The organism is Amycolatopsis sp. QT-25, from assembly GCF_029369745.1.
GTDB lineage: Bacteria > Actinomycetota > Actinomycetes > Mycobacteriales > Pseudonocardiaceae > Amycolatopsis.
In genome coordinates, this window is record NZ_CP120210.1 from 1,656,287 (window position 1) to 1,713,957 (window position 57,671).

General features: G+C 67.8%; 49 protein-coding genes and 1 tRNA gene (1 of these 50 cut by a window edge). 31 read left to right on the forward strand and 19 right to left on the reverse strand.

The genetic code is table 11. From position 1 onward, the window contains the following. Positions 1-195 precede the first annotated feature (195 nt). Entirely contained in the window at positions 196-2,046 is a 1,851-nt protein-coding gene (locus P3102_RS07710; RefSeq protein WP_276367707.1) for a helix-turn-helix domain-containing protein, read from the reverse strand. Between the two features lie 322 nt (positions 2,047-2,368). Beyond that, positions 2,369-3,165, reverse strand: a protein-coding gene (locus tag P3102_RS07715; RefSeq protein ID WP_276371037.1) for an IS5 family transposase whose coding sequence is annotated in 2 segments (ribosomal slippage) — positions 2,369-2,829 and positions 2,829-3,165 — 798 coding nt in all. Because the reading frame shifts where the segments join, the coding sequence is not laid out codon by codon here. 772 nt (positions 3,166-3,937) lie between these two features. Here P3102_RS07715 and P3102_RS07720 point away from each other — a divergent pair. Further along, positions 3,938-4,831 (forward strand): TnsA-like heteromeric transposase endonuclease subunit, encoded by an 894-nt coding sequence (locus tag P3102_RS07720; RefSeq protein WP_276367708.1) that lies wholly within the window; start codon positions 3,938-3,940, stop codon positions 4,829-4,831. Here the strand turns inward: P3102_RS07720 and P3102_RS07725 are convergent. From P3102_RS07725 to P3102_RS07735, 3 genes are all read right to left on the reverse strand, one after another. Next, positions 4,792-5,094, reverse strand: a complete 303-nt coding sequence (locus P3102_RS07725; RefSeq protein WP_276367710.1) for a hypothetical protein — start codon at positions 5,092-5,094, stop codon at positions 4,792-4,794. The two genes, P3102_RS07720 and P3102_RS07725, sit on opposite strands and share 40 nt — an antisense overlap. A gap of 31 nt (positions 5,095-5,125) precedes the next feature. Continuing rightward, the gene (locus tag P3102_RS07730; protein ID WP_276367712.1) at positions 5,126-5,428 is read right to left on the reverse strand and encodes a hypothetical protein; all 303 of its coding nucleotides are present in this window, start codon (positions 5,426-5,428) and stop codon (positions 5,126-5,128) included. A 226-nt stretch (positions 5,429-5,654) separates the two neighbouring features. Beyond that, a complete protein-coding gene (locus tag P3102_RS07735; RefSeq protein ID WP_276367713.1) occupies positions 5,655-6,086 on the reverse strand; it encodes a hypothetical protein in 432 nt (143 codons plus the stop codon). Positions 6,087-6,195: 109 nt separating this feature from the next. On the opposite strand from P3102_RS07735, the gene P3102_RS07740 reads away from it, so the two are divergent. From P3102_RS07740 to P3102_RS07750, 3 genes are all read left to right on the forward strand, one after another. Beyond that, positions 6,196-9,099: a BTAD domain-containing putative transcriptional regulator gene (locus tag P3102_RS07740; protein ID WP_276367715.1), complete on the forward strand. Its 2,904-nt coding sequence runs from the start codon at positions 6,196-6,198 to the stop codon at positions 9,097-9,099. Between the two features lie 853 nt (positions 9,100-9,952). Then, positions 9,953-10,156, forward strand: a complete 204-nt coding sequence (locus P3102_RS07745; RefSeq protein ID WP_276367717.1) for a cold-shock protein — start codon at positions 9,953-9,955, stop codon at positions 10,154-10,156. Between the two features lie 1,104 nt (positions 10,157-11,260). Next, entirely contained in the window at positions 11,261-12,061 is an 801-nt protein-coding gene (locus P3102_RS07750; protein WP_276367718.1) for a DUF1828 domain-containing protein, read from the forward strand. Positions 12,062-12,570: 509 nt separating this feature from the next. On the opposite strand, the gene P3102_RS07755 is transcribed toward P3102_RS07750, so the two are convergent. Then, positions 12,571-12,643 (reverse strand) — tRNA-Ala (locus P3102_RS07755). A gap of 275 nt (positions 12,644-12,918) precedes the next feature. Between P3102_RS07755 and P3102_RS07760 the strand changes: the two genes are divergently transcribed. Next, positions 12,919-13,473, forward strand: coding sequence for a DUF308 domain-containing protein (locus tag P3102_RS07760; protein ID WP_276367720.1), 555 nt, complete (start codon positions 12,919-12,921; stop codon positions 13,471-13,473). Here the strand turns inward: P3102_RS07760 and P3102_RS07765 are convergent. Then, positions 13,460-14,185, reverse strand: a complete 726-nt coding sequence (locus P3102_RS07765) for a hypothetical protein (protein WP_276367722.1) — start codon at positions 14,183-14,185, stop codon at positions 13,460-13,462. The genes P3102_RS07760 and P3102_RS07765 overlap by 14 nt on opposite strands. A gap of 25 nt (positions 14,186-14,210) precedes the next feature. Here P3102_RS07765 and P3102_RS07770 point away from each other — a divergent pair, with 25 nt between their 5' ends. The 7 genes from P3102_RS07770 (at position 14,211) to P3102_RS07800 (ending at position 23,107) form a co-directional block, all read left to right on the forward strand. Next, positions 14,211-15,866 (forward strand): FAD-dependent oxidoreductase, encoded by a 1,656-nt coding sequence (locus P3102_RS07770; RefSeq protein WP_276367724.1) that lies wholly within the window; start codon positions 14,211-14,213, stop codon positions 15,864-15,866. Then, positions 15,863-17,284, forward strand: a complete 1,422-nt coding sequence (locus tag P3102_RS07775; protein ID WP_276367725.1) for an ATP-binding protein — start codon at positions 15,863-15,865, stop codon at positions 17,282-17,284. Before P3102_RS07770 ends, P3102_RS07775 begins: the two co-directional genes overlap by 4 nt. Before the next feature lie 139 nt (positions 17,285-17,423). Further along, entirely contained in the window at positions 17,424-18,512 is a 1,089-nt protein-coding gene (locus P3102_RS07780) for a hypothetical protein (RefSeq protein WP_276367727.1), read from the forward strand. Then, positions 18,512-19,666 (forward strand): toxic anion resistance protein, encoded by a 1,155-nt coding sequence (locus P3102_RS07785; protein WP_276367728.1) that lies wholly within the window; start codon positions 18,512-18,514, stop codon positions 19,664-19,666. The genes P3102_RS07780 and P3102_RS07785 overlap by 1 nt, the downstream gene beginning before the upstream one ends. Continuing rightward, positions 19,663-21,288 carry a VWA domain-containing protein gene (locus P3102_RS07790; RefSeq protein ID WP_276367730.1) on the forward strand — a complete coding sequence of 542 codons (1,626 nt, stop codon included), beginning with the start codon at positions 19,663-19,665 and terminating at the stop codon, positions 21,286-21,288. Before P3102_RS07785 ends, P3102_RS07790 begins: the two co-directional genes overlap by 4 nt. Then, positions 21,285-21,881: a hypothetical protein gene (locus P3102_RS07795; protein ID WP_276367731.1), complete on the forward strand. Its 597-nt coding sequence runs from the start codon at positions 21,285-21,287 to the stop codon at positions 21,879-21,881. The genes P3102_RS07790 and P3102_RS07795 overlap by 4 nt, the downstream gene beginning before the upstream one ends. A 131-nt stretch (positions 21,882-22,012) precedes the next feature. After that, on the forward strand, positions 22,013-23,107 hold the full coding sequence (locus P3102_RS07800; RefSeq protein ID WP_276367733.1) for a peptidase inhibitor family I36 protein: 1,095 nt from the start codon (positions 22,013-22,015) through the stop codon (positions 23,105-23,107). 24 nt (positions 23,108-23,131) lie between these two features. Here the strand turns inward: P3102_RS07800 and P3102_RS07805 are convergent, their stop codons facing one another. From P3102_RS07805 to P3102_RS07820, 4 genes are all read right to left on the reverse strand, one after another. Further along, the gene (locus P3102_RS07805) at positions 23,132-23,926 is read right to left on the reverse strand and encodes an LmeA family phospholipid-binding protein (RefSeq protein WP_276367735.1); all 795 of its coding nucleotides are present in this window, start codon (positions 23,924-23,926) and stop codon (positions 23,132-23,134) included. 45 nt (positions 23,927-23,971) lie between these two features. Next, the gene (locus P3102_RS07810; RefSeq protein WP_026467456.1) at positions 23,972-24,226 is read right to left on the reverse strand and encodes a hypothetical protein; all 255 of its coding nucleotides are present in this window, start codon (positions 24,224-24,226) and stop codon (positions 23,972-23,974) included. Positions 24,227-24,583: 357 nt separating this feature from the next. After that, positions 24,584-25,174, reverse strand: coding sequence for a hypothetical protein (locus P3102_RS07815; RefSeq protein ID WP_276367736.1), 591 nt, complete (start codon positions 25,172-25,174; stop codon positions 24,584-24,586). A 7-nt stretch (positions 25,175-25,181) separates the two neighbouring features. After that, positions 25,182-26,360 (reverse strand): M20/M25/M40 family metallo-hydrolase, encoded by a 1,179-nt coding sequence (locus P3102_RS07820; RefSeq protein WP_276367738.1) that lies wholly within the window; start codon positions 26,358-26,360, stop codon positions 25,182-25,184. Positions 26,361-26,363: 3 nt separating this feature from the next. Here P3102_RS07820 and P3102_RS07825 point away from each other — a divergent pair, with 3 nt between their 5' ends. Together P3102_RS07825 and P3102_RS07830 are read left to right on the forward strand one after the other, a co-directional pair. After that, a complete protein-coding gene (locus P3102_RS07825) occupies positions 26,364-26,498 on the forward strand; it encodes a hypothetical protein (RefSeq protein WP_276367739.1) in 135 nt (44 codons plus the stop codon). 16 nt (positions 26,499-26,514) lie between these two features. Continuing rightward, a complete protein-coding gene (locus P3102_RS07830; protein ID WP_276367741.1) occupies positions 26,515-27,942 on the forward strand; it encodes a hypothetical protein in 1,428 nt (475 codons plus the stop codon). 53 nt (positions 27,943-27,995) lie between these two features. Here P3102_RS07830 and P3102_RS07835 read toward each other — a convergent pair whose 3' ends face one another. From P3102_RS07835 to P3102_RS07845, 3 genes are all read right to left on the reverse strand, one after another. Then, positions 27,996-29,180, reverse strand: a complete 1,185-nt coding sequence (locus P3102_RS07835) for an HNH endonuclease signature motif containing protein (protein WP_276367742.1) — start codon at positions 29,178-29,180, stop codon at positions 27,996-27,998. Between the two features lie 473 nt (positions 29,181-29,653). Then, positions 29,654-32,005 carry a helix-turn-helix transcriptional regulator gene (locus tag P3102_RS07840; RefSeq protein ID WP_276367744.1) on the reverse strand — a complete coding sequence of 784 codons (2,352 nt, stop codon included), beginning with the start codon at positions 32,003-32,005 and terminating at the stop codon, positions 29,654-29,656. Beyond that, on the reverse strand, positions 32,002-33,144 hold the full coding sequence (locus tag P3102_RS07845; RefSeq protein ID WP_276367746.1) for a molecular chaperone DnaK: 1,143 nt from the start codon (positions 33,142-33,144) through the stop codon (positions 32,002-32,004). Before P3102_RS07845 ends, P3102_RS07840 begins: the two co-directional genes overlap by 4 nt. 293 nt (positions 33,145-33,437) lie before the next feature. On the opposite strand from P3102_RS07845, the gene P3102_RS07850 reads away from it, so the two are divergent. From P3102_RS07850 to P3102_RS07860, 3 genes are all read left to right on the forward strand, one after another. Continuing rightward, on the forward strand, positions 33,438-34,514 hold the full coding sequence (locus P3102_RS07850; RefSeq protein WP_276367747.1) for an IniB N-terminal domain-containing protein: 1,077 nt from the start codon (positions 33,438-33,440) through the stop codon (positions 34,512-34,514). Positions 34,515-34,635: 121 nt separating this feature from the next. Further along, positions 34,636-36,402 (forward strand): dynamin family protein, encoded by a 1,767-nt coding sequence (locus tag P3102_RS07855; RefSeq protein WP_276367749.1) that lies wholly within the window; start codon positions 34,636-34,638, stop codon positions 36,400-36,402. A 147-nt stretch (positions 36,403-36,549) separates the two neighbouring features. Then, entirely contained in the window at positions 36,550-37,755 is a 1,206-nt protein-coding gene (locus P3102_RS07860; RefSeq protein ID WP_276367750.1) for a GTPase, read from the forward strand. A gap of 15 nt (positions 37,756-37,770) precedes the next feature. On the opposite strand, the gene P3102_RS07865 is transcribed toward P3102_RS07860, so the two are convergent. Further along, positions 37,771-38,172, reverse strand: a complete 402-nt coding sequence (locus tag P3102_RS07865) for a TIGR03618 family F420-dependent PPOX class oxidoreductase (protein ID WP_276367752.1) — start codon at positions 38,170-38,172, stop codon at positions 37,771-37,773. A 140-nt stretch (positions 38,173-38,312) separates the two neighbouring features. Between P3102_RS07865 and P3102_RS07870 the strand changes: the two genes are divergently transcribed. From P3102_RS07870 to P3102_RS07890, 5 genes are all read left to right on the forward strand, one after another. After that, positions 38,313-39,530, forward strand: coding sequence for a glycosyl hydrolase family 8 (locus P3102_RS07870; protein WP_276367754.1), 1,218 nt, complete (start codon positions 38,313-38,315; stop codon positions 39,528-39,530). Between the two features lie 155 nt (positions 39,531-39,685). Then, positions 39,686-40,654, forward strand: coding sequence for an ABC transporter substrate-binding protein (locus tag P3102_RS07875; protein ID WP_276367756.1), 969 nt, complete (start codon positions 39,686-39,688; stop codon positions 40,652-40,654). Then, entirely contained in the window at positions 40,641-41,555 is a 915-nt protein-coding gene (locus P3102_RS07880) for an amino acid ABC transporter permease (protein WP_276367758.1), read from the forward strand. Before P3102_RS07875 ends, P3102_RS07880 begins: the two co-directional genes overlap by 14 nt. Beyond that, positions 41,548-42,315, forward strand: a complete 768-nt coding sequence (locus P3102_RS07885; protein WP_276367759.1) for an amino acid ABC transporter ATP-binding protein — start codon at positions 41,548-41,550, stop codon at positions 42,313-42,315. Before P3102_RS07880 ends, P3102_RS07885 begins: the two co-directional genes overlap by 8 nt. After that, positions 42,312-44,039: an aminotransferase class V-fold PLP-dependent enzyme gene (locus P3102_RS07890; RefSeq protein ID WP_276367761.1), complete on the forward strand. Its 1,728-nt coding sequence runs from the start codon at positions 42,312-42,314 to the stop codon at positions 44,037-44,039. Before P3102_RS07885 ends, P3102_RS07890 begins: the two co-directional genes overlap by 4 nt. 84 nt (positions 44,040-44,123) lie before the next feature. On the opposite strand, the gene P3102_RS07895 is transcribed toward P3102_RS07890, so the two are convergent. Further along, the gene (locus P3102_RS07895) at positions 44,124-45,296 is read right to left on the reverse strand and encodes a macrolide family glycosyltransferase (protein ID WP_276367763.1); all 1,173 of its coding nucleotides are present in this window, start codon (positions 45,294-45,296) and stop codon (positions 44,124-44,126) included. Between the two features lie 291 nt (positions 45,297-45,587). Here P3102_RS07895 and P3102_RS07900 point away from each other — a divergent pair, with 291 nt between their 5' ends. The 7 genes from P3102_RS07900 (at position 45,588) to P3102_RS07930 (ending at position 52,439) form a co-directional block, all read left to right on the forward strand. Continuing rightward, complete coding sequence (locus P3102_RS07900) at positions 45,588-47,156, forward strand: alpha/beta hydrolase (protein WP_276367765.1); 1,569 nt, start codon at positions 45,588-45,590, stop codon at positions 47,154-47,156. Positions 47,157-47,299: 143 nt separating this feature from the next. After that, on the forward strand, positions 47,300-48,202 hold the full coding sequence (locus tag P3102_RS07905; protein ID WP_276367767.1) for an ABC transporter ATP-binding protein: 903 nt from the start codon (positions 47,300-47,302) through the stop codon (positions 48,200-48,202). Beyond that, the gene (locus tag P3102_RS07910) at positions 48,199-48,930 is read left to right on the forward strand and encodes an ABC transporter permease (RefSeq protein WP_276367768.1); all 732 of its coding nucleotides are present in this window, start codon (positions 48,199-48,201) and stop codon (positions 48,928-48,930) included. Before P3102_RS07905 ends, P3102_RS07910 begins: the two co-directional genes overlap by 4 nt. Before the next feature lie 56 nt (positions 48,931-48,986). Further along, positions 48,987-49,580: a hypothetical protein gene (locus P3102_RS07915; protein ID WP_276367770.1), complete on the forward strand. Its 594-nt coding sequence runs from the start codon at positions 48,987-48,989 to the stop codon at positions 49,578-49,580. Next, positions 49,577-49,900: a transcriptional regulator gene (locus tag P3102_RS07920; RefSeq protein ID WP_034320046.1), complete on the forward strand. Its 324-nt coding sequence runs from the start codon at positions 49,577-49,579 to the stop codon at positions 49,898-49,900. The genes P3102_RS07915 and P3102_RS07920 overlap by 4 nt, the downstream gene beginning before the upstream one ends. After that, positions 49,887-51,209, forward strand: a complete 1,323-nt coding sequence (locus tag P3102_RS07925) for a DNA polymerase IV (RefSeq protein WP_276367775.1) — start codon at positions 49,887-49,889, stop codon at positions 51,207-51,209. The genes P3102_RS07920 and P3102_RS07925 overlap by 14 nt, the downstream gene beginning before the upstream one ends. Positions 51,210-51,308: 99 nt before the next feature. Then, positions 51,309-52,439, forward strand: coding sequence for a CapA family protein (locus P3102_RS07930; protein ID WP_276367777.1), 1,131 nt, complete (start codon positions 51,309-51,311; stop codon positions 52,437-52,439). A 58-nt stretch (positions 52,440-52,497) separates the two neighbouring features. Here the strand turns inward: P3102_RS07930 and P3102_RS07935 are convergent, their stop codons facing one another. Then, a complete protein-coding gene (locus P3102_RS07935) occupies positions 52,498-53,523 on the reverse strand; it encodes a family 2 encapsulin nanocompartment cargo protein polyprenyl transferase (protein ID WP_276367779.1) in 1,026 nt (341 codons plus the stop codon). A 485-nt stretch (positions 53,524-54,008) separates the two neighbouring features. On the opposite strand from P3102_RS07935, the gene P3102_RS07940 reads away from it, so the two are divergent. Together P3102_RS07940 and P3102_RS07945 are read left to right on the forward strand one after the other, a co-directional pair. Then, entirely contained in the window at positions 54,009-54,773 is a 765-nt protein-coding gene (locus tag P3102_RS07940; RefSeq protein WP_276367780.1) for a DUF4239 domain-containing protein, read from the forward strand. Positions 54,774-54,777: 4 nt separating this feature from the next. After that, positions 54,778-56,013 carry a serine protease gene (locus P3102_RS07945; RefSeq protein WP_276367781.1) on the forward strand — a complete coding sequence of 412 codons (1,236 nt, stop codon included), beginning with the start codon at positions 54,778-54,780 and terminating at the stop codon, positions 56,011-56,013. A gap of 1 nt (position 56,014) precedes the next feature. Here the strand turns inward: P3102_RS07945 and P3102_RS07950 are convergent, their stop codons facing one another. Together P3102_RS07950 and P3102_RS07955 are read right to left on the reverse strand one after the other, a co-directional pair. Continuing rightward, a complete protein-coding gene (locus P3102_RS07950; RefSeq protein ID WP_276367783.1) occupies positions 56,015-57,037 on the reverse strand; it encodes an autoinducer 2 ABC transporter substrate-binding protein in 1,023 nt (340 codons plus the stop codon). A gap of 397 nt (positions 57,038-57,434) precedes the next feature. After that, positions 57,435-57,671 carry the end of a hypothetical protein gene (locus P3102_RS07955; protein WP_276367785.1) on the reverse strand. The gene runs 990 nt beyond the window's last position, so only the last 237 of its 1,227 coding nucleotides appear in the window; its start codon lies beyond the right edge, outside the window — the gene reads right to left on this strand; its stop codon occupies positions 57,435-57,437.

The window sequence follows — 57,671 nt, forward strand, 5'->3', positions numbered from 1 at the left end:
TGGCAGCGCGGCGAACAATTGCTCGATGGCGGTCAGTGCCCACCCGATATCAACTATCACGGCGTGGACGACCGACACGCACAATCCGGTGACGGCAAACGCTCGCTCGGCGGAGGCCAACGCGCGTGTAGGCAGCGAGCGGGGTTCGTAACGAGGATGGTCTTAGTATTCCGCTAGGCCCCGCACTATGTGGAGTCAGGATGTATCGTTGTCCCTGGTTGCAATATTATTCTGAATTTTTGTGAGTGTGTCGCTGGCGGGATAGAGATAGTCGAGGGCGCTGATCGCAAATTCGCGGAACTGTTGGCCTTCGGAGGGATCGCCGGGTTTCTCCTCAAGTACTATGCGCAGCAGTTGCTCCGCGCCATCCTCCAGCTTGCTATCCAAAAGTTGAAGCGCGATCTGTGCAACGGTGCCCCAATCCCGAGCTAGCACGCGAGAACGTAATACGTCCCATAGCTGAGGCGCAGTAGAGTGCGTGCGAACTAGATGTTCTGCAGCGAAGTACTCGAGAAACGTGCGATGAGTGAAGCCGTAAAGGCGCTCGCCGCTGCCACTGACTCCCATATCGGTCATGACCCAAGACCGTCCTGTGCAATATTCGATGAATTGCTCGGCGCGCTCACTGGCCTCGTCATGATCGAAATTTTTGGCTACTAGGTGGTCGATCAAAATTTGCACAATCCGGCGGCGGGGTTGGGCTTTGCCGGGCTCCTCGGAGTCAAGCAGGCGCCATGCCAGGTATTGCACAGCACTGCGCAATTGGCCTGCAAAGTGAAGTTCCTGACTGATGCCACGTGTGCGATCCCAACGGTCGAACATCATCACCGCGCATCGTTCGTAGACTGTGGCGAGGTTGCGTGGGAGATAGTGTTCATGGGAGTACATCTCACAGAGCAGGGCTAGTATCAGGGGGTTTGCTCGCAACTTTGCGAGATCGGTGCTTTCTGCGATAAACGAGGACGCAAGCCGTGACCGTTCCATTGGCGGCGTTGCCTCATCCAACGCAAACCAATGCTCGACATACCGGCGAACCTGGTCATGGTCACGGTCGGCAATGAATCCAACCCTGAATAAGCGTCGATCGAGTGACGCTTCGTCGTACCCTACCTGCCGCGCTGTGACGACTACGGGAACCAGCGGATAGTGATGGACGAAACCGTCGATCAGCTGATCGAACTTGCGCCGCAGCTCGGGTTCGACTAGCTCGTCCAGGCCATCCAGTAGCACTACCGCGCGTCCATTAAGCAGCAAATGCTCAACAGCATTTGGCGGTGGCTCGACGTTGTAGGGGTCGCGACAGACCTGTTCGAGGTAGTGCACCAAGCTCCTGTCACCCGTGCGAAACGAGGAAGCGAAGTGGCGTAGAAGGAGGAGGAACGGGACCCGTCCCGCACCTCCGGGAAGCCGGTCAAACGCGATGTCGTGAGCAAGTTTTGCTAACAGGGTGGACTTTCCGGCACCGGGATTACCCAGAATCACTGAACGCTGCCCCGGCAACACCAGAGAGGTCATATCCAACATTTCCAGATCGCCCTGCTCGGAACGCAACACCGGCTCGACGTAGAGTTGGTCATAGGGCACTGAGCGACTGATGCCCACATGGTGCAGACGCATGTGCCCATGCAGGGCGGCTACCTGGCCACGAAGCTGTGATGCGAACTCCGGGACGTCAATGACGTTGACTTTGGTCTTGTCAGCGGCCTGAGGCAGGTCACGACGGGAAGCCCACTCCCATGCGCTGGCGGCGGTCATGCTCACTGTCGATGTCAACTGCACGACAACGTCTGACGCGCTCTCGTCAGGCAACAGGATGGAATTGGGTGTTACATCCATGGCTAGAGCGATAGCGACGAGGTCGTCCACGTCGAGCCGACGCTGTCCTTTCTCGATTTTGGAGAGCGCGGACAGTAGGATTGGGCGACCGAGCTCGCGAAGCTTCTCGGCGAGCTGTTGCAGCGTGAGGCCTCGAGCACGGCGAAGTTGACGAAGGTGTTGGCCGACGCGTTCACCTGTGAGCCCAAGCGCCTCTGTTCGCCTTTCCATCGCCACATGCTATCTGATTCTCCAAAATAGAGAAAGTTTGTTTATCTTGACGAATTGAATGTCTTCCTGGGAGTGTGTGCTCGGACAGAGAGCGGCGTGGCCGAACAGAAGTGACGGCCCCCGTTGGCGTGGGAGCCGTCCTCGTCCGACCGCTCAGGCAGCAGGAGGGACGATGGCGACTGTAGACGATTCTCGTGGCAGATCCCAAGACGAACGTGCAGGGCATTGCGCCGGCGAAGACGACTCGTTGCTCTCTCAACGGTCATTGTTGATCTTCCTTGTGGCGGCCGGGATTGGGCTCTTGAGTGGGTTAGAGCGTGTCTCAGTAGGTGATCTTCTTGAAGCAAGTGAGGGTGGCGGCGAGGGTGAGGAAGGCGCAGAAGTGGTTGGCGTAGCGGTCGTATCGGGTGGCGAGCCGGTGGTAGCCGAAGAGCCAGGCGATGGATCGTTCGATGACCCAGCGGTGTTGACCGAGTTTCCTGCTCGACTCGATGCCTTTGCGGGCGATCCGGACCTTGATGCCGCGTCCGCTGACCCACCTTCGCAATTCGACCTGGTCGTAGGCCTTGTCGGCGTGCAGCTTCCCTGGTTTGCGCCGGCGAGGGCCGCGTCGGGATCTGATCGCTGGGACGGCCATCACCAGCGGCTTGAGGGCGTAGGAGTCGTTGGTGTTGGCCGCCGACACCGCCACCGACAGGGGTAGCCCGGCCCGGTCGGACAGAACATGGATCTTCGAGCCACTCTTGCCGCGATCGACCGGGTTCGGGCCGGTCATGGATCCCCTTTTTTGGCTCTGACAGACGCACCGTCACAGACCGCCCGAGACCAGTCGATCATGCCCCGGCCACCGAGTTCATCCAGGACCACGCGATGCAGCCGGGGCCACAGGCCCGCCTTGGTCCATTCGGTGAACCGCCGATGCGCGGTCGGCACGGTGACACCGAACGACGGCGGCAGATACCGCCACGCGCAACCGCTGGTCAGCACGAACACGATCGCCGTGAACACCGCCCGGTCGTCCACTCGCGCCGGTCCACCGCCCTGCGGGCGAACCCCATGCTCCGGAATCAGCGGCTCCGCCAGCGCCCATAACTCATCCGGCACCAGCCGCCGAGACAAATCGTCCACAGCTCAAGATCATGCACTATGACCAAGCAAACCCCTACTGAGACACGCTCTTAGGCAGTGCCTGCATGGCAGGTTTTGCCGCAGCTCGAACTGGAGGTCCAACAGTAGGAATCATGGTAGGCATCGCTACAGGCCTAAGCACTGCGACGCTCGTCGGTTTGACTGTTGCCAAAGCGCTGCACGCGCTTGTCAGCAAGAAGACCCGTTAGTAGCTACCCGCAACGCAACAGCCTTGGATCTGGATCGCCAACGCGTCGAGGACGTCCTTGCCCCTCGGCATAGCTGCGGACAGGCCGGTTGAGGCGAACTGTGGTTCGGGACCACATGACCGGTCCGCCCGCGTTTCGAGCGGGACTTCAACCACTCTGAGCTCGTGGATTAGGTGTAGTCCGGTGACGGCTATGGGCCCGCCACAAAGTCATCGCACGCGCGAGCGTCACGTTGCTCGTCCGCGGCCAGGTTCAAGCCGCCGACGGTGTCGTCACCCTCGTCGCCGACCAACTCGAACCACTCGACCTGTCCATGCCCACCGGCCCATCGCGGGACTTCCGATGACCGGCGCCAACCACGGGTGGCGTGTAGGGTCTCAAAACTCATTTCATATTCTCATCGGTCGCTTCATCTCCGCTTCATTTACGAAGCGGAGATGAGACTGGGCCGTCCGGGTAGTTGTCGTCGATACGCTGCGGTAGCTCGGTTCCGGTGTGCCGGTCTGGTGGGAGTGTGCCCTCGCCGATAGGCATCCAGGTGCGAGGGAGCAGTGATGGCAGCTGCGAGCATTTCCGCGTCGACGACGGTCAGCTACCGCTGCGCGGACACGGCGGCCGAGGAAGTGCAAGTGTGGGCGTCGGTCGAACCGGACGTATTGAGGTCGGCAGTGCCGTGGCGGACTTTCCGCTGGTACAAGGGGCAGAAGCACTACTCGGGCACGTTCTGGTCGGCAACTGAGCGCGATCTGGTGATCTACGAGTCCCGGCTGGAGTTGGCGCGGTTGCTGTTCGCGGACTTCGATACTTCCGTGGGGCGCATCGTGCCCCAGCCGTTTCTCTTGCGCGCCGTAGTCGCTGGGGCGCTACGCAGACACATTCCAGACTATCTGCTGTTCACGACCTCAGGACCGCTGGTGGTGGATGTCAAGCTGCGGCATCGCGTGGACAGGCCGGACAACGCGTTCACCTTCGCCTGGACCCGGCAGGTGGTGGAGTCACGCGGCTGGCGATACGAGGTATGGAGTGAGCCACCTGCCGTCGAGCTGCAGAACGTGCGGTTCCTGGCTGGGTATCGACGGGATTGGCTGTTCGATCACGGGCTTCTCGCTGAGCTGCGCGCCGCGGATCTCGACGGTGCGACGCTGGAGGTGACGTTCCGCTCATTCCCGAAACAGCCGACGGCGGTCGTGCGGTGTGCCGACGTCTCCCGCGTTCACCCACACCGTGCCGCCCGGCGCGGCCAGGTACCACGCACAGCTCACCGATCCGTTGGGAAGAAAGGGAAACCTGGTGGCCGTGGGTCCGGCCTGAAGTTCGCGACCACCCGGTCGCACGGCGCTGGGGCCGACCGGCTGCCCGGTCGGCCCCAGCAGAGTGAAAGCAGCCGTGGCAAGGCCTTCAGGCCCGGTCAGGCCACACGAACCCACAGCGAGTACCCGTCACGGTAGTCGTCCCACTTGCATTTGTAGTCCAGCCACTGCTTGGTGATGACGCCGGTCTTGCCAGTGAACTTGCAGGTGATGAGGCTTTCGAAGGTGTGCCGGTACTCCCAGAGCTCACCGCCGAACTCCACGGACGCCGCCGATGCCGCCGATGCTGCGGACGGCGTGGCATGCCCGCCGCCAGGCGCGGCACTCGCATGAGCACCGGTGGCGGGCATCACCAAAAGCGACAGCGCGAAGGCTGCGGCGATGACAATTCTTCGCATCATGTTTCCCTCCCTTGTTTCACTGCTGAAGCAATCAGTGATAGGGCTTCACCCACAGGATCCACGGCCCGGTGAGGCCCGATTTCACGCACATCCAGCCCGACCACCAGCCCTGGTCGAGCCCGAAGTTCCCCCACCACTTGCAGGACCACGGGTCGGGGAACGGGCCGTCGTACTCCCATTCATGCGTCTGCGCCGTCGACACGGACTGCGTTACCGCGGCCGTCGTAGCCGCTCCCGCGGGCTGTCCCAGTCCGAGCAGCAATGCAAGTGCGAGGACCAACGGAATGCTGATCATCGTGATCTTCTTGCCCGTTCGAGTGGCGTTCTCCTTCATGCGATTCCCCTTCCGTCCGAATGTGCACCTGGCACTGGAGACAGTTTTGGTACACGCGGCTCGGCACTACGCCACCAGCGCGGCCGTGTTGGGACGGCTGGGACAGCACTCGCTTTTGAACCGCCGCGCTGATCATTGAGCTGGACGCCATCTACGGATCAACCGGACCGCTCACGGCGAACGAACTCCGAGCCGTTCCCCAGCAGCCGACCGATCAACGTCGAAACTATGAAACGCCTCCGGCGATCGCGTAGTCACCTGGGTCGCATCGCGCGGTGGACGTGGAACCGTAGAAACCCCACGGTGCCATGTATTGGGTTCCGAATACGGGATACTGCCTGTTGATGCGGACATCCACGCACGTCAGCCAGGCACTGTAGAACTCTTTCGGGAGCAGCGCGCTGCGCTTGCAACTCCCGCTGATGTAGGTCCAGGGGTTGATGTCCTTCACAGTGCGACAGGTCTTCGACAGCGTCGTCACGTCACTGGTGACCGCAGCAGGGGCCGCGGAATCTGCGCCTGCGGCCTGTGCCGGAGTGGTCAGGGCTGCCCCCACGGCGGCGAGCGCCGCACAGAACACCATCGCACGTTGTGCCGTTCGAACCATGACTTCTCCTTCGCTGTTGGTCACGTCGGCTGATACGGACGTGATGAACACCGTGGACTCCTGATTCGTCGTGGCGTCACCATGTTCTGGCAATCGCCTGGTCAGCGGTCGTAAGACGGTGTGCGGGCGGAGTAAGAAGGGGCCTGGGGAGGTGGGCATCGTGGTGACAGAGCTGCGTGTGCTCGGGCAGGTCGAGCTGCGGGTCGACGGCCGGATGGTGGAGGTTGGTCACGCGCGCCAGCGGTGTGTACTAGCGGTTCTGCTGGTGGAGGCCAATCGAGTCGTCACGATGGAGCAGTTGCTGGACCGTGTGTGGGCGGATCGGTTGCCGTACAAAGCTCGGCAGGTGGCGAGCAACTACGTGTCGCGGCTACGACAGGTGCTGACGCCGGCTGGTGATGTCGCAGTCGTGCGGCGGGGCGGTGGGTACGTGCTGGAGGTGGATCCGGAGGCGGTGGACCTGCTCCGGTTCCGTCACCTCGTACAGCAGGCCCGCGACGCAGACGACGTGCGGGCGCTGGTGCTGCTGGAGGAGGCGACGGGGCTGTGGCGGGGTGAGCCGTTCGCTGGGTTGGACACCCAGTGGCTGGCTGCTGTTCGCGCCGGCCTCGAGCGGGAACGCGTCGCCGCCAGGCTCGACCGTATCGACGTTGCGTTGTGCTGCGGCCGGCACACGGAGGTGTTGCCCGAACTGTTCGCACTGGTGGAACAGGAAGACGTGGACGAACGCGTCGCCGCCCAGTTCATGCTCGCCTTGTACCGCGCCGGGCGCACCACCGACGCGCTGGCCCACTACCGGCAACTGCGTGCCCGGCTGATCGAGCAACTGGGCACCGAGCCCGGCACCGCACTGCGGGACCTGCATCAGCGCATCCTCGGCACCGACCTCGCCCTCGCCCCACCCTCGACGTCGACCACGCGTGGGACGGCGGCGAAGGCGGAGCAGCCGGTGCCCCGGCATTTGCCTGCGCCACCACGGTGGTTCACCGGCCGCGACACCGAACTGGACCGCCTGGACGAAGCGCTGACCGCTGGGCCGGATGAGAACCCGCTGCGGTCTGGGACCGGTTCAGGGACCCGGACCGCCGGAACAGTATTGATCTCGGCGATCGGCGGGGCGGGCGGGATCGGCAAGACCTGGCTGGCCCTGGCGTGGGCGCACCGCCACGCCGAACAGTTCCCCGACGGACAGCTGTTCGTGGATCTGCACGGATTCAGCCCCACCCAAGAGCCGATGGCTCCCGAGGTAGCAGTGCGCAGGTTCCTCGACGCCCTGGGGATCGATCCCGGCCGCATCCCGACCGACCTGGACGCGCAGGCCGCGCTATACCGGAGCCTGGTCGCGGGCCGGCGGATGCTGATCGTGCTGGACAACGCGGCCGCCGCCGAGCAGGTCGTCCCTCTGCTGCCGGGCAGCCCGGCCTGTACCGTGCTGATCACCGGCCGCACCAGGCTTGCCTCGCTGATCGACAGATACGGCGCCCGTCACCTGACCCTGGACGTACTCACCCCACAGGAGGCTCGCGCCCTGCTGGCCGCACGCCTCGGCGCAGACCGTGTCGCTGCAGAGGCCAGCGCCGTCGACGAGTTGGTCGAGTTGTGCGGGGGTTATCCGCTGGCACTGACGATCGCCGCTCGCGACGCCAGCACCCGCCCCGGCATCCCGCTGGCCGAGATCACCGCAGAGCTGCGCGAGCTAGATTTGGAAATGCTCGACCACGACACCGACCCCGCGGCCAGCCTGCCCGCCGTCCTCTCGTGGTCCCTGCGCCGCCTTAAAAACGAACAACGCACCGTGTTCGCACTTCTGGGCATCGCTCCCGGCCCCGACGTCGGGCTGCCCGCTGCAGCCAGTCTGACCGGACTATCTCAACTGCACACCAGCAAGATTCTGGGCGCGCTGGAGGACGCATCGCTGCTGACCCGCCAGCCCCGCAGCCGATACACCATGCACGACCTGATCCGCGGCTACGCCGCCGCCACCGCGCATGACAACCTCCGTGGTGATGTGAGGGAGGCTGCGTTGCGGCGGGTGGTCGACTTCTATCTGCACACCGCCCATACCGCCGACCGGCTCCTGGAACCCCATCGCCAGCCTATGGAGTTCGACCCGTCCGTTCCGAACTGTCATCCCCTCACGCTGCCCGACACTCCGGCCGCGCTTGCCTGGTTCGACATCGAATACCCCTGTCTGCTGGCTACCCAGCACATCGCCGCTACCCACCATTGGCACCAGGCCGTATGGCGGCTGGCATGGACCCTGACCACCTTCCATCACCGGCGGGGACATCGGCACGACCGGCTCGCCGTCTGGCAAGCTGCGCTGACCGCCGCCGGTAATCTCCACGAGCCCATCGCCCACACCGCGGCGCACCGTTACCTCGGCTACGCCTACGCCGAGCTGGAGCTGCACGACGAGGCGATCGAGCACCTGCACCAGGCCCTCACCCTGGCCGAACATCACCACGACCGCACCAACCAGGCCCACGCCTACCAGGCGCTCGCGTGGGCGTGCGAGCTGCGGGGGGACGACCGGCAGGCACTGGAGCACGCCAGCCATGCCCTGGGCTTTTTCCGCATCATTGGCAACCCTGTGTGGGAGGCCTGGATGCTCAACGCGGTGGGCTGGTACAGCGCCCGGCTCGGAGACTACGACCAGGCCCGCGACTACTGCTACGCCGCGCTCGCCCTGTACCGCCGTCACCCCGAGCCCCACGGTGCAGCGCATGTCTTGGACAGCCTGGGGTACATCGAGCACCACGCCGGCCACCACGAGCAGGCCATCCGCCATTACCAGCAGGCCCTCATCCTGTTCCGCGATCTCGGAAACGCCTACGAACTCGCCGAGACTCTCGACGGGCTGGGCAGCCCGCACATCACTCTCGGCCAGCACGTACAGGCTGGCGCGGTGTGGCGGGAGGCACTGGAGCTGTACCGGGAACAAGGCCGCGACGAAGACGCCGCCCGCCTGCAACGGCAACTCGACGACCTTGGTTCGACTGCGGAGTCGAACAGGACGAACAAGCCCGCCTCCGCCGACCACGATGGAAGGCGGCAACCCTGAGCGCGTCCAGCTACCCTGGGACCTTCTCCCGGAGCTTGGGCAATTGAAGAAGTGTCACGGCCTATGAGACTGATCATGGTGACATCACCGTGAGACAGCCCAGATACCTACAGGTCAACGAACACCAACATGTCATCGGCGGCGGGACCCTACATGGCGCACCCTCGAGGTCCCCATCCGCCCTGGCATCGGGACAACGACCCTCTGGCCTGGGGGACACAAGCTCGAGGTCGAGGGCGTCAGGCAGAGCTGGTCACAGGACTACCGCGCACCGAGTGGCTCTGCGAAGCCTGTCACGCCCTTCCCGCCGTGGTGGACTCTGGGCGCAAATCGACCCCACTCCTGCACGGCACGTCACCGAGGGCCAAGTCGACGAGTACGGGCTCCGCCTCGTCCTGCTCCGCCCATCGACGCCCGCCGGGATTGGTGTTATCCAGCTGCGGCTGCGGCACACGACCTTCGGTGAAGTCCAGCTCTCCCTCTTCCCGATCGACCGACGCGCGATCTTCGTCCACATCGAAATCGGGGAAAAACACCGCCGCCGAGGCGCGGGCTCTGTTCTCGTCGCCGCGGCAGCCGCCCGAGGACCGCGGTACCAGTGGACGATCCTGCCGATCGACCGTGACCCCACTTCGATCGCCTTCTGGGCCAGACCCGGGCCAGCGGCACCACACCCGTGCACGCATCAGCTGGAAGCGAAGGTGGTGCCCGCCGACGCACGATGGGCCAAGTGGTGGTGATCGCGCCGGCCTCGAGTCAACGGATGCGCAGATGGCTTGATGCCTGCGACAATTGCTTCAAGATCAGGGCATCGTCAGAGTTCTGGCGCACGATGAAGAGCAGGTAGAAGAGTATGGCTCAGGGCAGTGTGAAGTGGTTCAACAGCGAAAAGGGTTTCGGCTTCATCGAGCAGGACGGTGGCGGGCCGGACGTGTTCGTGCACTACTCGGAAATCCAGGGGAACGGTTTCAAGTCCCTGGATGAGGGGCAGCGCGTGGAGTTCGAGATCGGCCAGGGGCAGAAGGGTCCGCAGGCCCAGGGCGTCACCGCTATCTGATGCTTCGGTCCGACGGCCCTCGCCTGAGTTGGGCGCGGCCGTCGGGACCGTCGGGGTCCCTGAGCAGACGGAGTGCGGCGCCCCGTCAGCGCAGTGTTCCCAGGAATCAGGTCTTGGTACCGCGCCGAAGTTCTGTTCAGCGGGGCTTCTAGCTGCTGTTCGGCTGGGTCGGAGGTTTCGTGACGCTTCTGAGGAACGCTGTGTCCGAGACGGCAGGCCAGCTCATCAGGGTTAGCTACGGGCGGCGGGCTACCGTGCTCTTGATGAGGCCCATCGGCGAAGATGGCCAGTAGTTGCTATCGCTTGACGCGGGCACGGATTGCCAGGGCAGCGAGTGCAATCAGCAGGGGGCCGAGCGCACGGCCAGCCATCACCGTCCAGCTGTCGGCGGGGGTCAGTTTCTGGTCTGTGTCGCGGAAGACCACCGAGCTGTGAGGGATGCGGCTCGCCTTGTCCATGCGTTGTGCAGTCCACCGTTTGGCTTGCGGTGGCAGGACGGCGGAATGGCCCTATGTTGAGTCGCCGCCCTAACCGGGCGATGGGGTCAGCGCAGCGGTGGACGCGTAACCAGTAGCCAACGGTCTGCGACGTATGGTGAAAGCGGGATCGGGTGAGGGGCGGCAACTTGGGCAGCTACACCGCAGGCGCACTGTCGTCGGCAGCGATCAATACCCTTCTGTCGGATTTGAGTCGCGCACGCGCGCAAGGGCAAGTGCTCTGGACGTCCCTGAAGCCCACGACGATGCAGGGGGTGCTCCAGGTTCACACTGAGGTTGAGGAATGCTCCGACGGGACTTTGCGGGTGTACTTCGTGACCGCTCGTCCTGACCGATTTCATGTTCAGTACCTGGTCAACGAGGTTCCTGTTCGGCGTCTTGACATAAACGATGATCACCGCGGGCTTCCGCCCAATACGACCCATAAGCACACATACATCCCTCAGACTGGGTCTGAGAGCACCTATGTACCGGATGACATCCCGCCGGTACCGTTGGGGCCAACGGTCGCCGAGGGCACCTACCGGCAGGTGTTCGAGGCGTTCGCTTCAGAGTGCTTCATCGAGCTACCCGAGGGATACTGGACGGAGCCGAGGAGGTGAGAACCGTGGACGGATCAAAGATCAAGGCAAGCCTGTTGTCGCAGGTCAACGACGTGATCGATGTACGTGAATATGGGCACGGGCATCTCCTGACGCTTCCGCTCGCCTTCTACGACAATGATCTGATCACTCTGTTCGTTGAGCCGTACGAGGGCGGTGTCCGCGTGTCGGATCAGGGGACGACTGCTATGCGTCTCCATATGGCCGACCTGGATCTTGACGCCCCTCGTGTAGCCGAAGCATGGACTCGTTCAGTGGCGAATCTGGGATCACAGTCAATGGCTACTGATGAGGGCGTGGTTGGCGGCTGGGGCGAGGGCTCGCAAGTGGGCCGACTCGTCCTCAACGTTGCCGAGGCCGTGCTCCGAGTCGATCAGTTACGCTGGCTCGCCAGCGACCGACGCCCAGTTCGTTTTAGAGATCGAGTCGTGCGCACCATCAGTGCAATCGCAAGCACTCCGGAGCAAGTGACACCCAACGCTCCTCTGCCGCAGTCCTCGGGCCGCACTAGGCAGGTCACAGCCGCTGTCGGTCCTGACGTGGATAACCGCGTTTACGTGCAGGCGATGGGAGCAAGCAACCGCGATCAAGCTGCCGAGCACTGTTACTACGTGTTCAAGCACACGCAAGTGCCGCGTGAACGCGTGCTCGCGGTCGCGGCCGGCCGACGTGACTCGTGGTCCAGTAGCGTCCTCCAGGAGTTGAGCGAGGTAACGGACGTTGCCTTCTATGACGAGCAAGGTGACGTTCAGTCCAAACTCAGTAGTCGATTGGCACGCCTCGGAGGAAAGCTCCCTCGCTTCTAAGGTTCGGAACCACGTGCGTATGGCGGGTACATGGAGGGCGGCACGTGTAAACATTCAGGTCAGAGCTTTGCAGTCATCTCCCTGCTTGTCGCAGGGGCCACGTCGTCTCCGATTGGGCTCGGTTGCCGACGTAGAGCCCGACACGCGTCGGTACAGGCTGGCACTCGGTCTATGGCGAAGACTGGCGTTGACCTGCACAAACTGGCAGAATTTGGTACTGAACGCCACTAGGCAACATGGCTGAGCTCTTTTAATCCGAGGGAATCTGCAACTCACCGGCGTTGATGGGTTCGTATCGCTGCGGGGGCCACGGGTAGACCACCCGGTCGGGTTACATAGCTGGAGCAGACGATGTGACCCCATTTGGCGGGGGCGGGACGGCGTGCTCCAGATTTGCTCCAGCTACTGAACAGTAACTGAAGTTCGGCGTGTCAATTCTCAACGTGAGGTGGAACGAAAAAACCGCCCTACCCCGGCTTATGTGCCAGGTGGGCGGTGTTTCGTCACTGTGGAGCTAAGGGGACTCGAACCCCTGACCCCCTCACTGCCAGTGAGGTGCGCTACCAGCTGCGCCATAGCCCCGGAGCGGCTTTGTTCTCCGCATCTCGTGTGTCCATACATTACACCGCCCGCTGGAGCCGTTCACGCGGGGGTCATCCCGTGCTTCCTCGAACCATAGAACCTGCTTTGACCTGCATGTTTGTACTTATTGATCGTTACCTTGGCAGGGTGAAGGCCGAGTTCGAATCGAACGGGGCCGACCTGGTCATACCTCGGGAGGGCGGTCGCGGCGTACCGCCTCCCCCGGACGGGTGGCGTGCCGCGCGCGAGTCTCTGGGCGCTCCGATACTCGGGTAATGCCTCTCGTCGGTCTCACCGTCGTCGAACCCCGCCTCGCCTGGCCGCTCGCCGCCCTGCGCGGGGGTTTCGCCATCCTGTTCGGCATCCTCGCGTTGATCTGGCCGGGAGCCACGGTCCTCGCCCTCGCGATCATCTACGGCATCTACGCGATCATCGACGGCATCGGCGGTCTCATGCAGGCCTTCCGGCCGGGGGACGCCGCTCATCGCGCCGCCTACGGGGTCCTCGGTGCCCTCGGGATCATCGCCGGTGTCCTGGTCCTGATCTGGCCGGGGATCACGGTGCTCGTGCTGGCGCTGCTGGTCGGCTTCTGGGCGATCTTCACCGGCATCGTCGAGATCGTCGCGGCGATCCGGTTGCGCAAGCAGATCGAGGGTGAGGCGTTCCTCATCGCGGCGGGTGCGCTTTCGCTGATCGCGGGCGTCGTGATCGTGGTCAACCCGATCGCCGGCGCCTACGGGATCGCGCTCCTGGTCGGGATCTATGCCCTGCTGTACGGCGTGATATTGCTCGTCTTGGCCTTCCGCCTGCGAAAACTCACCCGAGCCTGAACGCCTGTCGCGCGTGGATCCGTGCCCCGGCGCGGCGCAGGTTCGACAGGCTCGGCGACCCTTCCGCCGCGGTCGCGACGGCGAAGCGGCGGCCTTCGCGGGCGGCTGCGGTCAGGTTGTGGCGGAGCAACCGCGCCTGTGCTCCTTTGCCGCGATGAGCCCGTGGGGTGGCGGACCCACCGAGGACGACACCGGATCCGTGCGCGCTCAGGGCCGCGGCGGAAATCGGTACACCGTCCTCGATGAGCAGCGACCGCCGGAGCCGCGGATCGGCGTGCTCGGCGGCGATGAACGAGGTCACGGCGTCGCCGCTTTCGTACCCTTCGAGCAGGATGCCGAGGAAGACGTCGATGTCCGGCGCGTCTTCGACGTCCGCGTCCTCGGTCGCGAGTCCGGTGAGCGGAAGGGTCGCGATCGGACGGACACCGGCGGGTACGAGACCGGTGCCGTGGGGCAGCCCCGGCGGCAGCACCAGCGTCGGCGGGTCGCCGTCCCAGCACGACGCCCCGGCGAGCCGGACGGCCCGGGGCAGGTTGTCCTCGGTGATCCCGGAGATCGTGCGCAGGAACCGCAACTCCGGCGCCGTGGCCATGACCATCAGCAGCCCGTCCTCGCGCCAGGCGGCGAAGCGGCCGGCGAGCCCCGCGGACGTGGCCGCCTCACAGGCGATCACGGCACGGGCATGGACGACTTCTTCGGCTTCGATCAGCATGGTTCGAACGTAATAGGCTGATCAGGTGAGCCAGCCGATCCTCTTGACCGTCGACGACGATCCCGCCGTGTCCCGTTCGGTCGCCCGCGACCTGCGCAGGAGGTACGGGAAGGACTATCGGATCATCCGGGCCGATTCCGGCGCCGACGCCCTCGAAGCGCTGCGCGAAATCAAGCTGCGCGGCGACGCCGTGGCCGCGATCCTCGCCGACTACCGGATGCCGCAGATGGACGGCATCGTCTTCCTCGAAAAGGCGATGGACCTGTTCCCGCACGCCCGCCGCGCGCTGCTGACCGCCTACGCCGACACCGACGCCGCGATCCGGGCGATCAACGTCGTCGACGTCGACCACTACCTCCTCAAGCCGTGGAATCCGCCGGAGGAGAAGCTGTACCCGGTCATCGACGCGCTGGTGGAGACCTGGCGCGCGGTGGGGGAGCGGCCGGTCGACGAGATCAAGCTCATCGGCCATCGGTACTCGTCGCCGTCGTTCCACCTGCGCGACTTCCTGGCGCGCAACGCCGTGCCGTACCGCTGGTACTCCGTGGACGACGACGAGGGCCGCCGGATCCTCGACGCCGCGGACGCGACACCGCAGGACATCCCGGTGCTGGTCACGCCGGACGGCACGGTGCTGCGGCAGCCGTCCGGGCCCGAACTCGCCGACGCCGTCGGCCTGTCCACCCGGCCCGTGCGGGAGTTCTACGACCTGATCGTGATCGGCGGCGGGCCCGCCGGGCTCGGGGCGGCCGTGTACGGCGCGTCGGAGGGGCTGCGCACCGTCATCGTCGAGCGCAAGGCGACCGGCGGGCAGGCGGGCACCAGTTCCCGCATCGAGAACTATCTCGGCTTCCCCGACGGCGTCTCCGGCGCGCAGCTCACCGACCGTGCGCGGCGGCAGGCACTCAAGTTCGGCGCCGAGGTGCTCACCGCCCGCGACGTCGTCGGACTCGAAGCACGCGGTTCGGCGCGCGTGGTCATGTTCGGCGACGGGACCGAGATCGCCGCGCATTCCGTGGTGCTGGCCAGTGGCGTCACCTATCGGGCGCTGGAGGCTCCCGGAGTCGCCGAGCTCGCCGGCCGCGGTGTGTACTACGGCTCCGCCGCCACCGAAGCGCCCGAGTGCAAGGGCGAGCACGTGTACATCGTGGGCGGCGCGAACTCCGCTGGCCAGGCGGCGGTGTTCTTCTCCAAGCACGCCACCGACGTCACCATCCTCGTCCGCGGCCAGTCGCTCGAAGCGTCGATGTCGCACTACCTGATCGAGCAGATCGCCGGGATCGGGAACATCCACGTCCGCACCCGGACCACCGTGGTCGAGGCGCACGGCGACGATCACCTCGAACGGCTGACCCTGTGCGAGAACGGCTCCACCACGGAGACCGTCCCCACCGGTCACCTCTTCATCTTCATCGGCGCCGCGCCGCGCACCGACTGGCTCGGCACGGAGATCCAGCGAGACGACCACGGTTTCGTGCGGACCGGCCCCGATCTGCTCACCGACGGCGGCCCGCCGCCGGGCTGGCCGCTGGACCGCGACCCGCACTACCTGGAGTCGTCCGTCCCCGGCGTGTTCGTGGCGGGCGACGTGCGGGCGGCGTCGGTGAAGCGTGTCGCGTCGGCCGTGGGCGAAGGCGCCATGGCGGTCACCCTCGTCCACCGTTATCTGGAGGAACAGTGAGCGTTCTGCCCAGGGAGGAACTGCGCGGGCTCTTCCTGTTCGAGCATCTCGGTGACGAGCAGCTCGACTGGATCGACGAGCACGCCGTGGTGGAGCAGTACAGCGGCGGCACCACGGTCATGCGCGAAGGGGAGCCCGCCACCTGCTTCTACCTGCTGCTGTCGGGGGCGTTGCGGATGACGCGGCTCGTCGGCGGCACCGAGGTCGAGACGATCCGGTCCGATCAGCGCGGCGCCTACTGCGGTGCGACGCAGTTCTTCGTGCACCAGGAGACCGAACACACCTACGGCGCTTCGGTGCACGCGGTCAGCGATCTCACCTTCCTGACCTTGCCCGCGGCCGAGTTCGCCACCGAGTTCCGCCGCTGGTTCCCGATGGCGACGCATCTGCTGGAGGGCATGTACCTCGGCTGGCGCAACAGCGACACCGTGATCGGTTCGCGGCGGCGGCTGCTGGCGCTCGGCGAACTGTCCGCCGGGTTGACCCACGAACTCAACAACCCGGCCGCGGCGGCGGTCCGGGCGACGGCGTCGCTGCGGGAGCGGGTCGCCGGGATGCGGCACAAACTCGCGATGCTGGCGAAGAAGAACGTCGACCCGGCGCTGCTGGAGCAGTTGCTCGAGATCCAGGAACAGCTGGTCGAGCAGGTCGCCTCGGCGCCGAAGCTGTCCGCGATGCAGCAGGCCGACCGCGAGGACGAGATCGGTGACTGGTTCGACGGCCACGGCATCGACCAGGGCTGGGACCTCGCCGACATCTACGTCCGCGCGGGCCTGACCGTGCCGGATCTGAACCGGTTGCTGGACTCGGTGGGGGAGACCTTCCTCGACGGCGCCGTCCGGTGGCTGGCGTACGCGCTCGAAACCGAGATGCTGATGGGCGAGATCGAGGATTCGACCACCCGCGTCTCGGTGCTGGTCGGCAAGGCCAAGCAGTACTCCCAGATGGATCGCGCGCCACACCAGTGGATCGACGTCCACGAAGGACTCGACTCCACCCTCGTCATGCTCGCCGGCAAGATCGGGCCGGGAATCCGGATCGTCAAGGACTACGACCACGCGGTGCCGAGGATCCCGGCGTACGCGGGCGAGCTGAACCAGGTGTGGACGAACGTCATCGACAACGCGCTCGGCGCCATAGGGTCCGAGGGCACGCTGACCCTCCGGACGTCCCGGGTGAACGATCACGTGCACGTCGAGATCGGCGACACCGGACCCGGGATCCCGGCGGAGGTGCGGCAGCGGATCTTCGAGCCGTTCTTCACCACGAAACCGGTGGGACAGGGGACCGGGCTCGGCCTGGACATCTCCTGGCGCATCGTCGTCGAACGGCACCTGGGCGACCTCCGGGTCGATTCGGTGCCGGGTGACACGCGGTTCACCGTGCGCCTGCCGGTCTCGGAGCAGTCCGTGATCTGATTTTCCTTCCATCCCAACGGTTCGGCAGAAACTGACGACTTCTTTCGTTCATCGATCGTTCATTTCGAAATGGCTCACCCGCGCGTCAAAAGAGTCGAACGGGCTGAAAGATCGAGCCGGTGAACGAGGGGGTGGGCCGGTGAAACGCCGTCTGTCGATCGGCCTGGCAGTGGTGCTGCTGCTGGCCGTGGTCGCCGTGATCGTCCGGGGCCGCGGCGGTGACGAAAACACCGCACAGGGGCCGGATTCGACCACGGTGCGCGGTGTCATCGGATCGGAGAAGCTGGCCTTCTTCTCCGACCGGCGGGTGGTGGAAGCGTTCGCCCGGCATGGGCTGAAGGTCGAGGTCGACACCGCCGGTTCACGGCAGATCGCGAGCATGGACCTCGGGAAGTACGAGTTCGCCTTCCCGTCTTCGTCGCCGGCCGCGCAGCGGATCCAGCGCGACCACAAGGTGACCGGCGTGCACACGCCGTTCCAGTCACCGATGGCGATCGCGACCTTCGAGCCGATCGTCAACCTGTTGAACGCCAACGGGATGGTGCGCAAGGGCGCCGGGGACTACCAGGTGCTCGACGTCGCGAAGTACCTCGAACTCGCGCAGCGGGGCACGCGCTGGGACCAGCTCCCCGGCAACACCGCCTTCCCGGCCCGCAAGAACGTACTGGTCACGACCACGGATCCGCGCGAATCGAACTCGGCGGCGATGTACCTGTCGATCGTTTCCTTCGTCGCCAACGGCAACAACGTGGTCAGCACGCCGGAGGCCGAGGCGAAGGTGCTGCCCTCGGTGTCGAAGCTGTTCATCGACCAGGGTTACACGCAGAACAGCACCGAAGGCCCGTTCGAGGACTACCTCGCCGCGGGCATGGGCAAGACGCCGATGGCGCTGATCTACGAGTCCCAGTTCGTCGACCGGCTGGTCCGCGCGGACGGCTCGATCCGGCCGGACATGCGCCTGCTCTACACGGCGCCGACGGTGTACTCGAAGCACACGCTGGTCCCGTTGAAACCGAACGGCGACCAGGTGGGCAGGCTGCTGGCGACCGACCCGGAACTGGGAAGGCTCGCCGCCACCTTCGGCTTCCGCACCGGGAACCCGCGGTTGTTCAGCGACGTCGTCGCCGCGGCCAAGGCGCCGGTGCCCGCGGATCTGGTGGACGCCGTCGAGCCGCCGTCGTTCGAGACGCTGGAGCGCCTGCTCGACGCCGTGAAGAAACAGTACTGATGGACGATTTCACGCTCACTCCTCCCGAACCGGTGGAGGCGATCCCGGCCGAGCGGGCCGCGGGCCTGGTCACGCTCGCACCGGAGGTGCACGCCGAGGTCGTGAAGCGCGCGGAGGGTTTCGCCCGGCGCCTCGAAGCGCTCGACGTCCGGTCCCCGGAGTTCACCCGCGTGCTGGACGAGCTGCTCGCGGTCGGCGAGTCCGACATGCGGGCGGCGGCGACCGTGGCGGGCGCCCTGCTGGACCGCTCGACGCGGGCGCTGGCGGAAATCGGGTCACCGCACCAGCAGGCGACGGTGAGCCTGGCCGGGCTCCGGCGGGCCGTGGCGGAGATCGACCCGGCGAAACTGCCGATCACCGGCCGCAAACTGATGGGGCTGATCCCGGTCGCGGGCAGCGCGAAGAAGGCGCTGGAGCGCTACCGCGCGGCCAACGAGCCGGTGAACGCGCTGATACTGGACCTGCGTGCGCGACAGGACGTCCTGCGGCGGGACAACGCCGCGCTCAAGGGTGAGCGCGAGCGGCTGTGGGCGACGCTCGGCAAGCTGTCGGAAGCGGCCGCGTTCGCCGAAGCCGTCGACACCGCGGTCGAGCGCCAGGCCGGGATCTTCGACTTCACCGACCCCGCGCGAGCCAAGTCGCTGCGGGCCGACGCACTGCATCCGATCCGGCAGCGGCACCAGGATCTGCTGACCCAGCTCGCGGTGAGCGCGCAGGGCTATCTGGCGCTGGATCTGGTGCGGCGCAACAACGACGAGCTGATCCGAGGAATCGAGCGGGCGGTGTCGACCACGGTCGCGGCACTCCGGGTCGCGCTGCTGGTGAGCGGCGCGCTCGCCGGGCAGCGCGACGTCCTCGACGAGGTGCGGGCCGTACAGGCCACGACCGAGGGGCTGCTCAGGGCCAACGCCGAAATGCTGGAACTGCGCAGCGCCGAGATCCGGCGCGCGGGCAGTGATCCGGCGGTGGCGGTGGCGACGATCCGCGAGTCGTTCGAGCGGATCCACCGGAGCATCGACGCGATCGACGAGTTCAAGGCGGGGGCCGTCTCGACGATGGCGATGACCGTGGAGGCGCTGTCCGGGGAGATCCGGCGAGCCGAAGACCATCTGCGCCGCTCTCACGAGACGGCGACGGCCGAGGGGGCATCGTGAAACGCTGGACGATCTTGGCGGTCAGCGCGCTTTGCGCGTTGTCGCTGGTTTCCTGCGATTCGAGCGAAGGCGGAACCGGTGGCCTGGGGGAGGCCGAGCCGGATACGTTGAGGGTGCTCGCGGGCAGTGAGCTGGCCGACCTGCAGCCGTTGCTGGAGCAGGAGGCGGCGGCGACCGGGGTCAAGGTGAAGTTCCAGTTCACCGGGACGCTGGAAGGCGTCGAAACCCTGGGCAGCGGGAAGGCGGACGGCCAGTACGACGCCGTCTGGTTCTCGTCGAACCGGTACCCCGCGGCGGTTCCGGAGGCCGCGAAACGGCTGGGTGAACAGGTGAAGATCATGAGTTCACCGGTGGTGCTCGGCCTGTCCGCGTCGGCGGCGCAGCGGCTCGGCTGGGCCGGGCGGCCGGTGGGCTGGGGCGAGATCGCCGAGCAGGCCGGGAAGAAGGCCTTCACCTACGGCATGACCGACCCGTCGGCGTCGAACTCGGGTTTCTCGGCACTCGTCGGGGTGGCTTCGGCGCTCGCGGGAGCGGGCAACGCCGTCGACGCGCGGCAGATCGCGACCGTCACCCCGAAACTGACCGAGTTCTTCAGCGCGCAGGCGATGTCCGCGGGTTCGTCGGGCTGGCTTTCCGAGGCATACCAGCGCCGGGCGAGCGGGCAGGATCCCGGCAAGAAGGTCGACGGGCTGATCAACTACGAGTCCGTCCTGCTGTCGATGAACGCGACCGGGAAGCTCCCCGAACCGCTGACGCTGGTGTACCCCTCCGACGGCGTCGTCACCGCCGATTATCCGCTGACCCTGTTGCAGAGCGCCAATCCCGACGCGCGGGACGCGCATCGCAAGCTGGCCGAACGGCTGCGCACGCCGGACACGCAGCGCAAGATCATGGAGACCACGCAACGCCGCCCCGTCGTGCCCGGTGTTCCACTCGGGCCACAGTTCGCGCGGAAGGACCTCGTCGAGTTGCCGTTCCCGGCGACGCAGGACTCGGTCGACGCGTTGCTGGGTGCCTACTTCGACAAGATCCGGCGTCCGTCGCGGACGCTGTACGTGCTCGACACCTCCGGGTCCATGTCGGGTGACCGGATCGAGTCGCTGCGCACCGCGCTGATCGGGCTGACCGGCGCCGACGGTTCGCTGACCGGCCGGTACCGCCGGTTCCGCAGCCGCGAAGAGGTCACGATGCTGCCGTTCGACACCGTGCCCGGCAGCCCGGCGACCTTCGTCGTCCCGGAAGGCGATCCCCAGCCGACGTTGGACAAGATCAAGCGCTTCGCCGAAGGCCTCGACGCGAACGGCGGCACGGCGATCTACGACAGCCTCCAGCGTGCGCACGACATCACGGGACCTTTGGTCGCGCGCGACCCCGATCGGTTCACCTCGATCGTGCTGATGACCGACGGGCAGAACGCGAACGGTTCCACGTTCGCGGACTTCCAGCTGCGGTTCCCGTCGCTGCCGGAGGCGGTGCGGCAGATCCCGGTGTTCACCGTGATCTTCGGGGAAGGAGACTCAGCCGAACTCGGCGAGGTGGCGAAACGCACCGGCGGCAACGTGTTCGACGCGCGTGGTGACGTCCTGCCCAAGGTGTTCCAGGAAATCCGCGGATACCAGTGATCCGGTACCTCGGCTCCACGAAGAACCTCGCCGGCTGCGTCGGCGGGCTGATCGGGCTCGCGCTGTACCTGACCGGCGTCGTCGGCGCGTTGTGGCCGGTGGTGGTCGCCGGGCTGTACACGGTGTTCGCCCTGCTCGCGCCGCCCGAACGGGTCCGGCTGGTCTCCCCCGCCGCCGAGGCCGAGGCCGATCGGCTGCGCGCGGATCTCGGCTCGCTGGTGAACAAGGTGGCCGCGCGGGCCCAGCGGATGCCGGAGTCCGCTGTGGACGGTGTCCGGCGGATCGCCGGCGTGCTCGAAGATGTGCTTTCGCGACCGGAGCGCTGGGCGGCCAACCCGGACGTCCGGCACGCCGTCACCCGGCTGGCACGGACGGATCTGCCGCTGTCCGTGGAGACCTACCTCAACCTGCCGTGGTGGTTCGCCGCCCGGCGGCGCGCGAGCGGCGAGCCGAGCGCGTCCGAAGAACTCCTGGCACAACTGGAGCTGCTGGAGACCGAAGCGCATCGCATCGCGGAACGGTTCTACGCGGGCGACGTCCACCAGCAGGCCGATCACACGCGATATCTGCGTGAGCGCGGCGAATCCGCCTAGGTGTCCCGATCATCGGCAAGTGAAGAAAAGTCTGCCGGTCGTTCTGCATGGGCGGGCCCGGTTTCCCGTGGTGGACTCGTGAAGCCGATCCGGTCGGGGTCGGTTTCCGTCCTCGGTGAGGGAGTTCAGACGTGCGTGAGTACAGACATTGGGCGGCTGCCGCGGTCGCGGTGATGGTGTGCCTTGCCGGCGCCACCCCGGCGAACGCCGAACAGCGCGACGATCACTGCGTCGCCGACACGGCGACCGGAGTGGTCCGGTGCTTCGACAGCCTCGACGAATCACTCGCCGCGGCGTCGGCCGGCGAGGTCGGTGCCTCCGCGACGGTGATCAGCGTGCTGTACGAAAACGCGAACTTCGGTGGCGCCAGCGTCGCCGTCACCGGGTCGCCGTGTGTCGAGGGAACCAACCAGACCGTCGGCTTCCTCGGCGACTGGAACGACAGGATCTCCTCGTTCCAGACCTTCCACAACTGCTACATCACGATGTACGAGCACGCCGAGTACCAGGGCGAACGCCAGGAGTGGTACGCCAACGACAGCGGCAACTACGGGTCGAACATGAACGACCGCGGCAGTTCGGTGGTGTACTCGCGCGGGCCGTCCCGCGCCGAACTGCTCAAGGACTGCGGCCACGCCACCAAGACCTGCAACGCCCACGTCGACCAGCGCGGCCAGGACTTCTACGGCGACTGGGGCCGGGTGGACACGGTGTACAACTGCAGTGCCAACAAGATCACCCAGGTGATCGGCAAACGTGACACCCGCAGCGGCAAGAACACGGTGTCGAACGAGATCAGCGTGAGCGCGGGCTTCGAGTTCCTCGTCGACTGGTCGGTCGCGTACAAGCGGACCTGGGGCCAGGAATGGGGCTGGGAGACCAGCGAGAGCGTCGAGACCCGGATCGAGGTCAACCCTGGCTACTGGGCGGGCCTCGACCGCTCACCGGTGATGCGGGTGGCCAGCGGCTCGTACGACATGTGGTACGACAAGCGCAAATGGGGCCACAACCAGTGGTACGTCTGGAACTTCAGCGGTGAGGGACCGGCGCCCGGCGTCGTCGGCCAGACCAGGACGGTCGGCAAGAAGATGACCTCGGCCGAGAAGAAGAAGGTGTGCGGGAAGTCGGCCGGTCTCGTGCGGTCGGCCGCCGGAGCACCGGTGGAAAGCGCCACCGCACCTGCCGCACCCGCGGTGCGCGTCGCGCAGGGATCGCTGCACGGCTAGCCGGGTGGTCCGGCTCGGCGGTCGTCAGCGGCCGCCGAGCCCCGGCAGGGTCAGGGTGGTCACCGCCGTCGTCACCCAGCCCAGCAGATCGCCGAGCGGGATGGTGGAGAGCCGTTCCGGCCATTCCTCCGCCAGCGCGTGCAGGACGAGGTGACCGTCGTGCGACTCGACGGCGGTGAGCCGGATCCCTCGCGGGAGGTCCGGCAAGGGCAGCATGATCGGTTTGAGGCGGGACGGCGGGCCGAACCGGCGGCGTCCGATGTGGACGGACATCGGCCGGAGAACGACGGCATCGCCCTCCACGGTGGGCTCCAGGGCGAGATGCCCCCAATGGGGCCGCTTTTCCCAGCGGACGTGGAAATGCCCGTCGTCGCCGGGGGTCACGATGATGCCGGGCCGGGTCTCGGCCACCCGCGTCTGCAGTACTTCGGGCGAAACCCGGATCGCCATCCGCACCTGTTCGGGGATGGCGGCGGGCGACGGGAGTGAGCGGAGACGGACGTTCGATGCGAGCACGGTGATGCGTTCGAGCGGCGTCTCCGGCCAATCGACGTCGTCGGCGACGAGGCGGACGTCGCCGATCCGGCCGGTGGCGGCCAGGCTCAGGCTGTCGGCCTGGTAGTCGAGTGCGGTCAGCGTGAGGCCGACGTCGTGCCCGTTCACCTTGGTCGTCAGCCGCCGCCCGACCAGCTGTTCGGTGACGGTCTTCAGCACCGCGGCCGGGGTGACGGGCACGATCGGCAACAGCGCCCGCCCGGCGGCGGCCAGGCCGAACAGCTCGGGAAGCGGGTTCAGGTCGAACCATCTGCCGTCGCTCATCCGCCCAGTGTCGCCGAACGGGACGCCGATCGCCGCCGCAGGGGGTCAGCGGGCCGCGAAACGGGCGATCACGCCCGCCAGGATCACCCAGAACGCCGCGGCCAGGCCGTAGTCGAGAATGACCGCGAGATTCGGGTCACTCACCGGGAAAAGGCCCGGCCAGAACAACGCCAGCGGTTTGGCCAGCGCCTGGATGAAGATGAAGAAACCGTTGCCCGCGTTGGCTCCTGCGAGCACCATCACCATGTACAGCAGCTCGATGAAAGCGAACACCGCACCGATGCCGGTGATGACCCGCACGGCGGTGTTGCTCCTACTGGTGGTTCGCCATCTGGACATGCCGGAAAAGTTCCCCGATTCCGCGGTGACAAACGCTTCAACGGCCAGATTGCGCCGATTGGCCGCACCTTGGCCACTGCGCGGAGGCGCACCGTGACAGAGTGATATCCGCCGGCCGAGTAGCACTGCGGGCGCTGGAGGCCGGGCCGGTCGGTAGGCGGCCGTGGCGTGGCGGACCGGTGCTCAAGCCGCCGTGGTGGCGTTCGAGTCCTGGTGAACGGCGCTGGGCTCTTCGTGCTCTCTCCTGGTCACCCATTCGACATGTCGGGCGGATCACGACGGATCGTCGGTACCGGCGCGCACTCGCCGACCGCGCCGTCAGGCGTCCAGCGGTGCGCCGCGCCACTGCCACCCGGCGCGGGAGGGGCGACCGGGGATGTCCACCCGCGCCGTCGCCCACAGCAACGCCGTCCAGGGATCGACGTCGGTGGCGTCGACTTCGGGGAACATCCGCGTGAGCACGCGCGAACAGACCTCGCGCGGCGGGTCGAGGGTGACGTCGAGGCCCCTGGCCATGTCCTCGCCGTGGACCAGGACCTCGACGCAGCCCATTCCGGTGAAACCCTCGAGGTCGGCATACCCGCTCGGGTGATACGCGCGGACGTCCGGGTCCGCCTTGCGGAGCGTGGCGCCCAGGATGCCGCCGCCGACCGTGACGAACTCCAGCAACTCCGCCGGCGTCGCGGCCTGGTCGGCGACGGATTCGAAGCGGACGAAACGCGGCGTCGACGGCCGGGCGATCAGCAGTCCCGCGTAGGAGATCAGGCAGTCGCCGAGATGCTCGGCCGTGCGCCAGGCGTCGAGTTCACCGGTGCCCGGCGCCGCCGACCAGTCACGGCCCGACGCCCGCCTCAGTCCGCCGACCACACTGGCCACGGCCGCGTCGAGGTCGTCGGGCGTGATCGTCATCCTGGCATCAACTCAAAGGTGTCGGAAACGCGACCGGACCGCGGCGGCCGTTCTTCCCGACCGCGCGCACACCGAAGAACACGTTGTCCTTCGACAGATCCACCTCAGCCTCGGTCGTGTCGCCGACCTTGATCACCCGCGTCCAGTCGGCGGCCGTCGTCTCCCGCCACACGACCTCGTAACCGGCGAGATCCGGGTCTGTTCCGCGCCGCCACACCAGATCCGTGTCGTTCGTCAGCTGGTTCGTCCTGATCCGGACGTCTTCGGGGGTGCCCGGCGCGGTCGCCAGCGACCACATCGCCGCTGCGTTGACCCGTGCGACCCTGGTGATGAAGGCGAAGTCGCAGAACTCCGGTAGATCGCCGAACCGCTTGCCGTTCTCCACCCGGACGTCCTGGTGCTGGTGCGCGTAGTCCTCGTGCGGTTCGGTGAACCGGGCGGCCGGATAGCCCTGCTCCAGGAACGGGATGTGGTCGCCGCCCCGCAGGTAGCGATCGCGCCGGTGGATCACCCGCACGGCCATGCCGGTCGCGTCGTTCTCCGCGACCGATCGCACGAACCGGGCCAGCTGACGGGACGGCGAGTCGTTTTCGCCACCGACCGCGCGCCGGATGTCGGCCTGCGCCGGGGTTTCCGACGTCGGCACCCCTTCGGCGAACAACCGGATGGTGCGCGGGTCCCGCGTGCCGTCGTCCGCCCGGCTCGAGCCGACGATGTCGTTGGTGAACATCGCCTGCACGTTCGTGCCCGCCGATTTGTAGAGCGTGGCCATATGCCGCGCGCCGAACAGGCCCTGTTCTTCGCCGGCGACCGCCGCGAACACGATGGTCGCGGCCGGACGGCGCGTGGCGAACACCCGGGCGAGTTCCATCGCGACGGCCACACCGGAGGCGTCGTCGTCCGCGCCCGGCGCGTCCTTCACCGCGTCGAGCGGATCGGAACACCGCGAGTCGTAGTGGCCCGACACGACGTAGACCCGCTCGGGAGTGGTAGAGCCGCGCAAGGTGGCGACGACGTTGGTGATCGTGGTGGCGACAGGGATCCTGGGCGGAGCGGGCTGTTGCAGATACGACTGCAACTCGACCTTCATCCGGCCGTCCGACCGTTCCGCGGACTTCTTCATTTCCGCGAAGATCCAGTCGCGGGCGGCGCCGATGCCGCGGACCGGATCCGTCTGCGAGGACAACGTATGCCGCGTCCCGAAGGCCGCGAGCCTGCGTACGGTGGCCTCGATCCGATGCTCGTCGATCTCCCGCAGGATCGCCCTGAGTTCGGCGTCGGGGCGTTGCGGGGAGAGACGTTCGCCGGGGCCTCGATCGCCTGATTCTTCGGTGCCGGCCGTGGGTGAGAGGGCGGTTGACGACGGCGCGGTTGATGGCAGGGCAGTCGACGACTGCGCGGTTGATGACAGGGCGGTTGACGACAGGGCAGTGGAAGAGAGGGCAGTGGAAGAGAGGGCAGCCGCCGACAAGGCGGCCGACGTGGACAGGAAAACTCGTCTGGACCTTTCCTCAGCCATCCTCCGTTCCTACGCGCCTGGTGATCCGGCGTCTACCCGCGAAAAGGATGAGCGCGGCGGGCGGGGGACGGGAGAGGATCACCGAGTGATTCTCGCGAGAAAGAAATCCGTGGCCGAGGCACTCCGGGAAACGCTGGAGAGCCGGGGGCGCCGTGTGGGCGTGCTCGTCGAGGCGCTCGTGCGCGTCGACAAGTCCGGCGATGCCGCTGAAATCGCGGCGGCCTTCGAGATGATCACTGAAACACCGGCGCTCATCGCGACTCTCGACGGGTACTGGCGATACGAGCGAGCTCTGGATGACGTCGCCCTGTCCCTCAGGGTCGGCAAGGCAGGACCGCTGACGACTGCGATCGCGGCCTCGCACCACAACGGCCGGATCCGGGAGCCGGCGGTCACGAGACTGCTGGCGAAACCGCGTCCGGAGATACTTCCGTTCCTGCTGTTGCGCATGACGGACTGGGCCACGCCGGTCAGCGACGTCGCCCGCACGGGTGTCCTCCGGCTGCTGCACGATGATCCGTCGACCTACCTGCGGGCGGCTGCCGAGACCATGCTGCACCTGGGACGCCGCCGCCGCGGCGGCTTCGGCGTGCGACAGCTGTACGCGGCCGCTTACGACGCCCCCGTGGAGGTGCTCGAGCAGTTGATGTGCTCGGAGAACTTCGCGGTGCGGAGGTTCGCGTTCGAGGTCCGAACTCGGCGTAGCGACTTCGAATTCGACGAGCTGATCCGGCTTGCCTTGACGAATTCCGACAAGAGCATCCGCGTACGAGCCGGTGAGGCCGTCGCTCGTGAGGCTGTTTGGACCGGTCGTGTGGACGTCCTGCGCAAGCTGGCCGCGTGCCACCACAGCGAGGTACGGATCAGCGCACTGACCGGGCTCGCGCGCCTCGGTCACTTCGCGGAGATCGTCGATCTGCTGGACGACCGTTCCAGCCTGATCCGGGCACTGGCACGGGACGCCGCCCGGCGTACGGGCGTCGATGCTGTCTCTTGGTACCGGACCGCTGTTTCCGGTGCGAACCCTTCCCTGGGAGCCATCGCGGGGCTTGCGGAGTCGGGGCGGGCAGAGGACGGACAGCCGCTGCACCCGTTGCTGAGGCACCCTGTGGCCAGGATACGGGCGCAAGCCGTTGGGGCACTTCGGATCCTGGATGCTGTTCCGGTCGGTTCGGTGAGGTCGATGGTCGAGGACCCTTCGCGACGGGTGGTCAGGGCGGCTTTGAAGGCGTTGGCGTCACGGGTCTGATGTTTCTGCCGTCGGCGCCGGTGTAGGGCCTTCGCGGCCATCCGTTTCCGTGCTCAGACTTCGGGTTCATCGTCGTCCTCGGGGCCTGTGCGTGGTTCGTGGAACGGCTCTGGCCCTGTCTCGTAGGTATGGCCGCTCGGCGTGGTGATGATCATGCCGCCGTCACCGGTGGGCACGGCCGACCACCCGGGTTCCTCCCGAAGCAGGTTGTGGCCTTTGCAGTGACTGTGGCAGTTGTGCTGGTCGGTCTTGCCGTCGCGAGCCCACGAGATGATGTGGTCGATCTCCGAGAATTCGGCAGGCCGGTGACAGCCTGGTTGCGTGCACTCGCGATCCCGTGCCTTGATCAACCGTGCCAAGGACGCCGGTGACCGGTATTTGTCGGCACCGGCTTCGAGCAATTGACCTGTGGCGGAGTCGGTGATCAGCCGCGACCAGGTCGATTCGGGATCAGAGGCGATCTCGCGGACCAGCCAATCGGGAATGGGCCCGTATCCGGCGAGTGTCGCTGGGTCGTCGCGCGCGCCGGCGAGGGTCAGAAAATCGACATAGACATGGATGTGCGCACGCGGCTTGCCATGTCCGTCCTCGGCCAGCAGGCGTTCGGCGAAGACATCGGCGCGATGCTGGTCGAGGGTCCGGGATTTGTCCTCGTTCCGCCGGGCTCGCGCGGCTCGGCTCAGTGAGGCGTAAAGGGAACTGGCGACTTCCGTGGGGAGATGGCCGGCGAGCGTGGACATGGTCTCGCCGTGGTGGTCCAACGAGATATGCCGTAACGCGCGTTTCTTGGCGGCTCGTTCGCGATAGCCGTCGGGATCGAACTTCTGCACGGCGTGACTCACCGAGCGCCGGATCGCGCCGGGATCACGGTCGGCGAGACGATCGGTCAGCCAGGCGTCGACCTGCGCCGCGACTTCGTCCGACACGTCCCTCGTCAGCTGCACGACCTTGGAAGCCTTGTGCAGGTCGATATCGCCCCGCTCCAACGCCACCAGCGTGTTCGGCAGGCGAGCGACGAGAGCGCAGGAAGTCTCGACGAGCAGGAACGCGTGATTGCGGGTGACCGAGAAGCGCAAGGCGACCTCCTCGGTCACAGATCTTCGTGATCCACCGCGAGCGGCGAAATCGGCTAACGCTCGCACCTGACGTCCCTGTGTCCGGCGAAGTGAGAGCTCTTCGTCGAACGCGGTGTCAAGAAAGCGAGCGGCTTTCGGGTTATACGGGAGAGTAGTGGTCATACCCACGATGATAGTCGAACTCACGTTCGAATTCGATCGAATCAGTAATCGAACTTACGCGGAAAGTGAACGGTCCTGTCACGCCTATCGAGCATGACCGCCAGGCCGGCTTGCCCGCTTGACGGGGTGAGTGAGCGAGGGCTACCCGAGACCGCTGGAAGACCGCGAAGTGCTGGGGCGCGGGTGCTGAGCGAAGACAAGTGCGGCTGCGGGGCCGGCTCGACGGCTATGACGGCTATGCCGGGTCACGACCGCTCTCCCGGATCGAGCTTTCCTCGGTGTTGACCGGTATACGGCCACCGCCATGGACGTGTTCGAGTCACTCACCCGGTTGCGTCACCGGCTGGAACCCCGTGGCTGGAACCCGGTGGCTGGAACCCGGTGGCCGGGCGATCGCCGTTCATAGGGCTCGCCGCGACATCTATCCGAGCGGGATGTCCAGGGATGTCGGCGGAGATATGCGGAGAGCGGCTTCAGCTCTCGCCCGCCGCAAGCAACTCCCGCAACATGGCCAGCAGCTCCCGCCGGTCCCCGGCCCCGAGTTTTCCCCGGATCCGGGCCATGTGGTGCTCCACGGTCTTCCCCGAAATGAACAGTTTGCCGCCGGCCTGTTTGTACGTCAGCCCGTCGACGACCAGCCGCGCGACCTCCAGTTCGCGGTCGCTCAACGCGCTCAGCCCGGTGGCCGCGACGGGTTCCGGAGCGCGTCCTTGGAACTGGCGGGCCGCTTCGAGCAGCTGGACCATCGCTTTGCGATCCGAGGTCCGGATCGCGGCTTGCCCGGCCAAGCGGGAGGCGTCCCAGCAGAGGCCGAGCTCGTGCAGTTCCGAGGAGGCCGCGGTGATCTCTTCGGGATCGAAGGTGCCGGTCAAGACCGCGAGCCAGCCGGCCGCGGCGGCGGCGAGGGCGGCCGGATAGCGTCCGCAGGACGCGAAACCGTGCAGGGCGGCCAGATGTTCCGCGGCCGAGGAGTGGTCCTCGACGGTGATGGCGGCGTGCAGTTCGTGCCAGCGTAAAGTGGCCGTCCACAGTGGAGGGTTGCCGAGCGCGTCGAGCACGGTGTGCGCCCGCTCGAGCTGCCCGGCCAGTCTGGCGCTCGCGCCGCCCCGTGCGGCCGCGATCGCGAGTTCTCCCAGCGGAAGCAACGAATACAGATCCGGCTGCTGTCGCATCGAAGCCTGATACGCCCGGTCCCAAGACCGTTGCAGGCCGGGAAGATCGCTCGCCCGCCGCGCCAGGCCCAATTGCAGGGTGGCGGCGAAAAGCTCGTCGCGCGCTTCGAGACCGTCCGGTGGCATCAAGGCTTCGGCGGCCGTCTTGAGGTCGCCCGCGGTCATCGCGACCCAGCCGAGCAACAGCCGGTGGCGTTTCGCGAGCAGGTCGCCGCCGATCCGGCCGCTCACCGCGCGGCTCAACACCGATTCGGCCAGCGCGAGTTCACCGGAATGCAGACCCACCAACGCCGCGAGGGCCGCCGGGCTGTCCGGAAGCGGCGCCGGAGCCCCCGCCGATTCCAGCATCGAAGCCGCGCCCAGCAGGGCCGACAGGGTATCGGCGCCGCAACCGGACACCGAACCGGTGATCGCGCGTGCCATTCGTGAAGCGGCGCCCGCGAACAGGGTCGGGACTTCGGGAGTTTCGAGCACGCCGCGGGCGGCTTCGAGTTTTCCGGTGCCCAGCAACGCGATCGCGGCGAACGCCTTCGACCCGGCCCGGCCGGACCATTGGTACAGCTCCGCGCTGTGCGCCAGTTCGCCGCGATGCGCCAGCACTGTCGCGGCCACTTCGGCACCCGCAGCCCTGGCGTCCGTGTCCGAGGTGCTGCCGAGCATTCCGTCACCGAGCCGGAGCGCGGTGTCGAGATCCCCGGCCAGCGCCGCGGCGTGCGCCCAGCCGACGGTGAGCGCCGCGCCGCGCCCACCGGCCTCGGACGCGGCTTCGTAGAACCGCGCCGCGAGTTTCGTGTCGTCGGGCATCGCCTCACGCGCGGCCGCCTCGAAGGCCGCCGCCGCGCTCGCGCCGGAACTTCCCGTGCCCAGCAGGGATCGGGCGAGGTCCAGCACCGGGAGTCCGTCACGCAACTGGAGTTCCACCAGCCGCTGCAGCACCGTCAGCCGTCGCCCGGGCGACCCCCAGGCGCGGATGGCTTCGGCGGCGATCGGCAGCAGCACGTCGTCCTCGCCGAGGAGACCGGTCGCCCTGGCGCTGTCGAAGACTTCGGGCAGCTCTTCGCGATCACGGTTGAGCAAGGCCGCCAGGAGATCGAGATTCCGGCCCGCGCCCGCCTCGGCCGCGATCAGGAACCGGTGGACGTCGTCGTCCAGCTGCTCCAGCTCACCGCGGAAGTCCGCGAGCCTGCCGGTGACCGCCCGCACCACCAGCCCCGGCACGCCACCGGTCCTGGCATGGACGTCCTCCGCCGTGGCCGGGTCACCGCCGGCGTGCTCGACGAGCCGCCGGACGTCGTCGACGCCGAACGCGCCCAAGGTCACCGCTCTGCCGAAGGAATCGGCAAGGGCGCGCAAGGCGGTGGTGCGCGCGGCGGGCCGGAAAGCCAGGACCACGGGCGCCGTCGTCTCCTCCGCGAGTGCCTTGATCTTCGCGATCTCGTCGGTACCGAGCTGGTCGGCGTCGTCGACCAGCACCGCCTCGACTCCGGCGCTGTCGTAGTGGCGTCCGAGCAGGCCGAGCAAATGGGTCTTCCCGTGCCCGCCGGGGGCGACGACGGTGACCCGCACCGGAAGTGCCGGGGCGGCGATCACCTCGTCGAGCAGGCGCCGGGCTCCCGGATGGATGATGCCGGGCTTGTCGAGCAGTGCGTTCAACAGCGACCTTCGGGGGAGGAAGTCACGCCGGGGGTGGCCGGCGCGCACGAACTCGAAGTGGTGGGAGGGGCTTCGGGACCCTTGTCCGCGGTGGCTTCTCGGGTGGTCAAGGTGAGCAACAGCGTGGTCGCGGCCAGCACCACCACCGCGGCACCGGCGACGAGAGGCTTGCGCCGCCTGAGCAGTTTCGCCGCCCCGGTGCGTTCTGGCAGGGGGAACGGGGTGATGTCGACGGGTGGCCGTTCGGGCCGCTCGGTGAGTTCTCCGGGCACGTCGACCCGGGGAAGAAGGGTGGTTTCGATGGTCGCGACGGCATTCGGCACCGGGCTGCCGGGTCGAGGAAGGTCACGCCGGGCGGCGATGTTGGCCGCGCCGGTCGCCACCGTCAGCACCGGATCGCTCGACGCGAAGACAGGGCACGGTGTCCGGCCGAGAACCGGTGGGGCGTCGCCGCAGAGCACGATGCCCGCCAGCGCCCGCGGCGGGATCCCGGCGCCGTGCGCGAGTTCGAAGACCTTGCCGACGGCCTCGCCGGGCTCGACGCCTTCCACCGTTTCGACCGGCTGCCAGCCGTTGACGCCTGCCGAGGCGATCGTCACCAGCGCGCCGTCGGGCCCGAATTCGCAGACACCGGCGGTGACCTCGCCCTGGGGGGCGAGATACGCGTGCAGTGCGGCGATGGGCGCGGCGACCAGCGCGGCACCGGGAAAGCCGGCTTCGGTCAGGGCCCGGCGCAGCAGCTCCCGGCGGAAGGAACCCCAGCCGACGGGGTGCGTGAGCACGATGTGCCGCGGCTTCTCACCGAAACGTTCGGCCGCTTGATCCACCGCGGCGTCCACCAGGACCGCGCTGAGGGATTCGGCCGGGAACCGCTCGCCGTCCACGATCACCGGGACGTCGTCACCGACCCGTTCGTGGAACCCGGTCAGCAGCCGAGCGGGCGCGGACCGGCCCGCTTCGACGGCGGCGTCGCCGGTGAGCAGGTAGCCGTCGTCGTCGAGGAACACCGCGGACGCCGCCGCCGGGCCGTGCGCGCCGAGCCACGACGGCTCGGGCGCGCCCCAGCCGTCGCCGGTGTTCACGCAGGTGACGGCGGTGGTGCGGGTCGAGGCGATATCGATGCCGAGGACGTAAGGCAACGAGCATCCTCCTTCGCTGGGCCAGCCCCTAGGGACCACGTAGGGCCACTCACCCGAACGGCTTGACCCGTCTGGGTGAGACTTGGCATTAAACCCAACCGTATGCGTCTCGGTTAAGCCCCTAACGCCCTAACGATGTCATACCGATCCCCTATCGGCTGAGTGAGTGACGACCGGGAGTGATCCCCGATGTGCGCGGTGGCACCGGCTCGCTAACTTCGGTGAAGCGTTCAGCCGTGCCTTTCGGCCGCTGTGCCCCCTCCATCGACCTAGACCTTCAGGAGAGTCCTTTCATGGGTTCCGTCCAGACCCTGCACGACTTCACGCTGAACCTGCTGAACGACACCGCCGCCCGCGCGGCGTTCGCCAACGACCCGCAGCAGGTGCTGGCCGACGCCGGCCTCGGTGACATCAACGCCGCCGACGTGCACGAGGTCGTCCCGCTGGTCCTCGACTTCGTTCCGGTCGAAACCGCCACCGACCTCGGCGGAACCACCGCGGCCACCGTCGACGGCCTGGCCGGCTTCGGCGGCATCACCAGCGTCGTCAACGGCACCGACGGCGAGTGCGCCGATGGTGTCCAGGGGGCGATCGACCAGCTCACCGCGCTGACCGCCGGCCTGCCGGTGGCCATTCCCGGTGCGGGCACGCTGCCGGGCCTGCCCGAGGCCGGTCTCCCGGCCGTTCCGGGGCTGCCGGAGCTCGGCGGCCTTCCCGCCGTCCCGGGTCTGCCGGCCGTCTCCGACGTGACCGACGTGTCGAACGCCGCCGCCGGCGTGACCGCCCTCGCGCAGAACACCGTCGGCAGCTTCGGCCTGACCGGCGACCTTTCCCAGGGCCTCGACGCCGTCTCCGTCGGTCAGGCCGGTGGCCTCGCCAACGGCGCCGTCGAAACCTCGACCGGCCTGGTCGGCGACGTCTCGGTCGTGGACGCCGTTCCGGTCGTCGGCTCGGTTCCGGTCGTCGGTGACCTGAACAGCGACCTGCCCCGCGTCGACGGTGTCACGGGCGGTACGTCGGACTTCTCGTCGACGGTGGGCGACCTGACCAGCGTCATCGGCCAGGTCGGCGTCGCGGACGTCACCACCAAGGTGCACGACATCGCGGGCAAGGCGCACGACATCGGCAACGGCATCGGTAACGGCATCGGCAACGTCAACGTCAATGCCATCGGCAACGTCGCGAACGACGTGACCGACAACGTCGCGACCGACGTCACCGACAACGTCGTGAACGAGGTCGCGAACCACGCGGGCGTCAACGACGTGCACGACGTCGTCTCCGGGGTGGCCAACAACATCGGCCACGTGGGCGACATCAACCTCGGTGCCGGCGACATCGGTTCGGGCAACGACATCCACCTCGGCTGACCTGAATATTTTTCAGCTCTGTGTCAGGGCCCCGCGACCGCACCAGGTCGCGGGGCTTTCACGCCCGTGTTGGCCGATGCCACATTGATTCCGTGCTTGGTTAAGGGAACACTGCATCCCCGTGACAGCCCCCGCCTGGCTCGACGTGCTCAACGAGACCTTGGACGCCTGTGCCGCCCACGGTCGCGCCGACCTGGCCGAACGCCTCCGGCGCAGACGTGACCACCGCGCACCGGGCACCCGGATCGCGGTGGTCGGTTTTCCCAAGCAGGGCAAGGGTTACCTGCTCAACGCGCTGCTGAACGCGCCGGTCTGCGCGGTCGGGGACGCGAGTACGCCCGCCGTGCCCACGGAGATCGGTTACGCCGCCGACCCCGCCGCCACGCTGGTCGGGCACGGCAGGGAAAGCGTGCCGGTCGGGACGCTCGCCAAGGAACTCGAGGTGCGGCCGCCCGGGTCGCTGCGCCGGGTCGAAGTCGGCCTGCCGCGCGAACTGCTCGGCACGGGACTGGTGCTGGTGGACACCCCGGCGATAGGGGATCCCCGATCGCCGCGCACGGCGGCCACCCTCGACGTCCTCGCCGACGCGCACGCGGTGATCCTCGTCTCCGACGCGACGCAGGAACTCCAGCCCGCCGAACTGGCGCTGGCCAGGCATATCCGGACCTGGTGTCCCGCGCTGGTGCTGGCATTGACCAAGATCGACGTGAGCCCGGACTGGCGGGAACTCGCCGCCCGCAACCGCGCCGCGCTCTCCGAGACCGGTGTCGTCGCCGACGTCTTTCCCGTGTCCGCGACGGTGCGCCAGGCCGCCGCGAAAGCCGGTGACGCCGCCCTCAACGGACGGTCCGGTTTCCCGGAACTGCTGAACTGGGTGGGGGAACAGGCCGCGCGCCCGATCGAACGCACCCGCGCGCTCGCGGCCGCGGTGAGTGTGCGGGCGGCCGCGGTCGAGCTCGTCGAGACGTTGCAAGCGCGGCTCGACGCCGTCTCGCAGGACAACGGGACCGACCAGGTCGCCCTGCTGCAGCAGGCCCAACGGCGCACCGAGGAACTGCGGCGGCGGAACGTGCGCTGGCAGAACCTGTTGTCGGACGAGATCACCGACCTGATCTCCGACGCCGAATACGATCTGCGCGAGCGGACCAGGGTGATCGTGCGCCATGTCGACCGCACCTTCGACGAAGGCGATCCGGTGCAGATCTGGCCGGATTTCCGAACCTGGCTGGAAGAGAGCCTCGCTGAAGCCGTCGAGACGAACTACAACTGGGTGTCCGACCGGGCGACGTGGATCGCGCACGCGGTCGCCGCGGGTTTCGGGCCACGCTACGGCCAGGCCCCGGAACTGCCGCTGACCGGGTCGGGAGTGGACTCGATCCCCGAGGTCGGCGCCCCGAAGATCGAGCGGTTCAAGATCGGGCAGAAACTCTTCACCGGCTTGCGTGGCTCTTACGGTGGCGTGCTGATGTTCGGCCTGGTCACCAGTCTCGCCGGGCTGCCGCTGATCAACCCGGTGTCCCTCGGCGCCGGTGTCGCGTTCGCGACCAAAAGCGTGCGCGACGAAGGCGGGATGCGGTTGCAGCGACGTCAGGCGCTGGCGAAGGCGGCGGCGCAGCGCCATGTCGACGACGTGTTCATCCGGTTCAGCAAGGAGATCAAGGACGAGGTCCGCCAGGTCCAGCGGCGCCTGCGCGACCATTTCGCCGCGCTGTCCGACGAACTCGCGGAAGAGCTGACCCGTCAACGGGAACTGATCATCGCCGGCTCCGCCGAGCGGGATCGGCGCGCCCAGCGGGTCAAGAAGGAGATCGACCGGCTGGCCGCCCTGCACCGGAAGGCGGGGACGCTCGGCAGTGGCACCGGGCCGCGCCGGGAGCTCTCCGCGTGACCCCCCGCCGACGTACTCCTTTGCGGGGGCGGCATGAACACCGTCGACGTGCTTTTTCGCGCGGGGGCGGCATGAACACCGTCGACGTGCTTTTTCGCGCGGGGGCGGCATGAACACCGTCGACGTGCTTTTTCCCGCGGAGGCGGCATGAACACCGCCGACGTCCGTGAGCTGCTGAACGAGGCCGCGGCGCACTATCGCGGCCGTCCGCACGCGGTGGCGATGCTGCGGGAATGCCTGGAGCGCTTGGAAAAACCGCTGCGGGTCGGCTTCGTCGGCACGCCGGGCACCGGGAAGTCCACTTTGGTCTCCGCGCTGGCGGAGTGGCCGACCAGGGCGTTGCGGGAACTCGATCTGTTCGACACCCCGGCGCCCGCCGAACACGTCGACGCGACGGTGCGCCTGGTGCGTCATCTCGAACCCGACGAACTCGCCGGTGCCCGGCCGGTGGGTGGTTCCCCGTTCGCGCGGCAGACGGCGGTGAACTCGGTACTGGTGCTGGGGCGCGCCGACGAGGTCGGCGCGGGCCGGATCGATGCCTTGCTCACCGCGAAACAGCTGGCACGGCGGGCTTGGCGCGAGGACCCGCGGTGCGCGGGGTTCCAGGGGGTCATCGCGGTCGCCGGGCAGTTGGGGTACGCGGGGCGCGCGCTCCTCGACGACGAATTCGAGGTACTGCGGGCGCTGGCGTCGGTTTCCCGGCCGGAGCTGGAGCGGTATCTCCTGTCGGTGGACTCCTTTGTGGACGATCACTTCCCGGTGAGGATCCCGCCGGAGTCGAGGAAACACCTGGTGTCGCGGTTCGGCCTCTACGGGGTCCGCCTGGCGATCACCCTGATCCGCACCGGCTGCGAGAGCAGGCTGAAACTCTCGGCGGAACTCGTGCACCGCAGTGGCCTCGGCGACCTCCGGGACACACTCGCGGGGTGTTTCGTCGCGAGGGCCGACGTGCTGAAGGCACGCACGGCGGTGGTGCGGCTGGAAGGGCTGCTCGCCGCCGAACCGCTTCCGCGCGGCGACCGGCTGGCCGCCCGCGTGGAGCGCTTCGCCGCGGCCGCGCACGATTTCCGGGAACTGCGGCTCATCGCCGGCATCCGCGGTGGCCGCACGGCGTTGGCCGGGGAGATCGCGGAGGAGGCCGTCCGGCTGCTCGGCGCGCAGGGACTCGCGCCCACCGAGCGGCTCGGTCTCGAACCGGACGCGGGCCCCGCCGAGATCCACGCGGCCGCGGAAGGCGCGCTCGGCCGCTGGCGGCAGGAGGCGGAACGCGCCGACGCCGCGCCCGCCGAACGCGCCGCCGCCCGGGTCGTCGTGCGTTCGGTCGAGGGGCTGCTCAGCTTGTTCGTGGGTTGACCCCTTCAGCCCGCGTCAGGCGTTGCCGAGCACCCGGGTCACGGCGATCTCGACGACCACGCGTTCCGGGTTCGGCTTGGGCTGCCGGTAGCGCGCGGCGTAGCGGTTCTCCGCGTCGCGCACCGACTCCGGGTCTTCGCGCAGCACCGCGCGTCCCTCCAGGGTGGACCACCGGGGTCCGTCGAGCTGGCAGGCGGCGACCGGAACGCCGTTTTCGCCCGCTTCCTTGATCATGCGAGCCTTCTTGGACGAGCGGAACGTGATCACGCGGGCAATCCCGGCCTCGAAGTCCACCGTGACCCCGACCGCGACGACATGCGGGGTCCCGTCCGGCCGGACGGTGGTCAGGGTGGCGAGATGCCGCTCGGTCCAGAAGGCCCGGAAGGCCTCGCCACGCGCGCTCAGATCGAGTGTCATACGTCCCACGCTAGGCCACCTTCACGAAAGCGTCATTTGAGGTAATAGTAAGGAAACTTTCCTAACTCTCTTGTTTTTGGCCGACCCGGATGTCACCCTCGGAACGCGCCGCCGCCACCAACGACGTTTCCGGAGGAGCCATGAAAAAGACCGTTCGGACAGTGCTGGCCGCGGCCGCGCTGACCGCCGGGCTGGTCGCCACGACCGCCCCCGCCACCGCGGTGACCACTCAGGGAACCCCCTACCTGCCCGGAGTTCTGCGCCCGTCGGTGTCGCAGGCGACGCAGGACGCGGCACTCGCCAAGTACTACGACTTCTGGAAGAAGAACTTCCTGACCACCAAGTGCGGAACGGGCACCTACGCGGTCAAGGCGCCGGACGCCGACCACGCCTTCGTGGCCGAGGGCCAGGGTTACGGGATGACCATCGCGGCGATGATGGGCGCCAAGGATCCGCAGGCCCGTACCGTCTTCGACGGCATCCTGAAGTTCGTGAAGGCGCATCCGTCGGTGATCGACAAGGATCTGCACGCCGCCGAGCAGGACGAGAGCTGCAAGAGCGTCAACGGCAGCGACGCGGCGACGGACGGCGACCTGGAGATCGCCTACGGCCTCCTTCTGGCCGACAAGGTCTGGGGCAGCGGCGGTTCGGTGAACTACAAGGCCGAGGCGCTGCGGATCATCAAGGCGATCAAGCGCAGCGAGGTCAACCCCGACACCAAGTTCATGCGGCTGGCGGACTGGGCCGACAGCGGCAAGTACATCAACAGCTCGCGCTCCTCGGACTGGATGCCGGGACACCTTCGCGCGTTCGAGAAGGCCACCGGTGACTCCTTCTGGGGTCAGGTCCGGACCCGGCAGGAGAAGGCCGTCACACAACTGCAGCAGCAGTACGCGTCGAAGACCGGCCTCATCCCGGACTTCGTCGTCAACACCAATTCCACGCCGAAGCCCGCTCCGGACGGCTTCCTCGAGGACCACGACCCGCACTACGGCTACAACGCCTGCCGTGACCCGTGGCGGCTCGGCGTCGACGGGATCACCGTCTCGGGCAGCCCCGCGCAGGGACAGGTGCGGAAGATGAACACCTGGATCCAGCAGAACACCGGCGGCAACCCGGCCAAGATCACCACCGGCTACACGCTGTCCGGGTCCAAGCTGCCGGGCGAGACGGGACAGCACCCCTGTTTCACCGCGTCGTTCGCCATCGCGGCGATGAACGACCCGGGCAGCCAGGCCTGGCTCGACAAGCTGTGGACGTCGATCACCACCTGGTCGCCGCAAGCCGACGACTACTACGGCACCGGCATCACCGTGCAGGTCCTGATCATCCTCTCGGGGAACTACATCGCGGTCTGAGCCAAGTACCTGAAGGCCCCCTTCTCGCACCTGGGTGCGGGAAGGGGGCCTTCCGGTACGCCGGACACCCATCGGACAGAATTTCAACTGCCAGTTGACCTCTTCAACAGCCAGTTGTAGCGTCGGCGACCATCCGAAGCCCGTGGAGGTCCCTCATGCCGTCGACGCCGCTCACCTTGACCCGAATCTGGCGCCTGGCCGTGCTCACCGGCCTGGCCGCGCTCGTCACCACGGCCTGTGGCGGCGGGCCCGACGGTGCGGGCGGCCAGGAACCCGCGGCACCGGGTGCGCCCGCCGCCATCCCGGACACCACCTCGTTGATCGAGTCCGTCCAGAAGGACGCCGCCGTCGCCGGCACCCTGCCCGCCAAGTACACCCAGGCCGGGATGCTGCACCTCGCCTCGAACCTGCAGTCCGCGCCCAACAACTTCTACGCCGCCGACGGCAAGACGCCGATCGGCTACGAGGTCGACCTCGCCAAGGCCATCGGCAAGAAGCTGGGCGTCACCGTGCACCACCAGGACATGGCGTTCGGTTCGCTGATCACGAGCCTCCAGTCCGGCCGCGTCGATCTCACGATGGCCGCGATGAACGACACCAAGACCCGCCAGGCGCAGATCGATTTCGTCGACTACTTCTCCTCCGGCATCACGATCATGGTCCGCAAGGGCGATCCCGACCGGATCGCCGGCCCCGAAACGTTGTGCGGCAAGAACGTCGCGGTCGTGCAGGGGACGAGCCACCAGAAGTTCGCCGAAGAGCAGAACGGCAAGTGCGCGCAGGCGGGCAAGCCCGCGCTGACCGTGACCGCGACCGATTCCGACACGCAGAACCAGAACCAGCTCCGCACCGGCCGGGTCGCCGCCATCCTCAACGACCTGCCCAGCGCGGTCTACATCTCCCGGACCGCGGGCGAGGGCAAGTTCTTCGAGGTCGTCCCCGGCGAGCCGATCAACGGCGGACCGTACGGGATCGGCGTCGCCAAGGACAACAAGCCGCTCGCGGAGTCGATCCGCGGCGCGTTGCAGTCCCTGATCGCCGACGGCGGCTACGGCAGGATTCTGCAGGCCTGGGGCGTCGAGCAGGGCGCGGTCGAGGAGGCGAAGCTCAATGGCGGAAGCTAGCCGGTCGACGACCGAGCCGCTGCCGATCGTCCGGCTGAGGCACTGGGGTCGCTGGGTCAGCGCCGTCGTCATCCTCGCGCTGCTGGTCCTGCTCGGGATCGCGCTCGGGAACGCCCAGATCCAGTGGGACTCCGTCCCGGAGTTCCTGTGGTACCGGGTGATGGCGGTCGGCCTGCTCAACACCGTGCTGCTCGCGGTGATCGCGCAGGGTTCGGCGATCGTCATCGGCATCGTGATCGCCCTGATGCGCCGCTCGGCGAATCCGGTGGCGCGCTGGTTCGCGGCCGGTTACATCTGGCTGTTCCGTGGGCTTCCGGTGCTGCTGCAGATCCTCATCTGGTACAACCTGGCACTGGTCTTCGAGTTCATCTCGATCCCGCTGCCGTTCGGTGGCCACCTCCTGCACGAGCAGACCAACGTGCTGATCACCGCGTTCACCGCCGCGTTGCTGGGCTTGGCGCTCAACGAAAGCGCGTACATGGCGGAGATCGTCCGCGCCGGGCTCAACAGTGTCGACAATGGACAGACCGAGGCGGCGAAGTCGATCGGGATGTCGCCGGGCGCGACACTGCGCCGTGTGGTGCTGCCGCAGGCGATGCGGGTGATCATCCCGCCGACCGGCAACGACTTCATCAACATGCTCAAGGGGACGTCGATGGCGTCGGTGATCGGCGTGACCGAGCTGATCCACGCCGCCAACAACATCTCGTCCAACAACCTGCTGGTGATGGAGACACTGCTGGCCGCCGCCGTCTGGTACATGGTCGTGGTGACCGTCGCCGGGGTCGGCCAGCATTATCTGGAGCGCGCCTTCGATTCCGAAGACCGGTCGCGGAGCCCGTTCTCCCGTGCCGCCAAGGCCTTGCGCACCGCGCCGCTGGTGAGGAGTGAACGTGTCTGAGCCGCTGCTGAGAGCCGTCGGCGTCCGCAAGAGCTACGGCCACACCGAGGTGCTCGGCGGGATCGACCTCGAAGTCCGCAAAGGACAGGTGGTCTGCCTGCTCGGCCCGTCGGGCGCGGGGAAGAGCACCTTCCTGCGGTGTGTCAACCATCTGGAGCCGATCGACGCCGGGCAGGTCTGGGTCGACGGCGAGCCGATCGGTTTCCGGCTGCGCGACGGAAAACTGTACGAGCTGAAGGAACGCGAGGTCGCCCGCCAGCGCCGCGACATCGGCATGGTGTTCCAGCGGTTCAACCTGTTCGGTCACCGGACGGCGCTGCAGAACGTCGTCGAGGGGCCGGTGCGGGTGCTCGGTGTCCCCCTGGCCGAAGCCAAAGAGCAGGCACTCGAACTGCTCGACAGGGTCGGCCTCGCGCACCGCGCCGACGCCTATCCGGCGCAGCTGTCGGGCGGACAGCAGCAGCGGGTCGCGATCGCCCGGTCGCTCGCGATGAAACCGAAGCTGATGCTGTTCGACGAGCCGACGTCGGCGCTCGACCCGGAACTCGTGGGCGAGGTGCTGGCGGTGATGGGTACGTTGGCCGCGGAGGGGATGACGATGGTCGTGGTGACGCACGAGATGGGGTTCGCGGCCGAAGCCGCCGACGAGGTGGTGTTCATGGCCGACGGCATGGTCGTCGAGACCGGGCCGCCGGGGGAGATCCTGAGCACTCCGAAGCACGAGCGGACCCGGCAGTTCCTGGCGCGGGTCCTCGCATGACGCGGATCTCCCCGCGGTACCTGCTGCAGTTCGACGAACCGGCCGGATACCTCGACTTCGCGCGGTTCGGTCCGCCGTCGCACGCCGTGCTCGACACGACGGCGAGCCTGCTCGACGCCTCCACCAAGGCCGGTCCGTCCACGGTGGACGATCTGATGCGGCAGGAGACCAGGGCCAAGGCCGCCGCCGCGCGGCTTTCCGGCAGCGACACCGACCACACGGTGTTGCTGCCGCACACCAGTCTCGGCCTGTTCCAGGCGGCGTTCAACGCGCCTGGCGGCGAGGCGCTGGTGTCTTCGGCGGAGTTCCCGGCCAACACCTACCCGTGGGCGCGGGCCGAACAGGCGGGACGGCTGACCGTGCGGCGGCTGCCGCTGGGGAAGGTCACGGCGGACGCGGTCAAAGCCGCGCTGACGCCGGAGACGTCGCTGGTCAGTGTGAGCGCGGTCGACTTCCGCACCGGGTTTCGCGCCGATCTGGCGGCGATCCGGGAGGTGGTGGGCGACCGGCTGCTCGTGGTCGACGGAATCCAGGGCTTCGGGGTGACCGAGGCGCCGTGGGAGGTCGCGGACGTGCTCGTCGTCGGCGGGCAGAAGTGGTTGCGGGCGGGCTGGGGCACCGGTTTCGCCGTCCTGTCCGACCGGGCGCTGGAGCGGATGGAACCGATCCTGTCCGGCTGGACCGGCGCCCGTGACCCTGGACTGTTCGACGACGAGATCCATCCGGCCGACGGGACCGCGGCCGCCTGGTCGATTTCGAACCTGAGCCCGATCACGTCGGGCGCGTTCGCCGCCGCGTTGGAACTGGTCGAAGAGGCGGGCGTCGCGGCCATCGCCGCGCGGATCACCGAACGCGTCGGCGAACTCGAAGAAGTCGTGAAATCCGTCGGGGGAGAGGTGGTTTCGGCCGTCGACCGGCGGGCCGGGATCCTCGCCTTCACTATGCCAGGGCAGGCCGCCGAACAGGTCGGGGCGGCGCTGGCGAACGCCGGGATCGCCGCGACCGTGCGGCCGGAGCACGTCCGGCTCTCCCCGCACGCGTCCACTCCGGCGAGTGCGGCGGAACAGGTGCGGACGGCGCTGGAGCGGCTGCACGAACCGGTCACGGTGCTTTCCGGCGTTCTCGCGGCCGGAGTGGTGTCGAGTGACCTGCTCACCGCGCTCGTCCCGGCGGTGCACGCGCTCGCGGCGATGCTGGGGCCGGGCAACGAAGTCCTGCTGCACGACCTGCGCAGGCTGCCGGACTCGATCGTCGCCATCGCGGGCGACCTCACCGGCCGGACGGTCGGCGGGCCGATGACGGATCTGCTGCTGGGCCTGGTCCGTCGCGGCACCACGCAGGATCTGACGAACTACGAGACCCACGGCCCCGACGGCCGGGCGATCCGCTCCTCGACGCTGTTCCTGCGGGACGCCGACGGGGTCGCGATCGGCTGCCTGTGCGTCAACCGGCTCTCCGACGGTGCACCGAAAGCCGACGGGCACGAACCCGAGACGTTCCCGCCGGACGTCGACAGCCTGCAGCGGTTCCTGGTCGGGCGCGCGGTGGCGAAGGCCGGGATCCCGGTGGACCTGATGAAGAAGCGGCACAAGGCGGCCGTGGTCCGGGAACTGGACGAGGCGGGGTTCTTCCTCATCAAGGACTCGGTGGACCACCTCGCCGGGGAACTCGACGTCACGCGGTACACGATCTACAACTACCTGAACGAGATCCGGGGCACCTGAGGGCTGCGGCTGGTGCCGCGCGTGCAATGAAGGAGTCTTTCATCGCAAGATTCGCGATGAAAGACTCCTTCATTGCAGTGGGGACTAACGGAGGAAGGACTCCACGGCATCGGCGGCCCGGTCGACGCCGCCGTTCCCGCGCGTCTCGGCCCGCACCTCGGCGAGCCGCGCGGCCACCTCGGGCGACCCGGCCACCCGCTCGACGGCGGCCCGCAACGTCGAGGCCGTCACCTCGTCGGCCGGGAGCTGCTCGCCGACGCCCAGTTCCGCCAGCTTCGCCGCGTTGCCGAAACCATCGGTGGCCAGCGGGATCGCGACGGTCGGCACGCCGTACCACAGCGATTCCGTGCTGCCGCCCATGCCGGCGTGCGTGATGAACGCCGACGCGGCTTCCAGCACGACGAGCTGCGGGACGAACGGACGCACCTCGATGTGTCCGGGCAGCGGCCCGAGCGCGGCCGGGTCGGTCTGACCGATCGAGATGACCACGTGCCAGTCCGAGTCGCGGAACCCGGCCACGCAGGCGCGGAACAGGTCCAGCTGGTCGGTGAACGCCGTGCCGAGCGACATCAGCAGGATCTTCCTGTCGTTCGACGGCGGGGTCCAGCTCCGGTCGGCGAGGCGTTCCGGGTCCAGCGCCGGGCCGACGAACCGGACCGACGACGGCACCCGGTCGACGTTGGGCTGCATCGCCCTCGGCAGCAGCGCGAGCACCTGGGGCGGATGGGAGATCCACTCCCAGGCATCGGCCTCGATGCCGTTCTCGTTCAGCCATCGGGTGAACGTGGCGAAATAGTCCTTTCCGGGCGGTGAGGTCCGGATCGAGGTCAGGATCTCGCCCATGTCCTCTTCGTAGCCTTCCCAAGCGACATAGGTCGGCGAAAGCTGCACCGCCGGAACGTCGTAGCGCCTGGCCAGCAGCGGAGCCGGAAGCCCGCCGATGTCGTACAGGAGCAGGTCCGGACGGTTCCGGTCGTAGAAGTCGGTGAGCACCGGCATCGCCTGGATGCCCTCGTCGAGGAAGACCCGCATCTGCGCCGCCGGATCCTCCGGCCATCCCGACTGGTCGCCGAGCGGGAGGATCGACGGATGCGCGACGACCTCGGCCCCGGTCGGTGCGATCAACCCGGTGAGTGGTTCGCCCACGGCGTAGCTGACCCGGTGCCCGCGCGCGACGAGTTCACGGATGACGGCCAGCGAAGGGTAGATGTGGCTCGGCGCGGTGCTGCCGATCATGGCGATGTGCTTGTTCTGCATGATGTCCTGTCTGCCTTCGTGAAGGAACGTCAGACGGCGCGCAGAAAAGGGGGCCTCCCGGTCACGGGCGGCCCTGCGGTCACGCCGTCTCAGGCGATGCGCATGCGGATATGGCAGATCATGATCGAGATCCTAGCGCGCCGCTCGCGGCCGCCCAACCGATTAACCGGTTGCCCGGTTTGCCGCGATCGGGACCCGCCGTTGGTAGGGACCTTCACCGGAGGGCTTCCCCGGATGATGGACGTGGATAGGGTTTCGAGGCTTTCACCTTCGGAGGGAAAGGGAGAAACCTTGAGACGTGTTCTCAGCACCGCACTGGCCGTGGTCACGCTCGTTTCGGTCGCGGTGACCGCGCCCGCCGTCGCCGCGGAAGAGACGCAGCCCGCCGAGACGATCACCTGGGGCGCTTGCACCGACCAGACGTTGATCAACGCCGGTGCGGAATGCGGCCATCTGCCGGTCCCGCTCGACTATTCGAGGCCGCGCGGCGAGAAGATCCAGCTCGCGCTCAGCCGCGTCAAGCACAAGACACCCGACGCGCGGTACCAAGGCGTCATGCTCACCAACCCCGGCGGGCCCGGTGGTTCCGGGTTGCTGCTCGCGACCCGCGGGTCGCGTGTGCCGAACCACGCCGGCGACGCCTACGACTGGGTCGGTTTCGACCCGCGCGGCGTCGGCTCCAGCAAACCCGCGCTTTCGTGCATCCCGGACTACATGGACTACAACCGGCCGAACTACGTGCCGACGACGCGGCAGCTGGAGAAGACCTGGTTGCAGCGTTCGAAGTCCTACGCCGACGCCTGCGCCGAGAAGAACAGCCGCGCGCTGCTCGAGAACATCAAGACGACCGACACGGTCAAGGACATGGAAAGCATCCGCAAGGCGCTCGGCGCGGAGCGGCTGAACTTCTACGGGTACTCCTACGGCACCTACCTCGGCCAGGTCTACGGGACGCTGTTCCCGCAGCACGTCCGCCGGATGGTCCTCGATTCCACTGTGGACCCTCGCCACGTCTGGTACCAGGCCAACCTGAACCAGGACCTCGGCTACGACGTCAATCTCGACATCTGGTTCGGGTGGGTCGCGTCCCACGACGCCGTCTACCACCTCGGCAAGACCAAGGCCGCGGTGAAGCAGGTCTTCGACGAGCAGCTGAAGAAGCTGGCCGCGGTGCCGGCAGGCGGCTACATCGGGCCCGACGAGTTCCTCGACGTCTTCCAGCAGGCTTCGTACTACCAGCTGCGCTGGCCTCTGCTCGGCGACGCGCTGGCGAAGTTCGTCAACCAGGGTGACTGGCAGACGATGAAGGGCCTGTTCGAGGGCTTCGGTGGACGCGGAGACGACAACAGCTACGCCGTCTACCTCGCCGTCCAGTGCACCGACGTGAAGTGGCCGCAGAGCTGGCAGCAGTGGAAGCGCGACAACTGGCGTACGTATGCGAAGGCGCCGTATTTCACGTGGCAGAACGCCTGGTTCAACGGGCCTTGCCTGCACTGGCCCGCGAAGCCGGGCAAGCCGGTCAAGGTCGACGGCTCGAAGGTGCCGAGTGTGCTGATGATCGGTGAGACCCTCGACGCGGCGACGCCGTACGAAGGCAGCCTCGAGGTGCGTAGCCGGTTCCCCGGCGCTCGTCTGATCGGTGAGCCGGGTGGCACGAGCCACGCCATCACCCCGCGCGGCAACGCGTGCGTCGACAACCGGATCGCCGACTACCTGGCGACCGGGGCGCTGCCCGAACGCAAACCCGGGCGGACGGCCGACGTCGAATGCGCGCCGCTGCCGCTCCCGGTGCCGCCTCCGGCACCCGCCGCGGCTGTCGCTTCGGTCCCCGACGCGGCCACCTCCCGGGTGCCCGCCTAGCCGAAGTACGTGAAGGCCCCCTTCCTTGCGCCTAGGTACAGGAAGGGGGCCTTCACGTACCACTGGGGTTTCCCCGGCAGGGGACTTTGTGTTACAAAGTGAAAGTGAGCTTTGTGGTTCAGAGTGCTCGAAGGGGGAAAGTCGTGGTGGACGCGTTCAGCCTCGAAGGGCTGGTGAAGCGCTTCGGTGACGTCCTGGCCGTAGCCGACGTCAGCATGCGGGTCGCACCGGGGGAGGTGGTGGCGCTACTCGGGCCGAACGGTGCGGGCAAATCGACCACCATCGACATGCTGCTGGGGCTGACCAGGCCGGATTCCGGCCGGGTGCGGGTCACCGGGCTCGGCGCGGCCGAGGCGATGGACCGGGGGATGGTCGGCGCGATGGCGCAGAACGGGACGCTGCTGAGGGACGCGACGGTCGCCGAACTCGTCGGCCTGTTCGCCTCGCTGCACCGGAAACCGCTGCCCGTCCGCGAGGTACTCAAGCGTGCCGGAGTCACCGAATACGCGAACCGCCGTTGCGGGAAGCTTTCCGGTGGCGAGCAGCAGCGGGTGCGGTTCGCGCTCGCGCTGGTCGGTGATCCGGGCCTGTTGGTACTCGACGAGCCGACCGCGGCCATGGACGTCGACGGGCGCCGCCGCTTCTGGGCGTCGATGCGCGAGTACACCGAGACGGGCCGCACGGTCCTCTTCGCGACGCATTACCTGGCCGAAGCCGAGGACTACGCGGACCGCGTGGTGCTCATGCGGCACGGCGGCGTCGTCGCGGACGGCCCGGTCGGCGAGGTCCGCGCCGCGGTCGCCGGACGGGTCCTGCGCGCCGTCGTGCCGGGCGCCACCGAAGCGGCGCTGGCCGCGTTGCCCGGGGTGTCGCGCGCGGTACTGCGGGCCGGGCACGCGGAGCTGGGGTGCGCCGATTCCGACGCCGCCGTCCGCGGCCTGCTGCGTGAGTTCCCGCTCGTCTCGAACATCGAAATCACCGCTGTGGGACTGGAAGAAGCCTTCATCGCGCTAACCGCCGATGTGGCCGAAGGAGCTTCGCGATGAACCTGGACTACCTGGCGCTGGAGATCAAGCGCATCGTCCGCAGCCCGCAGTTCGCGTTGTTCACCATCGGCATGCCGCTGGCGATGTTCCTGGTGTTCGGCGGGATCTTCGGCGCCCGCGAGATCGCTCCGGGGATCTCGACCGCGACCGTGAGCATGGTGAACATGGCCGCGTACGGCGCCATGACCGCCGCGCTGTTCACCGGCACCCGTGTCGCCACCGAGCGCACCGACGGCTGGCAACGCACCTTGCGCCTGACGCCGCTGCGGGCGCCGGGCTATCTGCTGGTCAAGGTGTCGGCCGGGTTGTTCGTCGCGCTGCCCGTCTTGGTGGTGGTCTTCGCGGCCGGGATGATCCGCGGTATCCGGCTCGAACCCGGCCAGTGGCTGACGATCTTCGGCACGCTCTGGCTCGGGACGCTGCCCTTCGCGGTGCTGGGGCTGATGATCGGCCTGTTCGGCAAGGGCGACACCGTCCAGGCGGTGACCGGCGCGCTGATGCTCCCGCTCGGCATGTTCGGCGGGTTGTGGATCCCGGTGCAGGTCCTACCCGGCTGGATGAACACCGCGGGACACCTGATGCCGACGTACTGGCTCGGTGAGATCGGCCGCGCGCCGGTGCTCGGCGGATCCGGCACGGTGACCGCCGTCGGAGTGCTCGCGGCGTGGCTGGTGGTGCCCGCGCTCGTGGTGATGGCGAGGTTCCGGCTCGACACGGCGAGACTGTGAACGCGTGTTAGTTTTCCGAAGTGGTGGAGGATGGACGAGACGACGACGCGCGACCGATGACGCCTGAAGAGTCACTCGCGCTCATCGCCGCCCAGTCGGAGAAGACCCGGCGTGAGATCGGGCCGAATCCCGCGGTGCTGCTGGCCGTCTGGGGACTGGTGTGGCTGTTCGGCTTCGGGCTCGTCTACGTCTCCGCCCCGCCCACCGCGTTGCTGCCGCTGTGGCTCGCCGCGGTGATCGTCGTCGCCGGTTTCGTCGGGGCCATGGCGTATTCGGCGGTCTACGGCATCCGGGCGGGCCGCGGCGTGCGCGGGCCGTCCCGGCTCGTCGGGGCGATGTACGGGTGGAGCTGGATGATCGCGTTCGGCGGGCTGACCGTGGTGAACACCGCGTTGATCCGCCTCGGCCTCGACACCGACCTGATCCCGTTGCTGTGGTCGGGAACCTCGCTCGTGCTGACCGGACTGATGTACCTCGCCGGCGGGATGCTGTGGCAGAGCGGACTGCAGTACGGCCTCGGTGTGTGGATCATCGCGTGCGGTGCGGCGAGCGTGCTGGCCGGCGGACCGTACAACTTCCTCGTGCTGAGCGTCGCGGGCGGCGGTGGCTTCCTGGTGGCGTCGCTGGTCTTCCTGGTACGGGCGCGATGAGCGAAGACGGGCTGCCCCAGCTCGATCCGGTGATCCACGCGCAGGCACGGCTGCGGGTCACCGTGGCACTGTCGAGTCTCGGGCCGGGGGACAGCATCACTTTCCCGCGCCTGCAGCAACTGCTGGACATGACCCCGGGCAACCTGTCGACGCATCTGCGCAAACTCGAGGACGCCGGTTACGTCGAGATCACCAAGGCCTTCGAACACCGCACGCCGGTGACGCTGGTCGAGCTGACCACCCGTGGCCGGGCCGCGTTCGAGGAGTACACGAAGGCCCTGCACCGTCTGCTCGAGGTTCCGGGCGATGGGCGCGCATGACCGGTGGGTCATCCACCTCGACATGGACGCGTTCTACGCCTCCTGTGAACAGCTGACCCGGCCGACCCTGGCGCGGCGGCCGGTGCTGGTCGGCGGCGCGGGCCCGCGCGGCGTGGTCGCCGGGGCGAGTTACCAGGCGCGCGAACACGGCATCAAATCGGCCATGCCGATGTCGCAGGCCCGGCGGCTCCTGCCCCCCACCGGGGTGATCCTGCCGCCCCGGTTCACCCTCTACGAACTGCTGAGCACCCAGGTGTTCGACCTCGTCGCGAAGTACGCGCCGGTGCTGGAACGGATCTCCCTCGACGAGGCCTTCGCGGAGCCGCCGTCACTCGCCGGGGCGTCATCGGACGAAGTGCGGGAATTCGGTGCTCGCCTGCGGGAGCACATCCGGTCGGAAATCGGCCTGGTGGCGTCGATCGGGGCGGCGTCGGGGAAACAGGTCGCGAAGGTCGCGTCGGATCTGGCGAAACCGGACGGCCTGCTCGTCGTCGACCAGGGCACCGAACGTGCATTCCTCGCGCCGCTGCCGACCAGGGTGCTGTGGGGGATCGGCCCGGTGGCGGAAGGGAAACTGCGGGCGATCGGCGTCCGGACACTGGGCCAGCTGACCGCGCTCTCCGACGCCGACGCGGTGTCCACTTTGGGCAGTGTGGTCGGCAGGGACCTGCGGCGGCTCGCCACCGGCGTCGACGACCGGCCGGTGTCCGGCCGCGCGGAGCTCAAACAGGTCAGCGCGGAGACGACCTTCGACCGCGACCTGATCGACCTGGCGAGCCTCCGCCGGGAGGTCCGCGAACTCGCCGGGCACGCGCACCGGCGGCTCGTCGCCGCCGACCGGGTCGCGCGGACGGTGGTGGTGAAACTGCGGCACACCGACTTCAGCACGGTGACCCGTTCGGAAACGATGGCGTCGCCCACCGACGAGTTCGGCCAGCTCGCCTCGATGGCGGAACGACTGCTGATCGACCCGGCCGAATTCGGCGGGGTGCGGCTCGCCGGGGTCGCCTTCTCCGGCCTTTCGGTGCCGCATCAGGATCCGCTGTTCACCCTCTCCGTCGCGGCTTCGGACGCGCCCGTGGTCTCGCACGCCCCGACGCCGGCGCCGGTACCCGTGGTGTCGTCGAGTTGGCGGCCGGGGGACGACGTCGTGCACGAAACGTACGGAACCGGGTGGGTGCAGGGGGCCGGGCACGGGCGGGTGACCGTCCGGTTCGAGACGCGGTCCAGCGGGCCGGGCGTGGCGCGGACCTTCCCGCAGGAGGATCCGGCGCTGCGCCGGGGCGAACCCGGTGACTGCCTGGTGTGAGGCGGATCATTCATGAGCGGCTTGGTGACTTCCGGTGAGGGTGTTACCCGATCGGCGTAAGGCAGGATGGGCAGAACTGTCACCCGATCGAGGGAATCGATGTTCAGCTCCCGCGCCCGTCAGCTCACTGCCCTTCTCGGCGCCGCCGCCTTGCTCGCCGCGTGTGGTACCACGCCTGACCAGCGGCGACAACCGACCGCCGCGGCCGAGGCGCCGCCGTCGAGCCGGGCGCCGGAGGGATCGTTCACCGTGGTCGCGACCGGCGACGTGCTGATCCACCCCGCGCTGACCGAGCAGGCCGAGGCGGACGGCAACGGCAAGATCGACTACCGGCCGCTCCTGGCCGGGATCAAACCGCTGATCTCCGGAGCCGACCTCGGGATCTGCCATCTCGAGACCCCGCTCGCGCCCAAAGGCGGCCCCTACAGTGGCTACCCGTCGTTCAGCGCCCCGCCCGAGATCGTCGCCGCGCTCAAGGACACCGGGTACGACACCTGCTCGACGGCGTCCAACCACACGATCGACCAGGGGGTCGACGGCGCGACCCGGACCCTCGACGAACTCGACGAGGCGGGGATCAAGCACACCGGTTCGGCTCGTTCGGCCGAAGAAGCGAAAAAGCCGCTGATCGTCGACGTCAACGGCGTCAAGGTCGCTCAGCTCTCCTTCTCCTACGGGTTCAACGGGATCAAGGTGCCCGCGGGCAAGCCCTGGCTGGTCAACCGGATCGACGCCGAGGACGTGATCGCCGAGGCCAAGGTCGCGCGGAAGGCGGGTGCCCAGGTCGTCCTCGCGAGCCTGCACTGGGGCACCGAGTACCAGCACGACCCGACCGCCGAGCAACGCTCGTTGGCGAAGAAGCTCCTCGACGGCGACTCGATCGACCTGATCATCGGCCACCACGCGCACGTCGTGCAGCCCTTCGAACAGATCAACGGCAAGTGGGTCGCGTACGGCCTCGGCAACAGCGTCGCCCGGCATTCGGAGCCGAAGGGTTCGACCGAACAGGGAGCCGCCGCGCGGTTCCGGTTCGTGCGGGACGGCGAACGCTGGAGGGTCGACAAGGCCGAATACGTGCCGACCCTGGTCCAGCTCGGCCCGCCGATCCGGCTGCTCGACCTGACCGCGGGGCAGGCCGGGAACGCCGGCGCGGAAGCGCTCGAGGCCACCGACGAGGTCGTCCTCAGCCGCGGCGCCGGGAACCAGGGGCTGACCCGGCCCGGCCGCTGACCCGGCGGGACAGGGATGGGCTCTGGCCGGCCCATCCCCGCCTTTCCCGTGCCCGTCTTCAGTATCGTCGCCGCACCACCAGTTTCGCGAGGGCCGCGAGCTCGGCGCCCGGGCGGGGCACCGGATCCGCGACGGCGAGATGGTGCAGCGCGCCGGTCAGGAGCGCGTCGGCCTGCTCCTGACTCCACGTCCGGCCGCCCGCCCGTTCCACCAGCTCCGCCGCGTGGGGTACTTCCGCGGCGTCGAGGGTTTCCTTGCGGTACAAGGCCTCCAGTTCTCGCCCGGCGTCCGTCCCGGAGTGGAGCGCGGCCACCACCGGCAGGGACTTCTTCCGGTGGGAAAGATCCGAGTGGACCGGTTTCCCGGTCACCGCCGGATCGCCCCAGATCCCGAGAAGATCGTCGATGTGCTGGAACGCCAGCCCGAGTGCCCTCCCGTACTCGGTCAGCCGGTCGACTTGATCCTGCCTCCCTTCCCCGGCGAGCGCGCCGAGCGTGCAGGACGCCCCGAGCAACGCGCCGGTCTTCCCCTCGGCCATGCGTACGCATTCGGCGGTGTCGACGTCACCGCGTTCCTCGAACTTCAGATCCGCGCTCTGGCCCTCCAGCAGGTCGATGACGGCCGTGCTGAGCACGCGCAAGGCGTTCTGTCCGAACGGGGACAGCACCTCGAAGGCTCGGCACAGCAAGGCGTCCCCGGCGAGAATCGCCGCGCCGGTACCGAAAACGGTCCAGGCCGTCGGGCGGTGCCGCCGGGTGGTGTCGGCGTCCATCACGTCGTCGTGCAGCAGGGAGAAGTTGTGCACCATCTCCACCGCGACCCCCACCGGGACGGCGATTTCGGCGTCCCCGCCGACGGCCTGCGCCGACAACAGTGCCAGCGCGGGCCGCAAGGCCTTCCCACTGTCCGAAGTAGAGGGACGGCCGTGCTCGTCCCACCAGCCGAAGTGGTAGCCGGCGATGAGCCGCATCGATTCGGGCAGTCCGTCGACGGCCTCGCGCAGTGCCGGGTCGAGCAGATTCCGGCTCCAGCCCAGCACTTCGACGGCGGGCCGGGCACCGGTAGGTGTTTCGATGGTCGTCAACGGACTCCCTTTCGGTCTGGCAGTCGACGGGATCGCACCACCGGTGGTCGACCAGGTGAACTGTTGTCGGCACAATTCGTGGAAACCCATTCGAGTGGGCCGGGGGCAAAGTCAACATAGCAAGCGGTAATGCCCGGACGAACGACTCGATCGGGTCTACGGAGAGGTTCACCTGTTTGCCGGACTGCTCCGGACGCGTCGCTCCGTGACGGCCGTTCAGGTGCCGGAGCTACGCGAAACGCCGTATTCGACCGGGCCGGTGACGTCTCGTGGTGGCTGCTCACCCGATCGTGAAGCCGCGTTCTCCGACCGGTGACGGGCCTTTCCTCCGCGTGTCGGAAATCGTTTCGCCCTTCGGGAAATTGGGCCGAGGAGGTGACGATCGACCTGGCCTCGTCCGCCTTCGGTATGAATTGGGGAAAGGGCTCTTCTCCGCCGGTCTCGGCGTGAACTAGTTTCAGCACTCTGCGCAGGGAAGGAGTCGAATGGGTATTTACCTGACCGGCATCGCTTGGGTCGTCGGCGCGGCGGCCTTGGCGGGATTCGTCGGCTATCTCGTCCGCCGGTTCGGCTGGGACGAAGGACGGCCCGACAACAACGACGCCGCCGGCCAGGTGTTCACCATCGTCGGCGGCCTGCACGCCGTCATGGTGGCGTTCATCCTGATCTCCCTCTTCGACTCCGCGAGTGCCGCGCGCGAAGGCTCGTACCACGAGGCGGACAGCCTGGTCGCCGCCGTCTGGGCCGCCGATTCCCTGGGGACCGAGGTCAAGGACGAGGTGCGGAAGCTGAGCAAGGAGTACATCTCCACCGTCGAACAGAAGGAATGGCCGCAGATGGCAGGCGGCAAGGAGGCCGTCCCCGAGACCGGCTGGGCCCAGCTCGACCAGCTCCGCAAGGCCGTCGACAAGGCTCCCACGGACGACGACTGGGTCCGCGAGCGCAAGGCCGAGGCGTCCGCCCAGCTCTGGCAGGTCTACGAGGCCCGGCAGCAGCGGCTCAACGCGGTCGAGGGGGGCAAGGTCGGCGGGGTGGTCTGGTTCGCCCTGATCCTCGGGAGCCTCATTTCGGTGCTGCTGCCCAACCTGTTCGGCGGCACGCGGCTGGCCGCCCACCTGGTGATTGTCTCGACGCTGGCCGGCACGGTCACGTTGCTGCTGTTCGCGATCTACCAGCTGCAGAACCCGTTCGGCGGCGGCGTGGGGATCCCACCCGACGCGTTCACCTCCGCGCTGGCGAGGATCTCTTGAGCCGGTGCGCACCGTGGACGGGGTGACGCGGACGGCGGCGACGGTGGCCGTCGCCGGGCTGGTGGGGGCGTCGGCGCTGCTGGCCCCGATGGCCGCGCGTGCCGCCGAGTCCTGTCTGGTGGTGCAGGCCGAGACCGGGTCGCACGGGAAGTCGAAGCTGCGCTGGATCGACGTCGGCTCGGGGGTCACGTCGAGGGTGACCGATTCGGGCTACCGGCTCAACGCGCTCGGCTACTCGGCGACGCGGGACCGGGTCTTCGGTGTCGCCGAAGGGCTCAGCCGGGGCGCGCACGCGGTGACGATCGATCGGGACGGCGACATCCAGGACCTCGGCCCGATCACCCGCGCCGGGAACCGGCTGCCGGTGTGGAGCCCGGTCACGGGGGCGACCGCCGGCGCGATCGGCGGGAATTCCTGGTACCTGCTCAGGAACGGCACACTGTACACAGTGGACTTGACGCCGGGGGAGCGGTACCTGCGGGTGGTCAAGACGGTGTTCCTGCGGCCGATCAGCCTCGCCTACGACGTCAACGACTTCGCCTACCACAACGGGCTGCTCTACGGCGTTTCCACCACCTGGCGCGGAAAGGGCGCCGTGATCACCATCGACCCGGCGTCCGGCAAGGTCCGCGAGACCGATGACGCGCGCTTCCCGCCCGCCGACGTCTACGGTTCGGTCGTGCTCGGCCGCGACGGTGCCCTGTACGCCACGGCGAACCGGATCGGCGGGCGCAGCGTGCTCTACCGGCTGAACCGAAGCGGGCAAGTGACCGTGGTGCGTTCGGGACCGCCGCTGGCGGGTTCGGACGCCGCGGGCTGCCTCACCGCGGCCGAGGTCCCCGAGCCGCCGAAACCGGAACCGCCCAAGCCGACGCCCACCCCCACTCCCACCTCAAGTCCGACGCCCACCCCTGCTCCGACGCCCACCCCGGCTCCCACGCCTGCTCCTTCTCGCACCCCGTCTCCCAGCGCGACTCCGTCGTCGAGCCCGAGGCCTGGCCCGACACCGACGCCGAGTCCTTCGTCGAGCCCGGCGCCCCCTTTCGCCGCCAAGGTGATCCCGCCACCCGTCGCCGTGCCGAAGCCGTCTCGTTCGGCGCCACCGAAGGAACGGAAGGAAGCGGCGGCGGAGATCGATTCGCACGCCCGCACGAAGGAGAAGCGGCGTTGGAGCATGACCGCGTTGGTGCTGATCCTCGGTGGTGCCGCGGCCGCGGGTGCCGTCCGGCGGGCCCGGTGAGTCAGTACTTGAACTGGTCCACGTTCTCGCGCGTGATCAGCAGCGGGTCGCCCAGCAGCACGGTTTTCTTGCCTTCCTCGTACTTGATCGCGGGGAGTTCGAGATTGACCTTGTTCGACGGGCCGAGTGGTTTGCCCTCGGCGATCTGCTTGCCCGCCCAAGCGGTGAGGTAGCCGAGCGATTCGACGTTCCACAGCACCGAAAGGGACGAGGAACCGTCCAGCAGATACGGCTTGATCGCCTGCGGCGTCCCGACCCCGACGGTGAAGACGCGGCCGATCTTCTGCTGCGAACGGACCGCCTCGGCCACCCCGGGCGCGGACGTCGTGCACTCACCGATCAGGCCGGTGAGGTCCGGGTACTTGGCCATCAGCTCTTTGGCGAGCGCGGTGGCGGTGTCCTTGTCCTCACCCGCGTAGACCGTCTCGACCAGTTGCGCTCGCGGGTAGTGCGAAGCCGTATAGGCACGCTGGACGGCGATCCACGCGTTGAGGTTCTCGGCGGTCTCGCCACAGGAGACGATCGCGTACTTGCCCGCGTTCCCCATCTTCTTCATCAACGCGTCGGTGAGCGCCTTGCCGATGCCCTCCGGGGTCGCCTGGCTGACGAAGAGTTCGCGATCGGTGCCCGGCGCGTCGGTGTCCGAAGTGATCACATGGACGCCCTTCGCCCGCGCGTCGGTGATCGCGGGCGCGATCGCCCTGGGATCGTTCGGCGCGATCGCGATGACGTCCACCTGCTGGTCGACCAGGCGGCGCACGATCGAATCCTGCGCCGCGGGGTCCACCGTGGCCGGACCCGTCGAGGTCCATTCCACCCCGAGCTGCTTCGCCGCGGCCTGCCCGCCGGTGTTCATCGCCTCGAAGTACGGGATGCCCGCGACCTTCGGCACGAACGCGATCCGGATCGGCTTGGCCGCCGTCCCCGCCGGTTCTTCGCCGGCGCAGCCGGTCAGCCCGAACACCATGCCCAAACCGAGCACAGTGGCAACGACGAGCGTCTTCGTCGGCCCTCGCATCTCCACCCCATAGTCACGGAACTACCTGAATCAGCCGATCGGTCTGCGCGCGGTGGAGACCTCCGGCGAAACTAGGGTCTTCGGTTACCCCGGTCAACCGGATGAGCGCAAAGGGTTACGGAAGTGAGTTCATCGACCTGGCCCGATTACCGGCTCGGCCTACGGGGGTGACTTTGGGTGACTGTCGCTCGGTTCCGCTCGAAGCACCTGAAGGCCCCCTTCCTGTGCTTAGACGCAAGGAAGGGGGCCTTCAGGTACCGGAGAACGCGCGTCACTGAGCGGGACGGAAGTTCGCATCGTGCCGAACCGCGTGTCCCGCACGCGGGCGGAAGCGTGGCCGAAAGGGCGAAGGCCCGGCGCTCTGGGGTGCGCCGGGCCTTCGCGTTCAGGGGGGTTCAGTGGATCACGAGCATTTGGGCGCCACCGGCAGGTCCGATCCGGTCTGCAGGTAGGTGTCGGAGATGTAGTGCCCAGGGCCGATCCGGTCCCAGACGTTGCTGGTGCCGAACTTGCCGGTGACGGTCTCACCCTCGACGTAGCATTCGATGGTGACCTTCGCGTAGTTCGCCGCGAGACCTTTGATCGCCGCGCTGGTGCTCGCGGAGGCCCGGACGTTCATCGGGTCGCCCGCCGTGCTGAC

What these genes read in the sequence shown, in the direction of transcription:
- P3102_RS07710 (WP_276367707.1), bottom strand. Translation starts at nt 2,046, where the DNA reads ATGGAAAGGCGAACAGAGGCGCTTGGGCTCACAGGTGAACGCGTCGGC.
- P3102_RS07720 (WP_276367708.1), top strand. Translation starts at nt 3,938, where the DNA reads ATGGCAGCTGCGAGCATTTCCGCGTCGACGACGGTCAGCTACCGCTGC.
- P3102_RS07725 (WP_276367710.1), bottom strand. Translation starts at nt 5,094, where the DNA reads ATGATGCGAAGAATTGTCATCGCCGCAGCCTTCGCGCTGTCGCTTTTG.
- P3102_RS07730 (WP_276367712.1), bottom strand. Translation starts at nt 5,428, where the DNA reads ATGAAGGAGAACGCCACTCGAACGGGCAAGAAGATCACGATGATCAGC.
- P3102_RS07745 (WP_276367717.1), top strand. Translation starts at nt 9,953, where the DNA reads ATGGCTCAGGGCAGTGTGAAGTGGTTCAACAGCGAAAAGGGTTTCGGC.
- P3102_RS07760 (WP_276367720.1), top strand. Translation starts at nt 12,919, where the DNA reads ATGCCTCTCGTCGGTCTCACCGTCGTCGAACCCCGCCTCGCCTGGCCG.
- P3102_RS07765 (WP_276367722.1), bottom strand. Translation starts at nt 14,185, where the DNA reads ATGCTGATCGAAGCCGAAGAAGTCGTCCATGCCCGTGCCGTGATCGCC.
- P3102_RS07785 (WP_276367728.1), top strand. Translation starts at nt 18,512, where the DNA reads ATGGACGATTTCACGCTCACTCCTCCCGAACCGGTGGAGGCGATCCCG.
- P3102_RS07805 (WP_276367735.1), bottom strand. Translation starts at nt 23,926, where the DNA reads ATGAGCGACGGCAGATGGTTCGACCTGAACCCGCTTCCCGAGCTGTTC.
- P3102_RS07815 (WP_276367736.1), bottom strand. Translation starts at nt 25,174, where the DNA reads ATGACGATCACGCCCGACGACCTCGACGCGGCCGTGGCCAGTGTGGTC.
- P3102_RS07825 (WP_276367739.1), top strand. Translation starts at nt 26,364, where the DNA reads ATGCCGCGTCCCGAAGGCCGCGAGCCTGCGTACGGTGGCCTCGATCCG.
- P3102_RS07835 (WP_276367742.1), bottom strand. Translation starts at nt 29,180, where the DNA reads ATGACCACTACTCTCCCGTATAACCCGAAAGCCGCTCGCTTTCTTGAC.
- P3102_RS07850 (WP_276367747.1), top strand. Translation starts at nt 33,438, where the DNA reads ATGGGTTCCGTCCAGACCCTGCACGACTTCACGCTGAACCTGCTGAAC.
- P3102_RS07860 (WP_276367750.1), top strand. Translation starts at nt 36,550, where the DNA reads ATGAACACCGCCGACGTCCGTGAGCTGCTGAACGAGGCCGCGGCGCAC.
- P3102_RS07865 (WP_276367752.1), bottom strand. Translation starts at nt 38,172, where the DNA reads ATGACACTCGATCTGAGCGCGCGTGGCGAGGCCTTCCGGGCCTTCTGG.
- P3102_RS07870 (WP_276367754.1), top strand. Translation starts at nt 38,313, where the DNA reads ATGAAAAAGACCGTTCGGACAGTGCTGGCCGCGGCCGCGCTGACCGCC.
- P3102_RS07875 (WP_276367756.1), top strand. Translation starts at nt 39,686, where the DNA reads ATGCCGTCGACGCCGCTCACCTTGACCCGAATCTGGCGCCTGGCCGTG.
- P3102_RS07880 (WP_276367758.1), top strand. Translation starts at nt 40,641, where the DNA reads ATGGCGGAAGCTAGCCGGTCGACGACCGAGCCGCTGCCGATCGTCCGG.
- P3102_RS07890 (WP_276367761.1), top strand. Translation starts at nt 42,312, where the DNA reads ATGACGCGGATCTCCCCGCGGTACCTGCTGCAGTTCGACGAACCGGCC.
- P3102_RS07895 (WP_276367763.1), bottom strand. Translation starts at nt 45,296, where the DNA reads ATGCAGAACAAGCACATCGCCATGATCGGCAGCACCGCGCCGAGCCAC.
- P3102_RS07910 (WP_276367768.1), top strand. Translation starts at nt 48,199, where the DNA reads ATGAACCTGGACTACCTGGCGCTGGAGATCAAGCGCATCGTCCGCAGC.
- P3102_RS07915 (WP_276367770.1), top strand. Translation starts at nt 48,987, where the DNA reads ATGACGCCTGAAGAGTCACTCGCGCTCATCGCCGCCCAGTCGGAGAAG.
- P3102_RS07920 (WP_034320046.1), top strand. Translation starts at nt 49,577, where the DNA reads ATGAGCGAAGACGGGCTGCCCCAGCTCGATCCGGTGATCCACGCGCAG.
- P3102_RS07925 (WP_276367775.1), top strand. Translation starts at nt 49,887, where the DNA reads ATGGGCGCGCATGACCGGTGGGTCATCCACCTCGACATGGACGCGTTC.
- P3102_RS07930 (WP_276367777.1), top strand. Translation starts at nt 51,309, where the DNA reads ATGTTCAGCTCCCGCGCCCGTCAGCTCACTGCCCTTCTCGGCGCCGCC.
- P3102_RS07940 (WP_276367780.1), top strand. Translation starts at nt 54,009, where the DNA reads ATGGGTATTTACCTGACCGGCATCGCTTGGGTCGTCGGCGCGGCGGCC.